At 68.1% G+C, this 55,376-nt stretch carries 52 protein-coding genes, 1 tRNA gene and 2 pseudogenes (2 of these 55 running past the window's edge); 26 read left to right on the forward strand and 29 right to left on the reverse strand.

Annotated elements, in window-relative coordinates:
• Nucleotides 1-457: the 3' portion of a hypothetical protein gene (locus M5C98_RS16475; protein WP_272548523.1), read on the forward strand. It extends 311 nt beyond the left edge of the window; the window shows 457 of its 768 coding nt (coding positions 312-768); the start codon falls outside the window, past its left edge; the stop codon is at nt 455-457.
• 82 nt (nt 458-539) lie between these two features.
• Here M5C98_RS16475 and M5C98_RS16480 read toward each other — a convergent pair.
• The 9 genes and pseudogenes from M5C98_RS16480 to ppc all read right to left on the reverse strand — a co-directional run bounded on the left by M5C98_RS16480 (nt 540) and on the right by ppc (nt 9,964).
• A pseudogene (locus M5C98_RS16480) lies at nt 540-937 on the reverse strand (hypothetical protein).
• A 64-nt stretch (nt 938-1,001) separates the two neighbouring features.
• The gene (locus M5C98_RS16485; RefSeq protein WP_272548524.1) at nt 1,002-1,409 is read right to left on the reverse strand and encodes a hypothetical protein; all 408 of its coding nucleotides are present in this window, start codon (nt 1,407-1,409) and stop codon (nt 1,002-1,004) included.
• A complete protein-coding gene (locus M5C98_RS16490; protein ID WP_272548525.1) occupies nt 1,409-1,825 on the reverse strand; it encodes a hypothetical protein in 417 nt (138 codons plus the stop codon). The genes M5C98_RS16485 and M5C98_RS16490 overlap by 1 nt, the downstream gene beginning before the upstream one ends.
• Complete coding sequence (locus M5C98_RS16495) at nt 1,822-2,712, reverse strand: DUF6402 family protein (protein WP_272548526.1); 891 nt, start codon at nt 2,710-2,712, stop codon at nt 1,822-1,824. The genes M5C98_RS16490 and M5C98_RS16495 overlap by 4 nt, the downstream gene beginning before the upstream one ends.
• Before the next feature lie 199 nt (nt 2,713-2,911).
• The gene (yccS, locus tag M5C98_RS16500) at nt 2,912-5,125 is read right to left on the reverse strand and encodes a YccS family putative transporter (RefSeq protein WP_272548527.1); all 2,214 of its coding nucleotides are present in this window, start codon (nt 5,123-5,125) and stop codon (nt 2,912-2,914) included.
• Between the two features lie 99 nt (nt 5,126-5,224).
• A complete protein-coding gene (locus tag M5C98_RS16505) occupies nt 5,225-5,569 on the reverse strand; it encodes a hypothetical protein (protein ID WP_442867189.1) in 345 nt (114 codons plus the stop codon).
• Between the two features lie 68 nt (nt 5,570-5,637).
• Nucleotides 5,638-6,036 carry a hypothetical protein gene (locus M5C98_RS16510; RefSeq protein WP_272548529.1) on the reverse strand — a complete coding sequence of 133 codons (399 nt, stop codon included), beginning with the start codon at nt 6,034-6,036 and terminating at the stop codon, nt 5,638-5,640.
• Entirely contained in the window at nt 6,036-6,851 is an 816-nt protein-coding gene (locus M5C98_RS16515) for a DUF6402 family protein (protein WP_336298480.1), read from the reverse strand. Before M5C98_RS16515 ends, M5C98_RS16510 begins: the two co-directional genes overlap by 1 nt.
• A gap of 254 nt (nt 6,852-7,105) precedes the next feature.
• Nucleotides 7,106-9,964 carry a phosphoenolpyruvate carboxylase gene (gene ppc, locus M5C98_RS16520; RefSeq protein WP_272548530.1) on the reverse strand — a complete coding sequence of 953 codons (2,859 nt, stop codon included), beginning with the start codon at nt 9,962-9,964 and terminating at the stop codon, nt 7,106-7,108.
• 154 nt (nt 9,965-10,118) lie between these two features.
• Here ppc and hemC point away from each other — a divergent pair, with 154 nt between their 5' ends.
• From hemC to M5C98_RS16540, 4 genes are read left to right on the forward strand one after another with little or no spacing between them, the layout of a single operon-like run.
• On the forward strand, nt 10,119-11,057 hold the full coding sequence (gene hemC / locus M5C98_RS16525; RefSeq protein WP_272548531.1) for a hydroxymethylbilane synthase: 939 nt from the start codon (nt 10,119-10,121) through the stop codon (nt 11,055-11,057).
• A gap of 45 nt (nt 11,058-11,102) precedes the next feature.
• Entirely contained in the window at nt 11,103-11,948 is an 846-nt protein-coding gene (locus M5C98_RS16530; protein ID WP_272548532.1) for a uroporphyrinogen-III synthase, read from the forward strand.
• Nucleotides 11,945-13,051, forward strand: a complete 1,107-nt coding sequence (locus M5C98_RS16535) for a uroporphyrinogen-III C-methyltransferase (RefSeq protein ID WP_272548534.1) — start codon at nt 11,945-11,947, stop codon at nt 13,049-13,051. Before M5C98_RS16530 ends, M5C98_RS16535 begins: the two co-directional genes overlap by 4 nt.
• Nucleotides 13,052-13,074: 23 nt before the next feature.
• Nucleotides 13,075-14,352: a heme biosynthesis protein HemY gene (locus M5C98_RS16540; RefSeq protein WP_272548536.1), complete on the forward strand. Its 1,278-nt coding sequence runs from the start codon at nt 13,075-13,077 to the stop codon at nt 14,350-14,352.
• Between the two features lie 93 nt (nt 14,353-14,445).
• Here the strand turns inward: M5C98_RS16540 and M5C98_RS16545 are convergent, their stop codons facing one another.
• Entirely contained in the window at nt 14,446-16,206 is a 1,761-nt protein-coding gene (locus tag M5C98_RS16545) for an ATP-binding cassette domain-containing protein (RefSeq protein ID WP_272548537.1), read from the reverse strand.
• A gap of 221 nt (nt 16,207-16,427) precedes the next feature.
• Here M5C98_RS16545 and M5C98_RS16550 point away from each other — a divergent pair, with 221 nt between their 5' ends.
• Nucleotides 16,428-17,054 (forward strand): VOC family protein, encoded by a 627-nt coding sequence (locus tag M5C98_RS16550; protein ID WP_272548538.1) that lies wholly within the window; start codon nt 16,428-16,430, stop codon nt 17,052-17,054.
• A 57-nt stretch (nt 17,055-17,111) separates the two neighbouring features.
• On the opposite strand, the gene M5C98_RS16555 is transcribed toward M5C98_RS16550, so the two are convergent.
• Entirely contained in the window at nt 17,112-18,962 is a 1,851-nt protein-coding gene (locus tag M5C98_RS16555; protein ID WP_272548540.1) for a M48 family metallopeptidase, read from the reverse strand.
• A 294-nt stretch (nt 18,963-19,256) separates the two neighbouring features.
• Between M5C98_RS16555 and M5C98_RS16560 the strand changes: the two genes are divergently transcribed.
• Nucleotides 19,257-22,151, forward strand: coding sequence for a valine--tRNA ligase (locus tag M5C98_RS16560; RefSeq protein WP_272548542.1), 2,895 nt, complete (start codon nt 19,257-19,259; stop codon nt 22,149-22,151).
• A gap of 68 nt (nt 22,152-22,219) precedes the next feature.
• Nucleotides 22,220-23,110 carry a UTP--glucose-1-phosphate uridylyltransferase GalU gene (gene galU, locus M5C98_RS16565; protein ID WP_272548543.1) on the forward strand — a complete coding sequence of 297 codons (891 nt, stop codon included), beginning with the start codon at nt 22,220-22,222 and terminating at the stop codon, nt 23,108-23,110.
• Nucleotides 23,111-23,236: 126 nt separating this feature from the next.
• On the opposite strand, the gene M5C98_RS16570 is transcribed toward galU, so the two are convergent.
• The 3 genes from M5C98_RS16570 to cysM form a co-directional block, all read right to left on the reverse strand.
• Nucleotides 23,237-23,464: a sulfurtransferase TusA family protein gene (locus M5C98_RS16570; protein WP_272548545.1), complete on the reverse strand. Its 228-nt coding sequence runs from the start codon at nt 23,462-23,464 to the stop codon at nt 23,237-23,239.
• A 30-nt stretch (nt 23,465-23,494) separates the two neighbouring features.
• The gene (locus M5C98_RS16575; protein WP_272548546.1) at nt 23,495-24,040 is read right to left on the reverse strand and encodes an NUDIX hydrolase; all 546 of its coding nucleotides are present in this window, start codon (nt 24,038-24,040) and stop codon (nt 23,495-23,497) included.
• A gap of 108 nt (nt 24,041-24,148) precedes the next feature.
• Nucleotides 24,149-25,054: a cysteine synthase CysM gene (gene cysM / locus M5C98_RS16580; protein WP_272548547.1), complete on the reverse strand. Its 906-nt coding sequence runs from the start codon at nt 25,052-25,054 to the stop codon at nt 24,149-24,151.
• Between the two features lie 43 nt (nt 25,055-25,097).
• Between cysM and M5C98_RS16585 the strand changes: the two genes are divergently transcribed.
• Nucleotides 25,098-25,182 (forward strand) — tRNA-Leu (locus tag M5C98_RS16585).
• 237 nt (nt 25,183-25,419) lie between these two features.
• On the opposite strand, the gene M5C98_RS16590 is transcribed toward M5C98_RS16585, so the two are convergent.
• The 5 genes from M5C98_RS16590 to M5C98_RS16610 form a co-directional block, all read right to left on the reverse strand.
• Nucleotides 25,420-25,599: a CsbD family protein gene (locus tag M5C98_RS16590; protein ID WP_272548548.1), complete on the reverse strand. Its 180-nt coding sequence runs from the start codon at nt 25,597-25,599 to the stop codon at nt 25,420-25,422.
• Nucleotides 25,600-25,850: 251 nt separating this feature from the next.
• A complete protein-coding gene (locus M5C98_RS16595; RefSeq protein ID WP_272548550.1) occupies nt 25,851-26,063 on the reverse strand; it encodes a hypothetical protein in 213 nt (70 codons plus the stop codon).
• A gap of 405 nt (nt 26,064-26,468) precedes the next feature.
• Nucleotides 26,469-26,654, reverse strand: a complete 186-nt coding sequence (locus M5C98_RS16600) for a hypothetical protein (RefSeq protein ID WP_272548551.1) — start codon at nt 26,652-26,654, stop codon at nt 26,469-26,471.
• 245 nt (nt 26,655-26,899) lie between these two features.
• On the reverse strand, nt 26,900-27,118 hold the full coding sequence (locus M5C98_RS16605) for a hypothetical protein (RefSeq protein WP_272548552.1): 219 nt from the start codon (nt 27,116-27,118) through the stop codon (nt 26,900-26,902).
• Between the two features lie 139 nt (nt 27,119-27,257).
• The gene (locus M5C98_RS16610; RefSeq protein ID WP_272548553.1) at nt 27,258-28,154 is read right to left on the reverse strand and encodes a LysR substrate-binding domain-containing protein; all 897 of its coding nucleotides are present in this window, start codon (nt 28,152-28,154) and stop codon (nt 27,258-27,260) included.
• Nucleotides 28,155-28,337: 183 nt separating this feature from the next.
• Here M5C98_RS16610 and M5C98_RS16615 point away from each other — a divergent pair, with 183 nt between their 5' ends.
• The 4 genes from M5C98_RS16615 to M5C98_RS16630 all read left to right on the forward strand — a co-directional run bounded on the left by M5C98_RS16615 (nt 28,338) and on the right by M5C98_RS16630 (nt 33,869).
• Entirely contained in the window at nt 28,338-29,534 is a 1,197-nt protein-coding gene (locus tag M5C98_RS16615; RefSeq protein WP_272548554.1) for an acyl-CoA dehydrogenase, read from the forward strand.
• Between the two features lie 137 nt (nt 29,535-29,671).
• The gene (locus M5C98_RS16620; RefSeq protein WP_272548555.1) at nt 29,672-30,934 is read left to right on the forward strand and encodes a CaiB/BaiF CoA transferase family protein; all 1,263 of its coding nucleotides are present in this window, start codon (nt 29,672-29,674) and stop codon (nt 30,932-30,934) included.
• Between the two features lie 198 nt (nt 30,935-31,132).
• A complete protein-coding gene (locus M5C98_RS16625; protein WP_272548556.1) occupies nt 31,133-32,710 on the forward strand; it encodes a methyl-accepting chemotaxis protein in 1,578 nt (525 codons plus the stop codon).
• Nucleotides 32,711-32,909: 199 nt separating this feature from the next.
• Nucleotides 32,910-33,869 (forward strand): chemotaxis protein, encoded by a 960-nt coding sequence (locus tag M5C98_RS16630; RefSeq protein WP_272548557.1) that lies wholly within the window; start codon nt 32,910-32,912, stop codon nt 33,867-33,869.
• A gap of 61 nt (nt 33,870-33,930) precedes the next feature.
• Here the strand turns inward: M5C98_RS16630 and M5C98_RS16635 are convergent, their stop codons facing one another.
• Entirely contained in the window at nt 33,931-34,413 is a 483-nt protein-coding gene (locus M5C98_RS16635) for a hypothetical protein (RefSeq protein WP_272548558.1), read from the reverse strand.
• Between the two features lie 141 nt (nt 34,414-34,554).
• Between M5C98_RS16635 and M5C98_RS16640 the strand changes: the two genes are divergently transcribed.
• The 3 genes from M5C98_RS16640 to M5C98_RS16650 all read left to right on the forward strand — a co-directional run bounded on the left by M5C98_RS16640 (nt 34,555) and on the right by M5C98_RS16650 (nt 36,380).
• Nucleotides 34,555-34,887 (forward strand): antibiotic biosynthesis monooxygenase family protein, encoded by a 333-nt coding sequence (locus M5C98_RS16640; protein WP_272548559.1) that lies wholly within the window; start codon nt 34,555-34,557, stop codon nt 34,885-34,887.
• Nucleotides 34,888-35,044: 157 nt separating this feature from the next.
• Entirely contained in the window at nt 35,045-35,641 is a 597-nt protein-coding gene (locus M5C98_RS16645; protein ID WP_272548560.1) for a hypothetical protein, read from the forward strand.
• A gap of 55 nt (nt 35,642-35,696) precedes the next feature.
• A complete protein-coding gene (locus tag M5C98_RS16650; protein ID WP_272548562.1) occupies nt 35,697-36,380 on the forward strand; it encodes a DUF4124 domain-containing protein in 684 nt (227 codons plus the stop codon).
• 27 nt (nt 36,381-36,407) lie between these two features.
• Here M5C98_RS16650 and M5C98_RS16655 read toward each other — a convergent pair whose 3' ends face one another.
• Nucleotides 36,408-37,355: an NAD-dependent epimerase/dehydratase family protein gene (locus tag M5C98_RS16655; protein ID WP_272548564.1), complete on the reverse strand. Its 948-nt coding sequence runs from the start codon at nt 37,353-37,355 to the stop codon at nt 36,408-36,410.
• A gap of 45 nt (nt 37,356-37,400) precedes the next feature.
• Between M5C98_RS16655 and M5C98_RS16660 the strand changes: the two genes are divergently transcribed.
• Complete coding sequence (locus tag M5C98_RS16660; RefSeq protein WP_272548565.1) at nt 37,401-38,504, forward strand: CDP-6-deoxy-delta-3,4-glucoseen reductase; 1,104 nt, start codon at nt 37,401-37,403, stop codon at nt 38,502-38,504.
• On the opposite strand, the gene M5C98_RS16665 is transcribed toward M5C98_RS16660, so the two are convergent.
• Both M5C98_RS16665 and M5C98_RS16670 read right to left on the reverse strand, forming a co-directional pair.
• Nucleotides 38,501-38,755 carry a hypothetical protein gene (locus tag M5C98_RS16665; protein WP_272548566.1) on the reverse strand — a complete coding sequence of 85 codons (255 nt, stop codon included), beginning with the start codon at nt 38,753-38,755 and terminating at the stop codon, nt 38,501-38,503. The two genes, M5C98_RS16660 and M5C98_RS16665, sit on opposite strands and share 4 nt — an antisense overlap.
• Before the next feature lie 122 nt (nt 38,756-38,877).
• On the reverse strand, nt 38,878-39,231 hold the full coding sequence (locus tag M5C98_RS16670) for a four-helix bundle copper-binding protein (protein ID WP_272548567.1): 354 nt from the start codon (nt 39,229-39,231) through the stop codon (nt 38,878-38,880).
• Nucleotides 39,232-39,384: 153 nt separating this feature from the next.
• Here M5C98_RS16670 and M5C98_RS16675 point away from each other — a divergent pair, with 153 nt between their 5' ends.
• Entirely contained in the window at nt 39,385-40,356 is a 972-nt protein-coding gene (locus M5C98_RS16675; RefSeq protein WP_272548568.1) for a Bug family tripartite tricarboxylate transporter substrate binding protein, read from the forward strand.
• 147 nt (nt 40,357-40,503) lie between these two features.
• Here M5C98_RS16675 and M5C98_RS16680 read toward each other — a convergent pair whose 3' ends face one another.
• Nucleotides 40,504-41,481 carry a GlxA family transcriptional regulator gene (locus tag M5C98_RS16680; RefSeq protein WP_272548569.1) on the reverse strand — a complete coding sequence of 326 codons (978 nt, stop codon included), beginning with the start codon at nt 41,479-41,481 and terminating at the stop codon, nt 40,504-40,506.
• A 123-nt stretch (nt 41,482-41,604) separates the two neighbouring features.
• Here M5C98_RS16680 and M5C98_RS16685 point away from each other — a divergent pair, with 123 nt between their 5' ends.
• Nucleotides 41,605-42,243: a cysteine hydrolase family protein gene (locus M5C98_RS16685; protein ID WP_272548570.1), complete on the forward strand. Its 639-nt coding sequence runs from the start codon at nt 41,605-41,607 to the stop codon at nt 42,241-42,243.
• 187 nt (nt 42,244-42,430) lie between these two features.
• Nucleotides 42,431-44,284, forward strand: a complete 1,854-nt coding sequence (locus tag M5C98_RS16690) for an NHL domain-containing protein (protein WP_272548571.1) — start codon at nt 42,431-42,433, stop codon at nt 44,282-44,284.
• A gap of 268 nt (nt 44,285-44,552) precedes the next feature.
• On the opposite strand, the gene folK is transcribed toward M5C98_RS16690, so the two are convergent.
• The 4 genes from folK to hda are packed head-to-tail and all read right to left on the reverse strand — an operon-like array spanning nt 44,553 to nt 48,194.
• Complete coding sequence (folK, locus tag M5C98_RS16695; RefSeq protein ID WP_272548572.1) at nt 44,553-45,062, reverse strand: 2-amino-4-hydroxy-6-hydroxymethyldihydropteridine diphosphokinase; 510 nt, start codon at nt 45,060-45,062, stop codon at nt 44,553-44,555.
• 17 nt (nt 45,063-45,079) lie between these two features.
• Complete coding sequence (pcnB, locus tag M5C98_RS16700; RefSeq protein WP_272548573.1) at nt 45,080-46,747, reverse strand: polynucleotide adenylyltransferase PcnB; 1,668 nt, start codon at nt 46,745-46,747, stop codon at nt 45,080-45,082.
• Nucleotides 46,744-47,445 (reverse strand): HAD family hydrolase, encoded by a 702-nt coding sequence (locus M5C98_RS16705; RefSeq protein ID WP_272548575.1) that lies wholly within the window; start codon nt 47,443-47,445, stop codon nt 46,744-46,746. Before M5C98_RS16705 ends, pcnB begins: the two co-directional genes overlap by 4 nt.
• 50 nt (nt 47,446-47,495) lie before the next feature.
• A complete protein-coding gene (gene hda / locus M5C98_RS16710) occupies nt 47,496-48,194 on the reverse strand; it encodes a DnaA regulatory inactivator Hda (protein WP_272548576.1) in 699 nt (232 codons plus the stop codon).
• Nucleotides 48,195-48,516: 322 nt separating this feature from the next.
• On the opposite strand from hda, the gene purM reads away from it, so the two are divergent.
• The 4 genes and pseudogenes from purM (at nt 48,517) to M5C98_RS16730 (ending at nt 53,086) form a co-directional block, all read left to right on the forward strand.
• Nucleotides 48,517-49,590 (forward strand): phosphoribosylformylglycinamidine cyclo-ligase, encoded by a 1,074-nt coding sequence (gene purM, locus M5C98_RS16715; protein ID WP_272548577.1) that lies wholly within the window; start codon nt 48,517-48,519, stop codon nt 49,588-49,590.
• 211 nt (nt 49,591-49,801) lie between these two features.
• A complete protein-coding gene (locus M5C98_RS16720) occupies nt 49,802-50,788 on the forward strand; it encodes an AI-2E family transporter (protein WP_442867290.1) in 987 nt (328 codons plus the stop codon).
• A gap of 53 nt (nt 50,789-50,841) precedes the next feature.
• A pseudogene (locus M5C98_RS16725) lies at nt 50,842-51,192 on the forward strand (transposase); the annotation flags it as partial.
• 268 nt (nt 51,193-51,460) lie between these two features.
• Nucleotides 51,461-53,086: a methyl-accepting chemotaxis protein gene (locus M5C98_RS16730; protein WP_272548579.1), complete on the forward strand. Its 1,626-nt coding sequence runs from the start codon at nt 51,461-51,463 to the stop codon at nt 53,084-53,086.
• A 126-nt stretch (nt 53,087-53,212) separates the two neighbouring features.
• On the opposite strand, the gene M5C98_RS16735 is transcribed toward M5C98_RS16730, so the two are convergent.
• Nucleotides 53,213-54,292: an extracellular catalytic domain type 1 short-chain-length polyhydroxyalkanoate depolymerase gene (locus M5C98_RS16735; protein WP_272548580.1), complete on the reverse strand. Its 1,080-nt coding sequence runs from the start codon at nt 54,290-54,292 to the stop codon at nt 53,213-53,215.
• Between the two features lie 231 nt (nt 54,293-54,523).
• Between M5C98_RS16735 and M5C98_RS16740 the strand changes: the two genes are divergently transcribed.
• Nucleotides 54,524-55,090: a cysteine hydrolase family protein gene (locus M5C98_RS16740; protein WP_272548581.1), complete on the forward strand. Its 567-nt coding sequence runs from the start codon at nt 54,524-54,526 to the stop codon at nt 55,088-55,090.
• Nucleotides 55,091-55,128: 38 nt separating this feature from the next.
• On the forward strand, nt 55,129-55,376 hold the 5' portion of the coding sequence (locus M5C98_RS16745; protein ID WP_272548582.1) for a DUF1272 domain-containing protein. The gene runs 61 nt beyond the window's last position; 248 of the gene's 309 nt are visible here — the first part of the coding sequence; its start codon is at nt 55,129-55,131; the stop codon falls past the right edge of the window.

Raw genomic sequence — 55,376 nt, forward strand, 5'->3', positions numbered from 1 at the left:
CGTCCATTTGCGCGAGGACTCTCATCTGGCGAATGCCGCCACTGAAACACGCTCGGAGTTCGTTGGTGCCGAAACTCAAGCGTGGCTCGCTCAGGTTGTCGCGCACATGGCGCAGCAAGTGGCCCGAGACCCTGTACTCTACGAAATCACTGAGCGCGCCGATGCGCTTGCACAGGAGAATTTCGACAAAAGAGGAGCACCTGGCGCAGAAAGCAGCGTGCCACTGAACCTCCATTTAGACCTGCTGCAAGATGCCTCCACACGTTCAGCAACCCAGGCGGGCATACATGCCGACATCGAAGCAAGCGGAACGGCCATCAGCATGGGCCTGTCCATCAAGGAAGCCACTCAGCCCGAGGTGGTCGACGCGATGAAAGGCGCCCGGGATTCACTGTTAGCGCAGGAATGGCCCACATCGCAAGACTGGAAACCAACACCTTTGTCGCCACCAACATAAGCCGAATCACCGGTGATCTGGCTCGCAGGGCGATAGACGCGGCCGGCCTACCCTGCTGCAATCCAGCCGAACCGCCGTGACATCACGGTTTGGCAGAGCAATGAGGTGGTAGCGATGGGTCAGAACACTCCGAAGGAATATTGTCGAAAAGCACGACACGCCCCACGTAAACCTTGTGGGTAGTGATCGGAGGAGTGTCCAGGTGCCAACTGATCTCGCCATTCATCCAAAGGTCCACCACCTCGCTTTCACGCAGCAGGGTTCTCGAGTTCACGTGATACAGGCGCACCAGGGACGGTATTTTTTATCGTAGTGAATGACCCGCTGCAGCAGGGACGCGTCATGAATCTCCAGGCGATACACATATCTGGGGCTGTTGTAGCTGTTGAATAGTCTGGGCGTGGCTGCAACCCAGGCAAGGAACAGCACGGCGTTCAACGCCAGGCACCAAGCGATGCATGGGACTTTTTTTGACGTCATGCACCGGGAGTTACCACCCGCATTCCAAGAACAGGAAAACAGGACAAGACGCCTCGGCAGTTACTCACGAGCGACCTTCGCAACTGAGCAGCGGCGAAGGAGGCGTGCATTCCGAGGGGAGCTTTTCGAAAACCACATCGCGGCCGACGTGCACCTTGTTCACGGGGCCGGGCGTGTCCACGTCCCAGACGATGGCGTCGTTGTGCCACAGATCGACCACGGGGCTCTCGCCGAGCAATACCCTGGACTCGAATCGGTGCAGTCGCACCACGGCCGGCTTTTTCATCTCGGGGTGGGTGACCCGCTGCCACCAGGAGGCGTGGTAGATATCCAGGCGGTACACATACCGGGGGCTGTTGTAGCGGTTGTAGAGCGTCGGCGTGGATACATACCAGGCCAGGAACAGTGCGGCGTGCAATGCCAGCCACCAGGCGATGCACGGGATTTTCTTGAACAAGGAAAGCATCTTCATCACTTGCCGAAATTCTTCTGGCATTCGGGCAAATGCAAATCCTGCTCAGCGCATTCCAGCGGAATGTTCTCGAACACCACATCGCGGCCCACGCGCACTTTTTTCAGATCCTTGGGGGCATCCACGAACCACATGATCTCGCTATTGCCGCCGTCCATATCGACCACCTCGCTCTCGCGCAGCAGGGCCGGGGGTTCTACCTGGTAGAGGTGCACCATAGCGGGCATTCTGAAATCGTAATGAACGATGCGCTGAAGAATGGATGGGTCATAAAACTCCAGGCGATACGCCATGCGGGGGCTGTTGTAGCTGGAACGGAAAGTGGGGGTGGACACATACCAGCCCGCCAGGAGCAACAGGTCCAGCGCCACGCACCAGACGATGCACGGAACCTTCTTTAAATCGGGCAGCTTCATGACCACTCCAGCGATATAGGAAAAGGCAGGCGAACCCGATGCACGTCGGACAAGACAATGAAGTCGCCGCCCCGCCCGTGCAGGCCACGCCATCGGCGAAAGTCCTGGTTCTGAACCAAATAGGCATGGCTCAATGCCTTGCCCTCTGTCTCATTCGCCCACTGTTCAGAAATCGACACGCGTCCTCCCAGGTCGATGCGGCTGACGCCCCCGTATCCCCAGAAGCCCAAGGGCTGCGAGAGGAAGGCATGGTCGCCATCATTGAAATCGTAGGAGTCGCGCAGGTAAAAGCCCAGTTCATCGATCAGGATGGCCGTCTTTCCAGCGCCTTTGGAAGTGACGATGCCGGACACCGCCACTTTGAGCATCGCCTCCCCCATCGCGCCGTAGAAATCGTCCAGCGGATCGCTCAAACGCCCCACCTTCAAGACATTCACCTGGCAACTTTTATCCACGGCCTTGGCCGGATGGCCCAGCGAGCCAAACCGCCAAGACGGTTGAGGACGCCCCCCGCCCTGCTTTTCCACCCGATCTTTCAACAGTGACAAGCCGGCAGGACTGGCCCACTGCGCCTGCAACGTCGCCATGGCCGTACGCACCCGTGCGAAACCCAGAGCCCAGGCCATGGAGACGGTGCTTTCATCCAGTTGCACCGAATTCAACGTGGCGGTTTGATGGGGAGGATCACCCCGCTTCATCTCATAGGGCATCTCGAAAGCCGCCCCGCGAAACCACCGCTCCATCAACGCCGCCGCCACCGGCCACCCCATGCGCGAACGCATCACGCCAGGAATATCGTCCAGCTGAAACAGCCGCACCTTGGGCGGCAGTTTTTTCTGCAGTTGCGCTAGCAACTGCTCCTGGTCCACCTTGACCACCTCTTTCATGCACCCTCCCCTTTTTCCGGCGCCGCCTGTTTTTTGGAACTGCGAATTCTCGGAGCAAAGACAGCGCAAAGCGCGGTGCCGATCCGTTTTATGGTTACGCCACGTAACTATCGAGCAAATCCATGGTGAGAGCGTTCAGAGGCTGCAAGCCAAGCCCTCGAAGGCAAGGCAGTGGTCGCAGCCTGCGGCGCTGCTCCCGCTACGCCTGCGGCCCCGCCCCGCGCGCAGCCAGTTGCGCAGCCAGGGCCTGCAGCAACGCCAATTGCCGGCACACCAGCGCCAGCTGCGTCTGCACCAGCCGCAAGGTGTCGGGCGCGGCATCGGCGGCCTGTTCCAGCGCGGTGGCGAGCGTTTCGCCGTGGGCCGCATCGCCCTCCAGGGCCTCGCGGGTGCGCAGGGTGCGGGCGACGGCTTCGAGGCGCTCGACGGCATAGCGGGCGCCCTCCTGCACGAGGGGGTCGTCCACGCCTTCGGCGAGCTGGCCGCGGTGCGCGCCCAGTGCCGAGAGGTAGTTGAGCAGCGTGTGCGACAGCACCAGCATGCGCATGCCAGCCTGCGAATGCGAGCGCACGTGGCGGGGCTCGCGCAGCATGTGCGACAGGGCGGTGGAGAAGGCGGCGTCGGCGTTGTGCGCGGTACGGCGGGCCAGGCGATAGTCCAGGTCGTCTTCCTTGCCGGTGGCGTACTGCGACATGATCTCGCGCAGGTACTGCCCGTTGGCCTGCAGGGCCTGCGCGGCCACGGCGGCCAGGCGCCGGCCCTGCCAGTCGGGCAGCACGACCATCATGGCGACGGTGGCGATGGCGCTGCCGATCAGGGTGTCGAACAGGCGCGGCAGGATGAGTGCATAGGCCTCGCCGGTGGCCTGGTTGAAGCACATGAGCACCAGCAGCGTGATGGCGGCGGTGGCCGTGAGGTAGCGCGTGGTGCGGGTGACGAAGAACAGCACGCCCGCCGCCACGGCGATGAGCGCCTGCAGCGGCAGGCTGGGAAAGAGCTTGAGCAGCGCCCAGCCGACCACCAGGCCGACGGCGGTGCCGGCGATGCGCTGCGACACGCGCGTGACGGTGGCGCCGTAGGTGGGCTGGCACACGAACAGCGTGGCCAGCGGAATCCAGTAGCCGTGCACGGGGTCGATGAGCTGCATGGCGACGTAGCCGGCCGCGAGCGCCAGCGACAGGCGCGTGGCATGGCGAAACAGCGGCGTGCCCGGGTGCAGCTGCGCGCGCACGCGGCCCCAGGCATCGGCCAGCGACCGGGGCGAGCGGTCCAGCAGGCTGCTGTCGCCCAGGCGTTCGCCGCCATCCGGGTGGGTGGCCGCATCGAGCTGGCCGGAGAGCGTGGCGAGATTGCGGGCCAGCGCGCGCAGGCTGCGCAGGGGCCGCTGCCAGGCGCTCTGGCGCTGGTTCTCCAGGTGGGCGATGGAGTCGTGCAGGTCGGCCATGGCGCGCTCGCCGGCGGGGTCGCGCACGAAGGGCTCGTGCGTCTGCAGGGCCTCGGCCAGGCGGGTGCAGTCCACGCCCTGCAGCTGCAGCACGCGCTGGCAGCGGTAGAGCACGTCGCTGTGGAACAGCACGTCGGCCCAGTCGTTGTAGTGGTGGTGCGACGAGCTGGCGCGCTCGTGGATGTCCTGCGCGATGAAGTACAGGTTCAGGTGGCGCAGCAGCCGGCCGGTGGGGGGCGGCGCGTCGCGGCGCGCGCCCAGGCGGCTGAAGATGCTTTCCTTGGTGGTGTTGAGGGCGGCCACCACGCGGCCGTTGGTCTGGGCGAGCGCCAGGCGCCGGCGCTCCACGTCCACGCCGCGCACGGGCTCGAACAGGCTGGCCTTGAGCCGCAGGTAGGCGCCCAGCACGCCGTAGAGCTTGGCGAGGTTCTGGCGCACGGGCTGGTGCGGAAACAGCGCGCACCACAGCAGCGACAGCAGGCCGTACCAGGTGGCGCCGGCGAGCAGCCAGGTGGGCACGCTCCAGGCCAGCCCCTCGCCCCGGGGCACACCCTGGTGCGCGCCTGGATGCGCCCCAGGCGCCACGCTGATGGCGGTGTAGAGCGCCAGGATGACGGTGGCCAGGGCGATGGCGCGGTAGCGCTCGCCCACGGCGCCGAGCATGGTGAAGCCGAAGGTGGACACGGCCATCCCCGCCACGAACCACACCGGCCACGGCAGCAGCGCCTCGACCGAGAACGCGGCGGTGGCAAAGCAGGCCAGCGTGACGAGCAGCGCCCGCAGCCGGCCGCGCCAGTTGTCGTCGGTCTCGGCGATGGCGCTGGCGATGATGCCCAGGAAGATCGGCGTGACCAGCGGCACGCGGTCCAGCCACCAGCACACGGCCATGGCGCCGCTCAGCGCGATGAACACGCGCACGCCGTACACCAGCGCATCCTGCGCCCACAGGCGCCTTGCCCAACCTGCCATTGCCGTTTTCAAGATCGCATCAACCCTGCAGAGAGATGGGAATATTCAGCGGGGCATGCCCAGTATCTGAATACGCGGCAAGACGCCTCGACTGCCACTTCACGAGCGCCCCTCGCAACTGAGCAGCGGCGAAGGCGGCGTGCATTCCGAGGGGAGCTTTTCAAACACCACGTCACGGCCCACGTGCACCCTGTTCACGGAGCCGGGCGTGTCCACGTCCCAGACGATGCCATCGTTGTGCCACAGATCGACCACGGGGCTCTCGCCGAGCAGCGCCCTGGACTCGAATCGGTGCAGGCGCACCACGGCCGGTTTTTTCATCTCGGGGTGGGTGATCCGTTGCCACCAGGAGGCTTGGTAGATGTCCAGGCTGTACACATAGCGGGGGCTGTTGTAGCGGTTGAATAGTTGAGGCGTTGCCGCAAGCCACGCAAGGATCAGCACGGCATTCAACGCCAAGCACCAGGCGATGTAGGGGACTCTTTTTGCGCTTGAAACGGGTAGAGCATCCATCAATGTTTTGCGTCGCAGGCCGGAGGGGGCGATGGATCGGCACATTCGGGAGGAATGTTCTCGAAAGCCACGTCATTGCCGACCTGTACCGCATTGTTGGGCGGACTCAACCACCAATGGATTTCTCCATTCATCCAAAGATCGACGACCTGACTTTCACCCAGCAGTGTTTTGGAATTCACGCGGTACAAACGTACCACGTAGGGCATCTTGTAGTCGTGATGGATGATGCGCTGAACGAGAGACGCTTTGTGAAACTCAAGGCGATAGACGCGCTGAGGGCTGTTTTCACTATCGAAAAATGTGGGCGTCGCAGCGTACCAAGCAAGAAAAATAAGTGCATTCAATGCCAAGCACCAGACGATGCAAGGGACTTTCCTGAAGTCATTTAGCTTCATTACCATTCCAATTTGATGGGAAACGGAAGGCGAACACGGTGCACGTCGGAGAGAACAACGAAGTCTGCACCTCGGCCATGTTGAGTGCGCCACTGGCGAAAATCTTGGTTCTGCACAAAGTAAACATCTCTGCGGATCTTGGACGCCTCTTGATTCACCCATTGATTTGAGATGGGGATGCCTCGGCCTACGTTCACACGACTCACCCCTTGAAATCCCCAGAAGCCCAGAGGCTGTGAAAGGAAAGGGGTTTCACCATCGTTGAAGTCATAGCTATCGCGAAGGTAAAAGCCCAATTGATCGATAGCGACAGTGGTTTTTCCTAAACCATTCTTTGCGACAAGTCCAGACACCGCGATCTTGAGCGTGGCTTCTCCCATGGCTCCATAGAAATCATCCAATGGATCACTGAGTTGGCCACAGTGCACATAGTTGGTTTGACACGTGCCATCAACCCCTTTGGCAGGCTGCGCCAGGTTGCCAAACCTCCATGACTGAGAGGTTCCTGTCGTTTGGTCATTGATGCGCTTCTTCAGCAAGAGCAACGCTGAAGGCGTCGCCCATTGCTTCTGGAGCTTCGCCATCGCGGCACGGACCCGTGCAAAGCCGAGTGCCCAATTCATAGTGACGGTACTCTCATCCAGGCGCGAGGAGCCCAATTGGGCCAACTCGAAGGGATCGCGTCCACGCTTCATCAGTTCTGGCATCTCGAAAGCCGCCCCGCGAAACCACCGCTCCATCAACGCCGCCGCCACCGGCCACCCCATGCGCGAGCGCATCACGCCGGGAATGTCGTCGAGCTGAAACAGCCGCACCTTGGGTGGCAGCTTTTCTCCAGTTGCGCTCGCAACTGCTCTGGGTCCACCTTGACCACGCCGTTCATGAACACTCCCTTATTTGTTGTCGCTTGTTTTCGAATCGCGGATTCTAGAAAACAAAGGGCATCCAAAACACGGAGTCGCTCATTTTCCGGGTTACGCAACGTAACTATTAAAACACCAAAGAAGGAAGGCATCCGCTGAAAACTCACCACGCCGCGCGGGCACCAGCCGACGCCCTGCCCCCGCCCTCAGCCGGTGTTGCGCAACCCGGCCGCGATGCCGTTGATCGAGATGTGGATGCCGGTCTGCACGCGCTCGTCGCCCTGCCCGCCGCGCCAGCGGCGCACCAGTTCGACCTGCAGGTGGTGCAGCGGGTCGATGTACGGAAAGCGGTGGCGGATCGACCGGGCCAGGGCGGTGTTGTGCGTCAGGCGGTGCTTCTCGCCGGTGATGCGGGTGAGCGCATCGGCCGTGCGCTGCCACTCGGCCTCGATGGCGCCGAAGACCTTCTTGCGCAGGCGCGTGTCGGCCACCAGCTCGCTGTAGCGCGAGGCCAGGGCCAGGTCGCTCTTGGCCAGCACCATGTCCATGTTGGACAGCAGCGTGCCGAAGAACGGCCACTGGCGGTACATCTTCTGCAGCAGGGCCATCTGCGCCTTGGGGTCCTGGCCGGGCTGCTTGACGAAGGCCTCCACCGCGGCGCCGAAGCCGTACCAGCCCGGCAGCGTGAGCCGGCACTGGCCCCAGCTGAAGCCCCAGGGAATGGCGCGCAGGTCTTCGATGCGCTGGCTGGGCTTGCGCGAGGCCGGGCGCGAGCCGATGTTCAGCTCGGCGATCTCGCGGATGGGCGTGGAGTTGAAGAAGTAATCGGTGAAGCCCGGGGTGTCGTACACCAGCGCGCGGTAGGCGCCCATGCTGGCGACCGACAGTTGCGCCGCCGCCGCCAGGAAGTCCTTGGTGGCGGGCTTGGTGGGCTGCAGCAGCGTGGCCTCCAGCGTGGCGGCGACCAGGGTTTCCAGGTTGCGCCGGCCGATCTCGGGGTTGGCGTATTTGGAGGCGATGACCTCGCCCTGCTCGGTCAGGCGGATCTGCCCGCGCACGGTGCCGGGCGGCTGCGCCAGGATGGCCTGGTAGCTCGGGCCGCCTCCGCGGCCCACAGTGCCGCCGCGGCCATGGAACATGCGCAGCTGGATGCGGTGGCTGGCGGCCAGTTCGTCGAACAGTGCCACCAGCGCGATCTCGGCGCGGTACAGCTCCCAGCTGCTGGTGAAGATGCCGCCGTCCTTGTTGCTGTCGCTGTAGCCCAGCATGATGTCCTGCTCGGCGCCGCTGGCCTGCACCATGGCGGCGAAGCCGGGCACGGCGTACAGCTCGCGCATGATGGGCGCGGCGTTGCGCAGGTCTTCGATGGTCTCGAACAGCGGCACCACGATGAGGTCGGTGGTGGCAGCGCTGCCCGGCGCGGGCGGCACGGCATCGAGCGTGCCGTGCATCAGCCCCACTTCCTTTTGCAGCAGCAGCACTTCGAGCAGGTCGCTCACGGTTTCGGTGTGGCTGATGATGTAGTGGCGGATGGCCTGCGGGCCGAAGCGCTCGCGCATCTGCCGCGCCGTCTCGAAGATGGCGATCTCGCCCGTGGTGTGCTCGGAATACGTGGCGCCCACCACGCGCAACGGCCGGGCATCGGCCAGCAGGCGCAGCAGCAGCGCGCGGCGGTCGGCCTCGGGCAGGGCCGCGTAGTCGGGCTCCACGCGCGCCGTGGCCAGCAGCTCGGCGACCACCTTCTCGTGCTGGTCGGAGCTTTGGCGCAGGTCCACGGTGGCCAGGTGAAAGCCGAACACCTCCACCGCGCGCACCAGCGGGTGCAGGCGCTCGGCGGCCAGCGCCGCGCCGCGGTGCGAGCGCAGCGAGGCCTCGATCACGCGCAGGTCGGCCAGGAAGGCCTCGGCATCGGGATAGGGGTTCTGCGGCGCGACGGCATGGCGCGCGGCCTCGCCGCCGGTCAGGTTGCGCAGCGTGGCGGCCAACCGGGCGTAGATGCCGGTGAGCGCGCGGCGGTACGGCTCGTCCTGGCGGTGCTCGCTGTGGTCGGGCGAGCGCTCGGCCAGGGCCTGCATGTCGGGCGAGACCTGCACGAGCCGCGCCGACAGCGACAGCTCGCCGCCCAGGAAGTGCACCTCGGTCAGGTAGTGGCGCAGCGCCACCTCGGCCTGCCGGCCCAGCGCCAGCGACAGCGTGGCCGCGCTCACGTTGGGGTTGCCGTCGCGGTCGCCGCCGATCCACTGGCCCATGCGCAGGAAGCTCGCCACCGGATGGTTGCCCAGCTCGCGCTCCAGCTCGGCATAGATCTTGGGGATCTCGCGCAGAAAGGTCGATTCGTAGTACGACAGCGCGTTCTCGATCTCGTCGGCCACGGTGAGCTTGGTGTAGCGCAGCAGGCGCGTCTGCCACAGCTGGGCCACGCGGGCGCGCAGCCGCGCCTCGTTGGCCGCCAGCTCGCGCGGGGTGAGCGCGTCCTTGGCGCTGTTGTACAACTGGGCACGCACCTGAATGTCGCCGCGCTCGGCCAGCAACTGGGCGATGTCGCGCTCGGCATCCAGGATGCTCTTGCGCTGCACTTCGGTCGGGTGGGCGGTGAGCACCGGCGCCACGTAACTCCTGGCCAGCGTCTGCGAGATGGTGCGCGGCGCGATGCCGGCCCAGCGCAGCCGCGCCAGGGCCACCTCGATGCTGCCCTCCTGCGCGCTGCCGGCGCGCTCGTGCACGGTGCGGCGGCGGATGTGGTGGCGGTCCTCGGCCAGGTTGGCCAGGTGGCTGAAATAGGTGAAGGCGCGGATCACGCTGACCGTCTGGTCGCCCGACAGGCCCTTGAGCAGCTTCTTGAGCGCCTTGTCGGCCTCCTGGTCGGCATCGCGGCGAAAGGCCACCGACAGCTTGCGCACCTGCTCCACCAGGTCGTAGGCGGCGACCCCTTCCTGCTCGCGAATCACGTCGCCCAGGATGCGGCCCAGCAGCCGGATGTCCTGGATCAGCGGCAGGTCCTTGTCGGTCTTGCGGGGGGCGGCCGCTGCGGGCGCGGCGTCGGTCTTGCGGGGGGTCGCGTTCATGCGGAAAGGGTCTCCTGCGCGCTCGGGCGCATCATGGACAGAGGGCGGCGGCTGCTGCGGGCCCATGCTAGCATCCCCGCTGCCCGCGCCGCTCGGCGCACCCGCCCCGCGCACCCCCCGTATTCCCTCCGTGCGCGGCGGCCCCCCTACCGCGATGAATCCCTTCGAAACCCCCACCCATTTCCCCTTCGTGATCGCCACCCGCGAAAGCCGCCTGGCCCTGTGGCAGGCAGAGCATGTGCGGGCCCTGCTGCAGGCGCGCGGCTACACCGTGCAGCTGCTTGGCATGACCACCAAGGGCGACCAGATCCTGGACCGCACGCTCAGCAAGGTGGGCGGCAAGGGCCTGTTCGTGAAGGAGCTGGAAGTGGCGCTGGAAGAAGGCCGCGCGCACATCGCCGTGCACTCGCTGAAAGACGTGCCGATGGAGCTGCCCGAAGGCTTTCACCTGGCCGCGGTGATGGAGCGCGAAGACCCGCGCGATGCCTTCGTCTCGAACCGCTTCGCGCGCCTGGCCGACCTGCCCCAGGGCGCGGTGGTGGGCACCTCCAGCCTGCGCCGCCAGGTGCTGCTGCAGGCCCTGCGGCCCGACCTGAAGATCGAGCCGCTGCGCGGCAACCTGGACACCCGCCTGCGCAAGCTCGACGAAGGGCTGTACGACGCCATCGTGCTCGCCGCTGCGGGCCTGAAGCGCCTGGGCCTGCACGACCGCATCCGCGCCACGTTCGAGCCCGCCGAGATGCTGCCGGCCGCCGGCCAGGGCGCGCTCGGCCTGGAAGTGCGCAGCCACCGGCAGGACGTGATCGCCGCGCTGGCGCCGCTGGCCCACCTGCCCAGCTGGCTGGGCGTGACGGCCGAGCGCGCCGTGAGCCGCGCCATGGGCGGCAGTTGCTCCATGCCGCTGGCCGCGTACTCGCAATGGCAGGCTGACGGCACGCTGCAGCTCGATGCCGCCTGGGGCGACCCGCACGGTGTGCTGCCGCTGGTGCGCGCGACCGTCTCCGGCGCCGTGCAGACGTTGGCGCAGGCCGATGCCCTGGGCAGCGACGCCGCAGCGCAGTTGTGCGCACAAGGCGCGCAGCCTGCGGGCTGAGCCCCCCCGCCCCTTCCGACGACGCCCGCCACGACGGTCCCGCCCTTGAGCCTTGCCACCCGCACGCCCCCCACCCGCCGCGCCATCGTCACGCGGCCCGAGCGCGATGCCACGCAATGGATCGTGGCCCTGCACGCGCGCGGCATCGACGCGGTGGCCCTGCCGCTGATCGCCATCGCCGGCTGCAGCGATCCGGAGGCAGTCGCCGCGCTGCACCGGGCGCGCGAGGGCTTTGGCGACTACCGCGCGGTGATGTTCGTGAGCGCCAATGCCGTGCGCTACTTCTTCGAGTCGAATCGGCCTCCAGCGCATATTTCACTAGGGCGTTCTGCTACAAAAACAAGAGCATGGTCCCCGGGCCCCGGCACCGCCCAGGCGCTGCGCGACAGCGGCATGCCCGCCGCGCAGATCGACCAGCCCGCGGCCACGGCCGGGCAGTTCGATTCCGAATCGCTGTGGGAGCGGGTGCAGCCGCAGGTGCAGCCCGGCGACCGCATCCTGATCGTGCGCGGCGCGCAGGGCGAGGCCGATGGCCCGTCGGACGCCTCCCAGGGCGGCACCGGACGCGAATGGCTGGCGCAGCAGATCGCCGCGGCCGGCGGGCAGGTGGAGTTCGTCGCGGCCTATGAACGCGCCGCGCCGCGGCTCACCCCCGCGCAGCAGGCCCTGGCCACGCAGGCCGCCACGGACGGCTCGCTGTGGCTGTTCAGCAGCTCCGAGGCCATCGCCCATCTCGCCGCCGCGCTGCCCGGCCAGGACTGGCGCGAGGCCCGCGCGCTGGTCACCCATCCGCGCATCGCGCAGGCCGCCGACGCCCTGGGCTTCGGGGCCGTGCGCCAGTGCCGGCCCGCCCTGGACGACGTGGTCGCCTCGATAGAATCGCACCCATGAGTTTTGAGCCCGCTTCCACCCCCGCCGCCCCACCGCTGGCCACGCCGCCGCCCCTGGCCGCCGCGCCCGCAGCGTCCGTGAAAAGCGCCAGCGGCAACCGCTACGCGCTCTGGGCCTTGGGGGCCGTGGCCGCCGCCGGCCTGCTGGGCAGCGCGCTGCTGTGGCAGCGCCTGAACACCATCCAGGAGCAACTGGCCCGGCAGACCGCCGACTCCGGCACCCAGGCCATCGAAGCCCGCACCCTCGCCCACCAGGCGCTGGACGTGTCGCGCGAAACCGCCGCGCGCCTCACGGTGAACGAAACCCGCGTGAGCGAAGTGGCCCTGCAGCGCGCCCAGCTCGAAGACCTGATGCAGAGCCTGTCGCGCTCGCGCGACGAGAACCTGGTGGTGGACATCGAATCCGGCATCCGCCTGGCCCAGCAGCAGGCCCAGCTGACCGGCAGCCTGGAGCCGCTGGTGGCCGCCCTGAAAAGCGCCAACCAGCGCATCGAACGCGCCGCCCAGCCCCGCCTGGCGCCCCTGTCGCGCGCCATCGGCCGCGACCTGGAGCGCATCGGCGCCGCCCAGGTGACCGACACCGCCGGCCTGCTCGCGCGGCTCGACGATCTGGTGCGGCAGGTGGACGAGCTGCCCCTGCAGAACGCCGTCGCCCAGGCCGCCGCCACGCGCCGCATGAACGCCCAGGTGCCCGCGGGCGACGCCGCCGCGCCGCCCGCCGCGCCCAGCCCCTGGTGGCAGTCTGCGCTGCAGCGCGCGTGGGAGGTCGTGCGCGACGAAGCCCGCGGCCTGCTGCGCGTGAGCCGCATCGACCGGCCCGAGGCCATCCTGGTATCGCCCGACCAGGCGTTCTTCCTGCGCGAGAACCTCAAGCTCAAGCTCATGAACGCCCGCCTGGGCGTGCTGGCCCGCCAGCTCGACTCGGCCCGCGCCGACCTGGCCGCCGCCAGCGCCGCGCTCAACCGCTACTTCGACCCCGCGTCGCGCCGCACGCAGATGGCCGCCACGGTGCTGCAGCAGGCGCAGTCGCACATCCGCACGGCCGAGCTGCCGCCGCTGGACGAAACCCTGTCCGCCCTGGCCACGGCCGCGGCCGGCCGCTGAAGCCACCGGAGGACCGCCCACCCATGCGCGCCGCACTCTGGTTTCTGGCACTTTTTGGCGTGGCCGTCGCGGCCGCGCTGTTCGCGGGCAACAACCAGGGCACGGTGACCCTGTTCTGGCCGCCCTACCGCGTCGATCTGTCGCTCAATCTCGTCCTGCTGCTGCTGGTCGGCGGCTTCGCCACGCTGTATGTGGCGCTGCGCGCCCTGGCCGCGCTGCTGGAGCTGCCCCGCCAGGCGCGGCGCTGGCGCGCCCAGCAAAAGGAGCGCTCCATGCACGCCGCGCTGCTCGATGCGCTGTCGCAGCTGCTGGCCGGGCGCTTCATCCGATCGCGCAAGGCCGCCACCGCCGCCCTCGCGCAAGAAAGCGCGCTGGAGGCATCGGGCGAGGCCGTGCCGCACGGCCGCCAATTGCGCACGCTGGCCCACCTGGTGGCCGCCGAAAGCTCGCACGCCCTGCAGGACCGCGCCACGCGCGAGGCGCATTTGCAGAACGCGCTCAACAACATTCCCGACCGCGCGCCGGTCACCGAACTGGAGCTGCGCGAAGGCGCACACCTGCGCGCGGCCCGCTGGTCGCTGGACGAGCGCGATGCCAACGCCGCGCTCGAACGCCTGGCCGCCCTGCCCCAGGGCGCGGCCCGGCGCACGCTGGCGCTGCGCGCGCGCCTGAAGGCCACGCGCCTGGCCCACCAGACCCAGGAAGCCCTGGAGACCGCGCGGCTGCTGGGCAAGCACCGGGCGTTTTCGCCCGCCGCAGCGCAGAGCATCGTGCGCGGCCTGGCCATGGAACTGCTGAACGGCGCGCACGACCCGGCCCAGCTGCAGCAGGTGTGGATGTCGCTGGAGCCCGCCGAGCGCGCCATGCCCGAGCTGGCCATCCACGCGGCGCAGCGCCTGAGCACCCTGGGCGGCGATGCCGGCCAGGTGCGCCAGTGGCTGCTGCCCGTGTGGGAACGCATGGTGGAACTGCCGCACGCCCTTCCTGACCACCAGGCGCTCAAGCTGGTGCGCGCCCTGGAAAACAACCTGGATGCGCTCGACGCCGCGTGGCTCGCCCGCATCGAAGCGGCGCAGCAGGCCAACCCCCGCGATGCGCGCCTGCAGTACCTGGCCGCCATGGCCTGCCTGCGGCGCCAGCTGTGGGGCAAGGCGCAGCAGCTGTTCACCCAGTCCACCGGGCAATTGGGCGATGCCAGCCTGCGCTGCAGCGCGTGGCGCCACCTGGCCGAACTGGCCGAGCAGCGCGGCGACGCCACGGCGGCGGCCACAGCCTGGAAGAACGCCGTACTGGCGTCCTGACGCAAGGCGGGGCCCAGGCGCCGTGCCTGGGCTTGCGCCCACCCCTCTCTGCGGCCGCCCGAGGCCGGGCTCCGCCCTTGACCGTGGGCCGCGTTACGTCAACGCGACGGCCGGTGCCGCATCCAGATTCCAACCGCCCTCCTCCCACGTCCAGACCCGCTGCGGCGCCAGCGCCCGCAAGAAATGCCGGTCGTGCGACACCACCAGCAGCGCGCCGGTGAACGACGCCAGCGCGGACTGCAGCGCCGCCACGGCCCGCGCATCGAGGTGGTTGGTGGGCTCGTCCAGCAGCAGCATCTGCGCCGGATCGCCGCTCCACAGCGCACAGGCCAGCGCGGCCCTGATGCGCTCGCCGCCGCTCAAGGTGCCTGCCGGCCGCTGCAAGCAGGCGGCGTCCAGCCCCAGCTGCGCCAGCCGGGTGCGCAGCGCAGCGGGCGGCAGGGGGGAGCCGGTCTGCGCCAGCCGCTCCAGCACGCTCAGCGCGGGCGGCAGCAACGCCGCGCTGTGCTGGTCGAGCCAGGCCGTGCGCACCATGCAATGCACCCGGCCCGAGGCGGGTGCCAGCTGCCCCGCCACCATGCGCAGCAGCGTGGTCTTGCCGCAGCCGTTCGGGCCGGTGATGGCGATGCGCACCGGCCCGCTCCACACTCCGTCGAGCGCCTGGGGCGGGCCGCTGCGCAGTGGCGACCACGGCAGGGGCGGCACGGCCCGCTCCAGCCGCAGCACCGGCTTGGACTGCGCAATGGCGCTGTCCGGCAACGGCAGCGCCAGGGCCGTGGCGGGCGCCACCCGGCCGGCGGCCTCGCGCACGGCGGCATCCAGCCGCTCGCCCGCCTGCTGGCGGCGCACATGCTCCCGGCCTGCGAAGGCCTCGGCATTGCTTTTTTGAAGGCCCAGCAGCAGGGGCGACTGGTTCGTGTCCTGGCCTGCCGCGCGGCCACGGGCGGCCCGCCGCATCTGCGCGTCGTGCTGGCGCCGCAAATCGCGCTGCGCGGCATCGCGTTCGGCGCGCGCATGGTGCAGCGCGGCCTGGGCTGCCTGGGCCTCGGCATCGCGCTGCGCCGCATAGACATCCCACGCACCGCCGTAGTGGCGCAGGCCCTGGGGGCTGAGTTCGGCGATGCGGTCCACCGCCTCCAGCAGCGCGCGGTCGTGCGTGGCCACCAGCACCGCGCCCCGCCAGTCCGCCAGGGCTGACAGCAGCCAGCGCCGGGCGGGCGCATCGAGGTGGTTGGTGGGCTCGTCCAGCAGCAGCACGTCGGCACCCGAGAGAAAAGCGCCCGCCAGGGCCACGCGGGCGCGCTCGCCGCCGCTCAGGCAGGCCGCTTCGCGATCCGGGGACAGGTGGCCCAGCCCCACGCCGTCGAGCGCGCGCTGCCAGCGGGCCGCGCAGTCCCACTGCCCGTCCGCGAGCAGCAGGTCGGCTTCATCGCCCTGCCCGGCCTCCAGCCGGGCCAGCGCCCCCAGCACGGTATCGATCCCCGCCAGCGCCGCCACGGTGGCGCCCGCGCGGTGCTGGTCCACCGCATGCAGGCGGCCCGGCCGCTCCACCGTGCCCGAGGCCGGCGCCAGCGTGCCGGCCGCCAGGGCAAGCAGCACGCTCTTGCCCACGCCGTTGTCGCCCACCAGGCCGGTGATGCCGGGGGCGAGGTGGAGCGTGGGCGGCTCGGCCCAGAGCGCCTCGCCGTCGGGCCGCAGCCATTGCACGTGGCCCAGGCGCAGCAACGCACCCTCCCGCGCAGGCGGCGGGGCGGAAACCACCAGGGGAGAAGACGTGGAAGAAGAGGAAAGGGAAACGGATGCGGTGCGCGCTGCACCGCGGGGCGGACGGGCGTCCGCGTTGAATGTCGCCATGGTCGAGCTCCAAGCCATCGAATCGGCCGCCTCCCCGGATCGGTGGGGGAAGCGGAACGGACGAAGGGGGCTTACAGGCGCATGGGTGAAGAACCTCGGTGGCGGCGATCGGAGCGATCGAAGGCCCGGACTATACGGCGGCAGGAATGGCAACGCAAATTCACTTAGGTGAAATTGATTACGGATAGTACAATTTTTAGATCCACAAGACGGAGACCGCCATGAACGCCGTGCCAAGCCCCAAACCCGACCTGTCCACCCTGCCCCCGCCCGCCGCCGTGCAGCAGTTGCACCACTACGCCTACAAGGCGCGCGACGCCGAGGAGACGCGGCAGTTCTACGAAGACATCCTGGGGCTGCCGCTGTACCACATCATCCAGAGCGACTACGTGCCCAGCACGGGCGAATACTGCCCCTACACGCACTTCTTCTTCCGCCTGAAGGACGGCTCGTTCATCGCCTTCTTCGACCTGGGCGACGATGTGAAGGCCGAGCCCTCGCCCAACACCCCGCTGTGGGTCAACCACATCGCGTTCCGCGTGGACACGGTGCAGGAACTGGAGAACACCAAGGCCCGGCTGGAGGCGCATGGCGTCGAGGTGCTCGGCGTGACCGATCACCACATCTTCAAGAGCATCTACTTCTTCGATCCGAACGGCATCCGGCTGGAGCTGTCGGCGCAGCTGGCCGATGCGCAGCAGATGGAAAAGGACAGCACGGTGGCCCACCAGCGCCTGAAAGAGTGGACCGCGCGCAAGGAGCAGTGGCGCAAGGAGCGCGCCGAGGGCAAGAGCGCCGCGCCGCTCAAGCCGGCGCAGAACGACCGGCCGGAATACGCCAAGGGCTGACCGCCCCGCATCGCTGCACCTCGGCCTGGGCATCAGCCTGGGGCCGGGGCCGGCCGCTCAATCGTCCAGCGTTTCGCGCCCGCGCATGACCTGGTGGCGCTCCCAGTAGTGCTCCAGCGTCGCCTTGAAGCGCTGCTTGTCCTTCTTGAGGCCCGGCAGCTTGAGCTTCGTGGTCTTGGCGCGCAGCAGGCTTTTTTCCGGGTGCGTGATGGTGAGCGAATCGCCCAGGATGCTGTCCTTGAAGGCCATGGCCTTCACCGCGTCCCAGGGCACCGTGGCGCCATCGGCCGAGGTGGCGATGCCTTCGTGGCTCACCTGCACCGTGTGGCCGCCCTTCAGCGCGAACTGGCGCGCCGGGAAGTACTTGAGCACCACCGCCAGTTCCTCGGCATTGGCCGGCTCGTAGCGGTAGGCCAGGCTGCGTTCGTGGCCCTGCGCGAAGGCCTGCTCGTAGTCGCTCCACAGGCGCTGCTCGATGGCGTCGGCCGTCAGGATGTCCTGCGCCCAGGTGCGCTCGGGCGGCCGCACCACGATGGCGCCATAGTCCGATTCGGGCAGCACCCAGCCCACGTTGCGGATGCGCTCGGGCATCAGCGGATGGGTGTCGAACGGATGGGGCACGTTGGCGGTCTGCATCGCGGTGCGGAACTCCGCCGACTGCGCATAGGGCGGCAGCCCGCGCGAGATGAAGTGCGCGATGCCCAGATCGCCCGCCAGTTGCTCTTCCTTGTCGAACAGGTCGCTCTCGATCTTGTGGCGGTACTTGGCATAGGCCGCGATCTTGACCAGCGACTGCCCGATGGCCTGGGGCGACACCAGTTGCGCGGCGATGCGGTCGGCCTGGAACTCGCGCGCCCGGCTGTCGCGGGCCAGCGCCCATTCGAAGATCAGGCGGTACAGGCCCAGCAGCGGGGACACCACCGCCGTCAGGCCAGAGTTGCGCATGGCATGGTGGTACTGGTCGTACTGCACCAGTTTCGGCCCCAGGCGCGCGCTGCTTTCGGTGTCGCCGCCGCCCAGGTGGGCCAGCTCGTGGGCGAACACCGCGTCGGCCTCGGACTGGTCGAGCAGGCGCAGCAGCGGAATGCTGACGAACAGCGTGCGCCCGGTCAGCTCCTGCCCCGCCACGTGGATGGGCGATTCGGTCACGAAGAAATTGGCGTCGATGCCGGCCACGATGTGCTGCGGCGGCGCGGTCTGGAGCCGCGCGGCCATGTGGCGGATGCGCTGCCACAGCAGCGGCGCGTCGGCCTCCTGCACCCGCTCGCCCTCGACCTCGCTGTGGCGGTTCACCCGCTTGAAGATGCCCACGACGGCCAGCACCACGGCCACCGCCACGCCGATCGCCACCGCGATGATGAGCTTGGGCGAATAGCGGTGCCAGAAATACGCCGTCACCCAGAACGACAGCCAGGCCACCATCGCGCCCTGCACCACCACCTCCAGCGCGCTCGCGGCGGTCATCAGGCGCCAGCCGGCGACGAAGCTCGCGTGCTGCAGCCGGCGGTTGACGAAGGCCAACGCGCCGAGCGCCAGCGCGGCCACCAGCACCAGCGCGCCGGCCACCAGCGTCCACAGCGCCACGGTGCGCGCCATGAAGAACTGCCAGTTGTTGGAATACGGCGGACACATGGCCTGGCGGTATTCCTGTGCATCCGGCGTGCGGTCGGTGCAGATCGTGGACGGCGGATGGGCGCGGTAATAGTCCTTTTGCTCCTGCTTGTCCACCGGGGACAGGTCCTTGGCGGCTTCGATGCGCGGCACGATGGCGGCGAGAAACTTCGCGTCCAGGTCGCGCTGCACGTGGCCGGCGAAGAACAGGGTGATCAGCGGCACCGCGAACAGCGACAGCACCGATAACAGAAAGGCTTTGCCGAGACCGGCGCGCAGCGAGGGGTGAAGGGCCATGGGTACGGGATGTTGGAATGGGAATGGGACCTTGGCGGCACGGCACGGAGCCGGCGGCACCCTGGCGGATGCACCGGATGGCTCCGAGGCCGACGATTATCGGCAGGCATCTTGCTCACATCCCCTTGCAGCGTTCGGCAAAAGGTAACAAAGCGATAGCAGATCAGGCCCGCCCGCCATGCGCCGCACGCGCGGGGCGGCAATGCCACTGCCTTAAAATGCCCGGTCTCCTCCTTGACCCGAAGCCCAGGCAGCCGCCTGCCCGTTGGCCTCTTCTTGCACCCACCAGACCCCATGAGCTCGCCCCTGAACCAACCCGGCCTTGAAAGCCTGTCCAAATCCTTCGAGCCCGCTGCCATCGAGGCCCATTGGGGTCCCGAGTGGGAACGCCGGGGCTATGGCGAGGCAGGCCACCGCGGCTCGCGCCAGGCCCAGGCAGGCGAGCCCGCCTTCGCCATCCAGTTGCCGCCGCCCAACGTGACGGGCACGCTGCACATGGGCCATGCGTTCAACCAGACCATCATGGACAGCCTCACGCGCTACCACCGCATGAAGGGCTTCAACACGGCGTGGATTCCGGGCACCGACCACGCGGGCATCGCCACGCAGATCGTGGTGGAGCGCCAGTTGCAGGAACAAGGCATCAGCCGCCACGACATGGGCCCGACACCGCCCGAGGCGCGCAAGAACTTCGTCGCCAAGGTCTGGGAGTGGAAGGAACACAGCGGCAACACCATCACCACGCAGATGCGCCGCATGGGCGACAGCGTGGACTGGAGCCGCGAATACTTCACCATGGACGACAAGCTCTCCAAGGTGGTCACCGACACCTTCGTGCGCCTGTACCAGCAGGGCCTGATCTACCGCGGCAAGCGCCTGGTGAACTGGGACCCGAAACTGCAGTCCGCCGTGTCCGACCTCGAAGTGGAAAGCGAAGAGAAGGACGGCTCGCTCTGGCACATCGCCTATCCGCTGACCGATGGCAGCGGCAGCCTCACGGTGGCCACCACCCGCCCCGAGACCATGCTGGGCGACGTGGCGCTGATGGTGCACCCCGAGGACGAGCGCTACACCGCGCTCATCGGCAAGACGGTCACGCTGCCGCTGGTGGGCCGCGAGATCCCCATCATTGCCGACGCGTACGTGGACAAGGAATTCGGCACCGGCGTGGTCAAGGTCACGCCCGCGCACGACCCCAACGACTACCAGGTCGGCCAGCGCCACAACCTGCCGATGATCATCGTGCTGACCTTGCAGGCCACCATCAACGAGAACGCGCCGGCCAAGTACCAGGGCCTGGACCGCTTCGTAGCCCGCAAGGCCATCGTGGCCGACCTGGAAGCCGCGGGCGCCCTGGTCGAGACCAAGAAGCACAAGCTGATGGTGCCCATCTGCACCCGCACGGGCCAGGTGGTCGAGCCCATGCTCACCGACCAGTGGTTCGTGGCCATGAGCAAGGTCAGCGACCAGGACCCGACTGGCAAGAGCATTGCCAAAAAAGCCATCGACGCCGTGGCCTCCGGCGAAGTGCAGTTCGTGCCCGAGAACTGGGTCAACACCTACAACCAGTGGATGAACAACATCCAGGACTGGTGCATCAGCCGCCAGCTGTGGTGGGGCCACCAGATCCCGGCGTGGTACGACGAAGCGGGCAACGTGTACGTGGCGCGCGACGAGGCCGAGGCCCAGGCGCAGGCTGGCGCGGGCGCCCGGCTCACGCGCGACGAGGACGTGCTGGACACCTGGTATTCCGCCGCGCTCGTGCCCTTCTCCTCGCTCGGCTGGCCCGAGGCGCTGGACGATCCCTCCGCCACCAAGGACTACGACCTGTACCTGCCCTCTTCCGTGCTGGTGACGGGCTACGACATCATCTTCTTCTGGGTCGCCCGGATGATCATGATGACCACGCACTTCACCGGCCGCGTGCCGTTCAAGCACGTGTACATCCATGGCCTGGTGCGCGATGCGCAGGGCAAGAAGATGAGCAAGTCCGAGGGCAACGTGCTCGACCCGGTGGACCTGATCGACGGCATCGCGCTCGACCCCCTGCTGGAAAAGCGCTCCACCGGCCTGCGCCGCCCCGAGACGGCGCCCCAGGTGCGCAAGAACACGCAAAAGGAGTTTCCCGAGGGCATTCCCGCCTACGGCGCCGATGCGCTGCGCTTCACCTTCGCGGCACTGGCCAGCCTGGGCCGCAGCATCAACTTCGACAGCAAGCGCTGCGAGGGCTACCGCAACTTCTGCAACAAGCTCTGGAACGCCAGCCGCTTCGTGCTGATGAACTGCGAAGGCCAGGACTGCGGGCTGCAGGAGCACACCCAGGCCGATTGCGAAGGCGGCGGCTATCTGGCCTTCAGCCAGCCCGACCGCTGGATCGTCTCGCTGCTGCAGCAGGTCGAGGCCGAGGTGGCCAAGGGCTTTGCCGAGTTCCGCCTGGACAACGTGGCCAACACGATCTACGACTTCGTCTGGAACGAGTTCTGCGACTGGTATCTGGAGATCGCCAAGGTGCAGATCCAGACCGGCACGCCGGCCGAGCAGCGCGCCACGCGCCGCACGCTCATCCGCACCCTGGAAACCATCCTGCGCCTGGCGCACCCGCTGATCCCGTTCATCACCGAAGCCCTGTGGCAGAAGGTCGCGCCCGTGGCCGGCCGCGCAGGCGAATCGGTCAGCATCGCCGCCTATCCGCAGGCGCAGCCGGAGAAGATCGACGAAGCCGCCATCGCCCACGTGGCGCGCCTGAAGGCCTTCGTGGACGCCTGCCGCACGCTGCGCGGCGAGATGAACGTCTCGCCCGCCACGCGCCTGCCGCTGTACGCCGTGGGCGATGCGGCCTTCATGCGCTCGGCGGCACCCGCGTTGCAGGCCCTGGCCAAGCTCAGCGAGGTGCAGGTGTTCGAAGACGATGCCGCCTGGGCCGCCGCCGCGCAGGCCGCGCCCGTGGCCGTGGTGGGCGATGTCCGCCTGTGCCTGCACATGGAAATCGACGTGGCGGCCGAAAAGGCCCGCCTGTCCAAGGAGATCGCCCGCATCGACGGCGAGATCACCAAGGCCCAGGCCAAGCTGTCCAACGAGGCCTTCGTGGCCAAGGCACCGCCCGCCGTGATCGACCAGGAGAAAAAACGCGTGGCCGATTTCGGCGCCACGCTGGCGCGTCTGCGCGACCAGCTCGCACGGCTGGCTTGATAGCGCAGGCTTCGCCCCCACGTTCACCCTTTACGACACCGACTGACCGACCCCAAGAAGGACCATCGATGACCGACAACACTTCCGCGATCCGCAAAGCCGTGTTCCCCGTGGCAGGCCTGGGCACCCGCTTCCTGCCCGCCACCAAGGCATCCCCCAAGGAAATGCTCCCCGTGGTGGACAAGCCCCTGATCCAGTACGCGGTCGAGGAAGCCTATTCCGCCGGCATCCGCCACATGATCTTCGTGACCGGCCGCAGCAAGCGCGCCATCGAAGACCATTACGACACCGCCTACGAGCTGGAAAACGAACTCGAAGCCGCCGGCAAGAACGACCTGCTGCAGCTGGTGCGCTCGGTCGCCCCCAGCGACATGGACTGCGCCTTCGTGCGCCAGCCCCGCTCGCTGGGCCTGGGCCACGCCGTGCTGTGCGCCGAGCCGCTGGTCGGCCGCGAGCCCTTCGCCGTGCTGCTGGCCGATGACCTGATGGTCGGCGCGCCCGGCGGCCAGCCCGTGCTGGCGCAGATGGCCACCGCCTTCCGCAAGCAGGGCCGCTCGCTGCTGGCCGTGCAGGAAGTACCCGCCGACCAGGTGCGCCGCTACGGCATCGTGGCCGGCGAGCCCGCCGGCGGCCCGCTGATCCGCATCGACCGCATCGTGGAAAAGCCCGCACCGGAAGACGCCCCTTCGCGCATGGGCGTGGCCGGCCGCTACATCCTCACGCCTGGCGTGTTCGACGAGATCCGCAACCAGCCCCAGGGCGTGGGCGGCGAGATCCAGCTGACCGATGCCATTGCCCGCCTCATGGCGCGCGAGGCCGTGTACGCGTTCCGCTACGAAGGAAAGCGCTACGACTGCGGCAGCAAGGAAGGCTTTCTGGAAGCAACGGTGGAACTGGCGCTGCAGCACCCGCAGGTGGGCGCCGCCTTCCGCGAGTACCTCAAGACCGTGGAGATCTGAAGAAGGCGCAGGGCCCGGCGCGGCCCTGCACAGTGGCCCAGACGGAAATGGGCCCGGTCATCGCGGTGTCGAACCGGTGCGGGGCTGATTGAAGCGGCTGAAACGGAAAGGCCGCCCTGCTGGCGCTCAGCGCCGGCGCAGCAGGTGGATGAATTCGTCGCCCACCGTCTGCTGCTCGACCAGCTCGTTGCCCGTCTGCTTGGCGAATGCCTGGAAGTCGCGCAGCGAGCCATTGTCGGTAGAGACCACCTTGAGCAACTGGCCGCTCACCATGTCGGCCAGCGCCTTCTTGGCCTTGAGAATGGGCAGCGGGCAGTTGAGACCGCGGGTGTCGATTTCCTTGTGGATGTCCATCACATGCTTCCTGGGCGAATGAGCCCCATTCTAAGCAGCCGAAGGGGCTGCACCGCTCTGGAATAAATCCACGAATTCGGGTTCGATGCCTTGCGTTCGCAGCCAGTCCGCCAAGGCATAGCCGGTGCCCGCGGGCCAGCATTTCACAGCCTCGGGCGCCAGCAGGCGGTAGTCCACCAGTTCGGGCGACAGCCGCACCTCGCCATGCGCCACCGCGTGGTAGGCGATGATGATTTGGTTCATGCGCTGGAAGTCGTAAACGCCGATGAGCGCCAGCGCGCTCACATCGAGGTTGGTCTCTTCCTTGATCTCGCGCGTGATGCCCTCCTGGGGCGTCTCGCCCGCCTCCATGAAGCCCGTGATCAGCGCGTACTGCTTGCCTGCCCAGGCGGCATTGCGCGCCAGCAGCACCTGCCCGTCGCGCACCACTACCGCCGCCAGCACGGGCGTCGGGTTGTTCCAGTGCGTCCAGCCGCAGGCCGGGCAGCGCAGGCGCTCGACATCGCCGCCATCCTCGGCCACCGTGATGCGCGCCAGGGGCGTGGCGCAGTGGGTGCAAAAGCGGGTTTGGTACATAGGCGCTACATTTTCAATAGCAAACAAGGCAATGAATACACCGGCATGCGGCCTTTTTCAGCCTGAACGCCGGTGCGGCGCTCCATCTAAGGCATCCCAGCGGCCGGCTCACGCCGGGAACACGCCCGTGGACAGGTAACGGTCGCCCCGGTCGCAGACCACGAAGACGATGGTTGCATTAGATTCGCGCCGCGCGATCTCCTGCGCGGCCCAGCAGGCGCCCGCCGCCGAGATGCCGGCAAAGATGCCCTCTTCGCGCGCCATGCGCCGGCACATGTCCTCGGCGTCGTCCTGGCCCACGTTGATCGTCTCGTCCACCGCGCTCGGGTCGTATATCTTGGGCAGGTATTCCTGCGGCCACTTGCGGATGCCGGGGATGCGCGAACCGTCCTTGGGCTGCGCGCCGATGATCTGGATGGCGGGGTTCTTTTCCTTCAGGAAACGCGACACGCCCGTGATGGTGCCCGTGGTGCCCATGGCGCTCACGAAGTGAGTGATGCGCCCTTCGGTCTGCTCCCACAGTTCGGGGCCCGTGGTCTCGTAATGGATGCGCGGGTTGTCAGGGTTGGCGAACTGGTCCAGCACCACGCCCTTGCCCTGCTTGACCATGGTTTCGGCCAGATCGCGCGCGTATTCCATGCCGCCGCTCTTGGGGGTGAGGATCAGCTCCGCGCCGAAAGCCTTCATGGTCTGCGCGCGCTCCACCGACAGGTCCTCCGGCATCACCAGCACCATGCGGTAGCCCTTGATGGCCGCGGCCATGGCGAGCGCGATGCCGGTGTTGCCCGAGGTGGCCTCGATCAGTGTGTCGCCGGGTTTGATGTCTCCCCGCTCCTGCGCCCGGCGGATCATCGACAGCGCGGGCCGGTCCTTGACCGATCCGGCCGGATTGTTGCCCTCCAGCTTGCCCAGCACCACGGTGCCCCGCTCTGCGTTCTCTTGCGCGCCGATGCGCTGCAGCGCAACCAAAGGGGTGTGTCCAATCGCGTCTTCGATGGTGGGATAGGTCTTCATAGCGCGCTACTGTGCCATAATTCGCGGCTTCGATCTTCGCGTCGCCCGGGTGGTGGAATTGGTAGACGCAGGGGACTCAAAATCCCCCGCCGCAAGGCGTGCCGGTTCGATTCCGGCCCCGGGCACCATGGCTTTCTTGCCATGAATGCACAGCAGCTTCTCCCTCGCTGCATTCCGCGCACTCTGAATGAATGGCCCGCTTTCGCGGGCTTTTTACTTTCTACGGCCCTGTCCTCCCCACGGTGCCAATAGGCATGGCGCTCCAAGTTAAGAACGGTCACCCGGGCTACCGGCCAACAAAAAGCCCCGGTGCGTCACCGCACTGGGGCTTTTCAACCGCAGAGGCACAAGCGCCTCCGCCGGCATTACTTCACGGCGTCCTTGATGTTCTCTTTGGCGTCGCCGTAGTTCTTCTGGGTGGTGCCCTCGACCTGCTTGGCAATGCCCTTGGCTTGCTGCTCGGGGCTGTTGATCAGCTCGCCGGTCTTTTGTTGAACCTTGCCTGCCACGTCCTTCAATGCGCCCTTGACTTGATCGGTGTTCATGGTGATTCCTTTCGGTGAGGTATGTGCAAAACAAAATGGCTTTGCATGACCTGAAGGCTAAGACCCGATCCGCAGGGCCCGCGCGGGCGGAAGCCATCCGTTGGCGTCAGCAGGTACCTACACAAGAAAAAACCCGCAACGTGGCAACGTGCGGGTTGGTGTATTCGAGGTCGGGTGGATTGATCAAGGCGCGGTCGTGGCGTTCATCAAGTCCAGGTCCACGGCGTTCCAACCGCTGCCACGCGCATTCTTTATTTCGTCCACTTGCGCTGAACCTTGGGCTTGACCCGAATGTCCACGGCCTTTTGAACTTCAGGGCGGCCGGTCTGGGTATTGGTGTCCACTACATCTTCGAGGGCGATTTTTTCCACCTCGGAGTTTGTTTCTTCTTCCAGCTTTTCCAGCATGGCACCCACGCGCTTCTCCGCCTCGGACACCTCCCGCTCGGTCGCGTCACGCGTCATGGGCGGCTCCCGGCGGCCCTGCTGGCCGCGCATTGCACGTGCGGGGGTTCATCCGCTTGTTCGGGCGGCGGGGCGGGCACATCGGGCTCGACCGGCAGGTCGGCCTTGCCAGGGGCGGGTGGATGGGAGGCCATACAAGGTTGAGCGGGTTGAAATGGAAGGTGCTGAATGCGGGCGTCCGGAGGCGAAACCGAGATGCTCTGCTTCCTGCAACTCAGAGACCGCTCATGACCGAAGCGGCCAGGTAGGCGATTCCAAGGCTGGAAAACAGCATGAATCCGGCGAGGACAGTCAGAGTTTCTTTCATATGTTCAATCCTTCAATAGGAACAGACCATCGGAAGCAAGCTATGACTGGCATCCACGACGCTGGGGGCACAAAAATGTTGAGAAAAATCTCCCGAGGTCAGCGGGTGGGTTGACTGCGTCCGCCACCGAACTGCTTTCCACCGCTGTCATCCTTGTTCACCGTGCCACAGGCACGACACTCGGAATCTGGCTTACTGAAACCACGGTGTTCATTGCTATCTTCGATATGTTCGTTTTGGCGCTTTTGCTTTTTTGTGTGCGCCGACTTGTCACCTCTTGGCATGGCTGCTCCTCGGATGGGTTGTCGTGCCGCTTGGGGTTCAACACGCCGTGAAGCAGCACAGGCGATACCTTAAAACTGCCCCCGGCGGGTCGTCTGTAGGACGAGAACGGCTGCGTGGCTGAGTTCAGGCCCTGGCAGGCCATGAAAAAACCCGGCCGCCCTTCCATGGCTGGGAGGGCTGCGCCGGGTACGGATACCGGCATTCGGCCGGATCAGACGGGGAACGGGGGGTGAATGCCTGGGGCTCAGCTTTCCTGGCGGCGGATCAGCTGGCGGCCCGCGTCGGTGATGGCCAGGTCGCCGGCCGGATTCTTGGCCACGTAGCCGCGTTCGTAGAGCCGTCCCGACAGGTGGTGCGTGAGCGCCTCGGGCACGCTGATGGCCCGGCCCAATTCCAGTTGCTTGAGCGCTTCGAGCTCATCCACCGTGGGGTCGAAATGCGGTGCGTGATAAACGGTTCCCATGAAGCTTTCTCCTTGTTGATTGCACAGACGCTGCAGTTCGCTGGACCGAGGCCTTGCGCTTGAGCTGCAGCTGACCCAAAGGGTAGCCGCGCCGCCACCCGCGCGCAATCGGCCGGCGGCACGGAAGGCGCCCGGCGGCTCAACTCGCGGCCATGTCCTGCAACCAGCGGGCGAAGGCGGCCAGCACGGGGGGCTGCGGCTGCGCCGGGGTGATGAGGTAGTAGGCGCGCTCGCCGCGCAGGGGCCGCTCGCACGCCAGCACCAGTTCGCCCCGGGCCCGCTCGGCCTCGATCAGCAGCGGCGGCATGAGCGCCACGCCCAGCCCGTGCGCAGCGGCCACGGCCAACATGGAGAACAGCTCGTACCGCGGCCCGTCGAGCGCGCGGGGCGCCTGCACGTCCATGGCTTCGAACCATTGCCGCCATCCGTAGGGGCGCGTGGTCTGCTGCAGCAGCGGCAGGCTGGCCAGCGCCTGGGGTTCGAGAGGCTGCCCGCCGGGCAACAGGCGGGGGCTGCACACGGGCACCACGTCTTCCTGCAGCAACCGCAGCGCCTGCGTGCCCGGCCAGTTGCTGACCTGCTCGGGCGTGCCGGCATACAGCGCGGCGTCGAAGCCGGTTTCGGCGAACAGGAAGGGCCGCGTGCGCGTCTCGATGTGCACGACGATCTCCGGGTGCGCCTGGGCGAGCAGGGGCAGGCGCGGGATCAGCCAGCGCGTGGCGAAGGTGGGCACGGCGGCGAGCGCGATCGCCCCGCCCTGCCCCTGGTGCGCCATGACATCGAGCGTGTCGCGCTCCAGCCCTTGCAGCCAGCGGCCCACCTGCCGCGCATAGTGATTGCCCGCCGGGGTGAGCGCCACGCCGTGCCGCGTGCGGCGAAACAGCGCCACGCCCAGAAAATCCTCCAGCGCCATGATCTGCCGCGAGACGGCGCTCTGTGTGAGCGCCAGCTCCTGGGCCGCGCGGGTGTAGCTTTCATGGCGGGCAGCCGCCTCGAAGCAGGCCAGTGACTGGGTGGAGGGAAGGGTTCGGCGCATGGTGCGATTTTGGGGCAGATTTTGCCTCACTCCATCGCCAAATATGAGGCAACCGCATGTCTGGATGCACCATCCTCGCTTGCACCGCAATATCCATGCGCCTACCATTGCGCCAACCCTGAAGCCCATGCGCTTTGTGCACACCGGCTACCTTTTTGAACCGACTTTCCCGGAGACACCGACATGGCCCACGCCACCTTCCAATGGAGCGACCCGTTCCTGCTCGACCAGCAACTGACCGACGACGAGCGCATGATTCGCGACGCGGCCGCCGCCTTCTGCCAGGACAAGCTCGCCCCGCGCGTGCTGGAGCAGTTCCGCCATGAAAAGACCGACATCGCCATCTTCCGCGAGATGGGCGAAGTGGGCCTGCTGGGCCCCACCATTCCCGAGCAGTACGGCGGCCCCGGCCTGAACTACGTAGCCTACGGGCTCATCGCCCGCGAGGTCGAGCGCGTGGACTCGGGCTACCGCTCGATGGCCAGCGTGCAAAGCTCCCTCGTGATGGTGCCGATCCACGAGTTCGGCACCGAGGCGCAAAAGCAGAAGTATTTGCCCAAGCTGGCCAGCGGAGAGTGGATCGGCTGCTTCGGCCTGACCGAGCCCGACCACGGCTCCGACCCCGGCAGCATGGCATCGCGCGCCAAGAAGGTGCCGGGCGGCTATTCGCTGTCGGGCGCCAAGATGTGGATCACCAACAGCCCCATCGCCGATGTGTTCGTGGTCTGGGCCAAGGAAGTGTCCGAAGGCGGCGCGGTGGGCCCGATCCGCGGGTTCGTGCTCGAAAAAGGCATGAAGGGCCTGAGCGCGCCGGCCATTCACGGCAAGGTGGGCCTGCGCGCCAGCATCACCGGCGAGATCGTGATGGACGAGGTGTTCGTGCCCGAGGAAAACGCCTTCCCCGAAGTGCAGGGCCTCAAAGGCCCCTTCACCTGCCTGAACAGCGCCCGCTACGGCATCGCCTGGGGCGCGCTGGGGGCGGCGGAGTTCTGCTGGCACACCGCGCGCCAGTACACGCTGGACCGCAAGCAGTTCGGCCGGCCCCTGGCGGCCAACCAGCTCATCCAGAAGAAGCTGGCCGACATGCAGACCGAGATCGCCATCGGCCTGCAGGCCTGCCTGCGCCTGGGCCGCATGAAGGACGACGGCACCGCCTCGGTCGAGGCCACGTCCATCATCAAGCGCAACAGCTGCGGCAAGGCGCTGGACATCGCCCGCATGGCGCGCGACATGATGGGCGGCAACGGCATCAGCGACGAGTTCGGCGTGGCGCGCCATCTGGTGAACCTGGAGGTGGTCAATACCTACGAGGGCACGCACGATGTGCACGCGCTGATCCTGGGCCGGGCCCAGACCGGCATCGCCGCCTTCGCCAACTGAACAGGCGAACGCAAGCACGCGCCCCCGGCCTGGACCGCCAGGGCGGGCCCTGCCGGGCGGTTCATGGCCTTTCAGGCCTCCAGCGCAATCAATACTAGGGCGTATTGCTACTATTTTTATAGCAAAGCGATTTTTGCATGACCACGACCTCCCCCACCCCGGCGGGCGCCCTCGCCGGCATCCGCGTGCTCGACCTGTCCCGCGTGCTCGCCGGCCCCTGGTGCACCCAGGTGCTGGCCGACCTGGGGGCGGACGTGATCAAGGTGGAGCGCCCCGGCGTGGGCGACGACACGCGCCACTGGGGCCCGCCGTTCCTGAAGGACGACGCGGGCAACGACACGGCGCAGGCCGCCTACTTCACGGCCTGCAACCGCAACAAGCGTTCGGTCACCATCGACATGGCCACGCCCGAGGGGCAGGCGCTGATCCGCCAGATGGCGCAGCAGGCCGACGTGGTGGTGGAGAACTTCAAGGTCGGCGGCCTGCGGCAGTACGGACTGGACCACGCCAGCCTGCGCGCGGCCAACCCGCGGCTCATCTACTGCTCGGTGACCGGCTTCGGCCAGGACGGGCCCTATGCCGAGCGCGCCGGCTACGACCTCATGATCCAGGCGATGACGGGCCTGATGAGCATCACCGGCCGGGCCGACGGCGAGCCCGGCGCCGGCCCGCTGCGCGTGGGCGTGGCCGTGATCGACCTGTTCACCGGGCTCTACGCCAGCAACGCCATCCTGGCCGCGCTGCACGTGCGCGAGCGCACCGGCGAAGGCCAGCACATCGACATGGCGCTGCTGGACGTGGGCATGGCCGTGCTGGCCAACCAGGCCTCGGGCTTCCTGGCCACCGGACAGGCGCCGACCCGCCAGGGCAATACGCACCCCAGCCTGGTGCCCTACCAGGACTTTCCCACCGCCGACGGCGCCATGCTGCTGGCCATCGGCAACGACGGGCAGTTCGCACGCTTTTGCGCCACAGCCGGCCGTCCGGAATGGGCACAGGACGCCCGGTTCGCGACCAACCCGCTGCGGGTCAGGAACCGCGCCGAACTGGTCCCTGCCCTGCAGGAGGTGACCCGCACCCGCACCACGGCCGACTGGATCGCCCTGCTGCAGGACAAGGCCGTGCCCTGCGGCCCGGTCAACACGCTGGCCGAGGCGTTCGACGATCCGCAGGTGCAGGCGCGCGGCCTGCGGGTGGAGCAGGCCCGGTGGCCGGCGGGCGAGCCGGGCGACGGCATCGGGCACATCGCCGGGGTGGCGAGTCCCATGCGCCTGTCGGCCACGCCGCCCGTGCTGCACCGGGCACCGCCAGCCCTGGGACAGCACACCGACGAAGTGCTGGCCGGGCTCGGGCTGGACCCGGCGCGGATTGCGCAGCTTCGAGCGGCGAACGTCGTTTAGCCGCATCTGCCTTCCCGATCCCCAAAAAAGCCTTGCCTTCGAGCAAGGCTTTTTTCATGGCGCGCCGCTCCGCTGTACGGAAAGTCAAATATGATTTATTTGATAAAAATGATAATTCAAATAAACTACGTGCATCCGACAGCCCCAAGCTGCTCCTCACGAAGGGGCATCCTTCCACGCCACTTCAGGAATCCTCCCATGAAGCTCAGCCGAAAACTCCCCCTGGTATTCACATTGGCCCTGTTGCTGCTGTTCGCTGCGGCGCTGTTCGGCCTGGGCCGGCTCAATAGCGCACTGACCACGTACCAGACCACGGTCGCCGTCCACACCCAGCAAGAGCGGGTGGCTGCCGACACGCTGGGCGACTTCCGTGTGCAGGTACAGGAATGGAAGAACGTGCTGCTGCGGGGCAAGGACGATGCGCAGCTGTCGCGTTACTGGGCGGCCTTCGAGAAAAGCGAAGGCGCGGTACAGGCCCAGGCCCGCAAGCTGCTGGGCGATTTGCCCACCAGCGACGCGCGCGAGCGGGTCGGCCAGTTCCTGCAGGCACACGAGCGCATGGGGGTGGCCTACCGCAAGGGGTTCGAGACGTTCAAGACCTCCGGGCGGGATGCCGCCGCAGGCGACCAGGCCGTGCAGGGCATGGACCGGGAGCCGGCGCAATTGCTGGAGCAGACGGGCGATCTGATCAGCAAGGCCAGCGCGGCCGTATCCCTGGAAGCCGCATCGGCGGCCCGCCAAGCCAACTGGGTCAGCCTGACCGTGATGCTGGTGGTGTGCGGGGCCAGCATCTTCGGCGCGGTGCTGTTCAGCCGCACCGTGACGGAACCGCTTGGCAACGCGGTGCGCATTTCAGAGGCGGTGGCCTCCGGCGACCTGACCCAAGCCGCCCAGGCGCGCGGCCGCGACGAGATCGCCCAGTTGCTGAACGCGCTCCATGCCATGCAGGGCAGCCTCTCGCAGGTGGTCAGCAACGTGCGCGAAAACGCCGACAGCGTGGCGAACGCCAGCAGCGAGATCGCGCAAGGCAACAACGACCTGTCGGCCCGCACCGAGCAGCAGGCCGGTGCGCTGGAAGAAACCTCGGCCTCGATGGAAGAACTCAGCTCCACCGTGCAGGCCAATGCGGAAAATGCGCGGCAGGCCAACCAGTTGGCCCTGAACGCATCGACCGTGGCCTCCAAGGGCGGCGATGTGGTGTCGGAGGTGGTCAGCACCATGCGCGGCATCAACGACAGCAGCCGCAAGATCGCCGACATCGTGGGCGTGATCGACGGCATTGCCTTTCAGACGAACATCCTGGCACTGAACGCCGCCGTGGAAGCGGCGCGGGCCGGCGAACAAGGGCGCGGCTTCGCGGTGGTGGCCAGCGAGGTGCGCCAGTTGGCCCAGCGCAGCGCCGAAGCGGCCAAGGAGATCAAGACCCTGATCCACGCCAGCGTCACACGCATGCAGCAGGGCTCGGTGCTGGCTGACCAGGCGGGCACCACCATGACCGAGGTGGTCGCCTCGATCCGCCGCGTCACCGACATCGTGGCCGAGATCAGCGCCGCCAGCAGCGAGCAAAGCGCGGGGGTCTCCCAAGTGGGAGAGGCCGTGATGCAGATGGACCAGGCCACCCAGCAGAACGCCGCCCTGGTGGAGCAAAGCGCCGCCGCGGCGGACAGCCTCAAGATGCAGGCGCAGCGACTGGTGCAGGCCGTGGCCGTGTTCCGACTGCACCCGCAGGGCGGCACCCCCGGCCCCCGGCTGCAGGGGGCCGTGAAGGCCGCCTGAGCGTTTGCCCCCCGTAATGACCCTGAAGAATCAGTGACCGAAAGCGCCCGAGACCCATGGCACCACCGGCTGGCAAGAAGATTGCAGCGTGCTCTGCCATTCGGAGCGCGGGCGCAACACGGGAAAATATTAGGACCGGGCTTTCACCATCCCGCTCTAAAATTTGTAAACACGCGTATCCAATGCGTAGGAGGCAGCGATGAAGGCAGTGCAGCAAGAAATTGACGAGCGGACCAATCTCACCGGAACCAATAAGTTCGAGTTGCTGCTCTTTCGGTTGGGCATCGACAACAACCTGGGCAAGTCCGAACTGTTCGGCATCAACGTCTTCAAGATCCGCGAGATCGTGGCGATGCCCAGCATCACCCCCATTGCCGGCGCCACGCCGCATTCGCTGGGCGTGGTCAATCTGCGCGGCCAGATCATTCCGGTGCTCGACCTGCCCTCGATCGTGGGCTGCAAGCCGCAGACGGGCCTGAACATCATGCTGGTGACCGAATATGCGCGCACCACGCAGGCCTTCGCGGTGGAATCGGTGGAAGACATCGTTCGCCTGGACTGGAAGCAGGTGCTCTCCGCCGAAGCCAGCGGCACGGGCGGCCAGCTGGTGACCAGCATCGCCCGCCTGGACGGCAACACCGACGGCTCGCGCCTGGCGCAGGTGCTTGACGTCGAAGCGATCCTGCAGATGGTCTCCCCTTCCGACGAGCACAAGGTCGATCCCCAGAAGGTCGGGCCGCGCCTGAAGCTCAAGCCCGGCACGATGATCCTGGCCGCCGACGACTCGTTCGTGGCCCGGTCGCTCATCGAGAAAGAATTGCAGGTCCTGCAGGCCCCCTACGAGATGACCAAATCTGGCAAGGAGGCATGGGACCGGCTGAACGTCATCGCGCGCGCAGCCGAAGCCGAGGGCAAGACCGCAGCCGATCGCGTCGCGCTGGTGCTGACCGATCTGGAAATGCCCGAGATGGACGGCTTCACGCTCACCCGCAACATCAAGCAGGATGCGCGTCTGAACAAGATTCCGGTGGTCATCCACTCCTCGCTGTCGGGCTCGGCCAACGAAGACCATGTGCGCAGCGTGGGGGCCGACGGCTACGTAGCGAAGTTCGTCGCGGAAGACCTGGCGGAAACCATGCGGCGGGTGCTGCCCAAGTAATCCGGCGGCGCGAAGGTGCGGCGGTGACGTCGCGCTCACTTGCGTGGCCGTGGCTGTGGGTTCAGCGCGGCCGCGCGTAGCCGCCCTCCACCCAGGCCGCCGCGCTGGCACTGGTAAGAACGAAGCCGGGCGACACGCCGACCGAGGCCAGCAATTCGTCGTCCAGCGCCGAATGAGCGCTCAGCGTCGCGGTGGGGTGTTCATCGTCCGGTTCGATGGCCAGCGACACGCGCACACGCTGGTCCTGCACGGTGACCGTGACGGTCTTGTTCAGCTGAGCGTGCAGTTGCTGCTCATGGCGGCGCAGCACTTCCGAGGCCGTCTTGACCAGCGTATGGAAGGCCGAGACATCGAGCGGCTTGGGGTTCTTCTTGTCGCGGCCCATGGTCCAGGGGCCGACCAGCGCGGGCTCGGACTCGCCCCGCAGCGTCATCTCGACGGCCCAGCCATCATCGTCTTCGTTCTTGACGACGCGCGCAGTCCAGCGCTCGTCGCTCCACAAACGGGGTTCCTGCACGGGGGTGGTTTCAGAGTCTTCGGTCATGTCGGCAAGGTCGTGCCATCGGTCGCACGGCGGCGATCCGAAGGCAAAGCCGCAGAGTGTAGAACGGCCGCGCATGGCATGCGGCCGACGGTGCGGTGCATCTCCCTCTTGCCGGCCAGCGCCGTGGCATAGACTGCCCGGATGATCCTGGAAACCGCCCCGCTCACCATCCGCCCCGGGCAGAATGCCGCGTTCGAGCAGGCCTTCGCCGAAGCGCAGCGCCTCATCGCCCGCATGCCGGGATACCTCTCGCACGAGTTGCTCCACTGCGTGGAGCGTCCGCAGGAATACCTGCTGCTGGTGCGCTGGACCACGGTTGAGGCGCATGAGCAGGGTTTTCGACAGTCCGCGGAGTACCAAACGTGGAAATCGCTGCTGCATGGTTTCTACGATCCGTTCCCGACCGTGCTGCATTACGCACCCGTCGCCGGCTTGCCAGATGGCACCGGCACGCACCCCACCGCTACCGTGTGAAGACGGGGCAAAGCCTGACAATGGCGCCCGCGCACGGTCAACCAAAATGGTCATCAGCGCGTCACACACGGGCGCGGCGTGTCGCCTGACCGCCGCCGTCACCCATCGGCCGCCAGACGCTTCATGCGGCGCGGCCACCAGCCAGCGAGGCCTTCCCATGTTCCACCCCGCCCTCCGAATTCTTGCTGCCGGCACCCTGGCCGTGCTGGCCACGGGCTGCGCGGTGCCCGGCGATCCGTACTACGAGTCGGCCTACCCGTCCGCCAACTACCCCTCGGCCAACTATCCGGCCACACCCACGTATCCGTACCCGGCCACCGGCTCGACGTCGATCACGGTGTACGAGCAACCCGCCTACGGCTACAGCCGTCCGGCCTATCCGGTCTATGTGCCGACACCAGCGCCAGCGTATGGCTGGGACCGGCGTGACGACCGCCGAGACGACTGGCGCGAACGTCAGATGCGGGAAGACCGCGAACGCGCCTGGCGTGACCGCCGGGACCGTGAAGCCCGCGAAGCGCGTGATTCGCGCGATGCGGACCGCCGCCGCGACCGCGATGGCCAGCAACGCGCCGACGCCGACCGGCGCCGGGCCGAAATGGACCGCCAGCGCGCCGATCTCGACCGCCAGCGCCGCGAACAGGCCGACCGCGACAACCGGCAGCGCGGCGAAGACCGTCGCCCGCCGGGAGCGCAAGACCAGCGGCCGGCACCGGGCTGGCGTCTGGAGCAAAATCCCCAGAATCGGCCTTGACCGTCCGACCTCACCCACTACTTGAACCTGAACCGATCGCCCTCGGGAACCGGCCATGCACCAGCCCCCTGCCCTCGCTGTCTCTCGCTCTGCCGCCGGGCGCCTTTGCGCCGTGCTGGCCGTGGCGGCATGCGCAGCGGCCCCCTGGACCGCCCAGGCGCAGGTGATGCGCTGCACCGACCCCGGCTCCGGCAAGGTCACCTACACCGACGGCGCTTGCGATAAAGGCACCGCCGTGCGCGAGGTCGAGGCCCGCAAGACCCGCGAGGAAATCGAGGAAGAGCGGGCGCAGGCCCTGCAGGCACTGCAAATCAAACAGCAGCGCCAGCAGATCGAGCGCCAGGAAGCCCAGCAGGAGGCCCGCCAGGACCGCGAGCGTTCCGCCGCCCGGGCGCCGGCCGACCCCTCCCGGTCGCCCGAATGTGCCCGATCGCGCCGCAACCTCGACCGGGTGGCCGGCGAATCGGGACTGGGCAACTACGATGGCCAGGCCCGCATGACGGCCGCCCAGCGCCAGATGGACCTGGATTGCCTCGGCCCGCAGGGCTATGCGGAGGTCGAGCGCTCACGCAGCTACGGCGGTGGCAACGGGGATTATTACGCCCCGCCTGCCGTCGTCGTGGTGCCGCCCCGGCATCCCGTGGTCGTGCAGCCGGCGCTTCCGGTGCCCTCCGCTCCCATTTCCCACTGCAATGTCTTTCGCTGCTACGACCAGCAAGGGAACGTCCGCCCGCGCTGATGGGATGCTGCGGATGGAGGACAAGCGCTAGGTCGCGCGCAGGCCCTGGGCCACCGTCGGGTAGCGCAGCACCACGCGCAGTTCCCGGTGCAGCCGTGTGGCATCCAGCCGGCGGGACTCGCTCATGAAGCTCAGCAAAGGTGCGGGCAGTTGCTCCTTCGCCGCGCTGCGCGCCACCCGGGGCGGACGGGGCAGTCCGTACAGGTCGGCGGCCAGATCGAAATAATCGCCCATCTTCATGTCGCTGGCATCGCTCACGTGATAGACCCGTTGCGGCCGGCCGCGCCACAGGGCTGCCACGCAGGCGCGGGCCAGGTCGTCGGCATGGATGTGGTTGGTATAGACATCGTCCTCTGGCAACAGCACCGGCGTGCCGCGGCGCAAACGCGCTTCGGGCGTGCCGCCTTCGCGGTCGGGGGCGTAGATGCCGGGAATGCGCAGGATGCTGGCGCGCACCGGGCTGCGGCCCAAATGGCGAACCGCGCGCTCGGCATTCACCCGGCGCTGCGCGCGGGACGTGGCCGGCGCTACCGGCCGTGCCTCGGTCACCAGCGCGCCGCCGCAGTCCCCGTACACGCCGCTGGTCGAGCCATACACCAGCGCGGCCGGCAAAGTGCGCTGGCGCAGCGCACGCGCCAGAGCGACCGTGCGGCCATCGTAGCCCTTGGCAGCCCCGGCCACGGCATCGCCTGGAGGCGGTGCCAGATGCAGAACGCGGGTGGCCAGTCCGGACAGGCGGCGCAGGCTGGCGGCATCGTCCAGGTTGCCGACCAGGGGCGTGATGCCGGCAGCGCGCAGTTCCGCCACGCGCTGCGGACTGGAGGTGAGCGCCAGCACCCGCGGCCGCGGCCCGCTGGCCGGTACGCCCAGCACCCGGGCTGCCCGCAACCCCACGTCGCCACAGCCGATGATGAGCACACGCTGGCGTCGAAAGCGCGCTGGCAGGGCCCCTAGGGGACTTTGGTTTGAGGGCAAAATCGAGTCCGTTTGGCGAGAAGAAACTCCAAGGATACCCACTCCATGACCCCCGCAGAGACGGCCTCCGCCGCCCACCAGATCACCGTACAGCCCAGCGGCCGGGCGTTTGCCGCACACCCGGGCGAATCCATCCTGGCCGCGGCCATCCGCAGCGGTGTGGGCTTGCCTTACGGCTGCAAGGATGGCGCCTGCGGCTCGTGCAAGTGCAAGAAGCTCAGCGGCTCCGTGGCCCACGGCGAACACCAGTCGAAGGCACTGAGCGCGGCCGAGGCCGATGCCGGCTTCGTTCTCACCTGCTGCGCCCAGCCGCTGACCGACGTGGTGCTCGAATCGCGCCAGGTAACCGATGAAAGCGCCTACCCCATCAAGAAGCTGCCGGTGCGCGTGTCCACGCTCACGCGGGTGTCGCACGACGTGATGCAGGTGCGCCTGCAACTGCCCGCGGCTGACACGTTCCGCTATCACGCCGGCCAGTACATCGAATTCATCCTTCGCGACGGAGCGCGCCGCGCGTATTCCATGGCCAACGCGCCCCACACCCAGGCCGATGCGCCGGGGCTGGAACTGCACATCCGCCACATGGCGGGCGGGCGCTTCACCGACCACGTGTTCGGTGCCATGAAGGAAAAGGAAATCCTGCGCGTGGAAGGCCCCTTCGGCAGCTTCTTCCTGCGCGAGGACAGCGCCAAGCCCATCATCCTGCTGGCCTCGGGCACGGGGTTCGCGCCGATCAAGGCGCTGATCGAACACATCCAGGCCAAGCGCATCGAGCGCCCGGTCACGCTTTACTGGGGCGGCCGCCGCCCTGGCGATCTGTACATGGATGGCTGGGTGCGCGAGCGCACGGCCGAGATGCCCCGGCTGACCTATGTTCCCGTGGTGTCCCATGCCTTGCCGGAAGACGCCTGGACGGGCCGCACGGGCTTCGTCCACCAGGCCGTGATGGACGACCACGCCGACCTGTCGGGCCACCAGGTCTATGCCTGCGGCGCCCCCATCGTGGTCGATACGGCGCGCGGGGTGTACAGCGCGGAGCGCCAGTTGCCGCCTGACGAGTTCTATGCGGATGCCTTCACATCCGAAGCCGACAAGCACGGGAAAAGCGAGCCTTCCGCCCAACCCGCCGGAGACATGCGCACCCGTTAACGGCGCCAGCCCGGCCGGCCGTAATAGCCGCGACCATAGCCACCCCGGCCGTAGACGCCGAAGAACCCGATGGTCGGCGCCACGACGACGGGCGGGGGCGCCACGTACACGGACTCGGTCTGGTAGTAGCCCGGCCCGCCGTAGTAGCCGGCCCCTCCGTAATAGCCAGGGCCGACGGGCGCAACGACGCAGCCCGTCAGCAGGCTGGTGGCCACGGCAGCGGTGGCGAGGGTGATGAGGCGGATGGACATGATGGATGGCTCCTGAGTGCGGGTCCGATAGGCCATTCAACGCCCCGGACCTTAAGCGGTCACTTACGCACGGTATCGCAAAAGTAACAACAGGTAAAAGCGAAGGCCCTCCTGGCAGAGCATCACTGCGACAGCGCGCGGCATGCTTCGGCGCACCGGCGGCACGCGGCGGCACAGGCGCGGCAATGGGGCGTGTCGTGCCGGGCGCATTCGTTGGCGCAGCTGTCGCACAAGCGGGCACACAGGGCACAGATCTCTGGCGCATGGGCACTCTCGCGGGCCATGGCCGCTGCGGCGACGCGGCAGAGCGCGGCGCAGTCCATGTCCAGGGCGATGCACTGCACCATGCAGCGGGGCTCGGGCTCCCTCAGGCAGGCGGCCGCGCAGTAGTCGCACGCATCGGCACACTCGCTGCACGCCCGAATGCACTCGGCGTAGCGCGACGCAGTGACGGTGTCATGGAAGGCCTGCAGCATGGAATGTCCTTTTTCCGCCGATGCGGCGGCGTGTGATGAGCGCAAACTGAAAACGGCTTCGACGTTTATAAAAATGCCCTCTGGCAGACGCTGTAGGACGGTGCAGCGAACGCGCACCGCCGAATCCCTTTCATTTTTTTGCACAATGGCAACATGAATCGCAGAAACATCCTTCTCTCGGCCGCCACCATCGCCACGGCGTTTGCATCCCCGCTGGGCTACGCGCAGGATGCCCCCATACGCCTGATCGTGCCCTATGCCCCCGGGGGACCGCTGGACGTCACGTCTCGCGCGCTGGCCGAGCGGGTGCGCGACACGCTGGGCACGGTGATCATCGACAACAAGGCGGGCGCGGGCGGCAACATCGGTGCCGATGCCGTCGCCAAGGCCGCACCCGATGGCCTCACCATCGGCCTGGCCGCCACGGCGACGCATGCCGTGAACCCCTGGCTCTACAGCCGCATGCCCTACGACGCGGCCAAGGACTTCTCCGGCATCACGCAGATGGTGAGCGTGCCCAACGTGCTGGTCATCAATTCGGCCAAGGCGGCGGAGCTAAAGATCAACAACGTGGCCGACCTGATCGCCTACGCCAAGGCCAATCCCGCCAAGCTGAACTACGGCAGCGGCGGCAACGGCAGCGCCGGCCACCTGGCGGGCGAAATGTTCAAGCAGCGCGCCGGCATCTACGCGCTGCACATTCCCTACCGCGGCGCCAGCCCCGCGCAGCTCGCGCTGCTGGCGGGCGAAGTGGACTTCAACATCGACAACCTGGCCGCCGCCGCACCCAACATCCGCTCGGGCAAGCTCAAGGCATTGGCCGTGACCTCGCCGCAGGCCAGCGCCATGCTGCCGGGCGTGCCGCCGCTGTCGGCCACGTTCAAGGGCTTCGCGATCGAGACGTGGTGGGGCTTGGTGGCGCCGGCGGGCACGCCCAAGCCCATCATCGCCAAGCTGAACAAGGCCTTCGTGGCTGCGCTCAACGCACCGGAGACCAAGACGCGCTTCGCAGCCCTGATGGCTGAGCCCGTGGGCACCACGCCAGAACAGTTCGACGCCTTCATGGCGTCGGAGCGCGCCAAGTACCAGCAGGTGGTGAAAGCCTCGGGCGCCAAGGTCGATTGATCGGATCACCCAGTGGTGGCACGGCCGCCGGGATGACCGGCCGGCAACGCCACCGCCCTGCCGCCGCAGGGGATGGCCTCCAGTAAAAAAGGCCACCAGCGCTTATTCATCAAGCACTGAAAGCTATATTTTTAATAGCAATCAGACTCACGCGGCAGCGCGAAACTGCCGGCGGTACGCGGAGGGAGCAATGCCCACCGCCGCCGAAAAATGCTGCCGCAGCGAGACGGCCGAACCAAAGCCAGACGCTACGGCCACGGCCTCGATCGACTGGTCGCCCCCTTCCAGCAGGCGCTGCGCCAACGCAATGCGCTGGTTCTGCAGCCATTGCCCCACCGTGGTGCCGGTGGACTGGCGAAAGCGGCGCGTGAAGGTGCGCGGGCTCATCACGGCACGCCCGGCCAGCGCCTCCAGCGTGTGCGCCTCGTGCAGGTGTTCGCCCAGCCATTGCAGCAGCGGCGCGAGCCGATCCCCCCGCACCGAGGGCGCCACCGGCTGCTGGATGTATTGCGACTGGCCGCCCTGCCGGTGCGGCGCCACCACCATGCGGCGCGCGGCGCGGTTGGCGGCCTCGGCACCGTGCTGCTGGCGCAGCAGGTGCAGGCAGCAGTCGATGCCCGCAGCGGTGCCGGCCGAGGTCAGCACCGTGCCATCTTCCACATACAGCACCTCGGGCCGCAGCGCCACCCGCGGGTAGCGCTGCGCGAACGCCTGCGCCAGCGCCCAGTGGGTGGTGGCCGCCCGGCCGTCGAGCAACCCCGCCTCGGCCAGAACGAAGGCGCCCAGGCACAGGCCCACGATGCGGGCGCCTCGGCGGTGCGCGGACCGCAGCGCGGCCAGCAGCTCGGTGGGCGCGGGCGCCAGGTTCTCATGCCAGGACGGCACCACGACGATCTGCGCGCGCCGCAGCACCGCCAGGCTGTGATCCACATCGATGCCGAAGCCGGCTGAGGTGCGCATCGGGCCGGACTCCACCCCGCACACCCGCAGCCGGTAGCGCGGCGTGCCATCGGGCGTGCGGTCCTCGCCGAAAACCAGGCAGGGCACGGAGAGATGAAAGGGGCTGATGCCATCGAAGGCCACGACGGCCACGGTGCCCGGGGTGGTATGGGAAGGACTGCGCATGATGGCCCGATTCTATCGAATCGATGTCATTCGAGCCACTTTCAACCGGAGTGCGAAAGACGAACCATCGCCCTCAACCCCTCCGAATAACCCCTCGCGCAACCCTTCCAAAGGACTTTGAAAATGACCTCACCCCACACCCCTCCCCGCCGCGCGCTCGTCGTCATCGATGTGCAGAACGAATATTTCGCGGGCGGCAACCTGCCGATCGAATACCCGCCGGTGGCCGACACGCTGCCCAATATCGCCCGCGCGATGGACGCCGCGAACGCCGCTGGCTTGCCGGTGGTGGTGGTGCAGCACACCGCGCCAAGCGGGGCGCCCGTGTTCGACAAGGCCACGGACCGCTGGCAGTTGCATCCGGAAGTGGCGCGCCGCCATGCCGATCACCGCATCGAAAAGCAACTCGCGAGCGTTTTCGCCAACACCGACCTGGCCGACTGGCTGGCCGCCCGCGGCATCGACACGCTCACCGTGGTGGGCTACATGACGCACAACTGCGACGCCAGCACGGTGTTCGAGGCCGCGCACCGGGGCTTGGCGGTGGAGTTCCTGAGCGATGCCAGCGGCGCCCTGCCCTATGCCAATGCGGCCGGCCGCGTGAGTGCGGAAGAAATCCACCGCGTGTTCAGCGTGGTGTTCCACAGCAACTTCGCCGCGGTGACCACCACCCGGGACTGGCTGGCGGCCGTGCAGGCCGGCCAGGCCCTGCCGAAGGGCGATGTGTATTCGTCGAACCAGCGCGGGCGACAGGCCGTCTGAAACTCCGGTCAACAGCGCTGCCGGCCCGTGCTGAGCGTTGCAGGATTGCCACCTAGGCGGTTTTGCATGGCAAGCCATCTAAGATGGAAACGTGCTGCCCAACGCAGGGCAGCAGAGGATGAAAATGCACAGGCTACGGCTTCACTCTCGGAGGAACGCCAGCGGATGGAGGCGTCTGCTTTGTCTGTTGGCGGCAACCGCTTTCGCCGCCGCGACGGCGCAGGCGCAGACCATCGAAACCGTGGCTGGCACGGGGACGCAAGGCTTCAGCGGCGACGGCGGCCAAGCCATCTCGGCACAGTTGAATTACGCCTATGGGCTGGCGGACGATGGCTCGGGCAACCTCTACATCGCCGACAGCGCCAGCCATCGCATCCGCCGGGTCGATGCCAGCGGGGTCATCACCACGGTGGCAGGCACCGGCGCGGCAGGCTACGGCGGCGATGGCGGCTCGGCCGTGACAGCCCAGTTGAACGAGCCCCGCGGTATCGCCGTGGACACGGCCGGCAACCTTTTTATCGCCGATCTGAACAACCACCGCATCCGCAAGGTGGATGCCGGCGGCACCATCACCACCGTGGCAGGCACCGGCGCGGCCGGCTACAGCGGCGATGGCGGCGCAGCCACCGCAGCGCAGTTGAACAGCCCGTTCAGCGTGGCCGTCGATGGTGCAGGCCGGCTACACATTGCAGACAGCGCGAACTACCGCGTCCGACGCGTGGAGCCGAACGGCACCATCACCACGGAAGCGGGCGTGGGAACGTCGGGCTACGGGGGAGACAACGGCCCCGCCCTGGCAGCCCGGTTTCAGTTCATCTTCGGCATCGTGCGCGACAGTGCGGGCAACCTCTATCTGGCCGATGGCAACAACCACCGCATTCGGCGCGTGGATGCCAATGGAACCATGACCACCGTGGCGGGCACGGGCACCAGCGGCTTCGGTGGCGATGGCAGCCCTGCCGCAACCGCGCAACTCAATTTCCCGTCGGGCGTAGCGGTGGATAGCGCCGGCGTGCTCTACATCGCGGATGCCGGCAACAACCGGGTCCGCCAGGTGAATGCGGGCGGCACGATCACCACCGTGGCCGGCTCGGGCACATCGGGATACGGCGGGGACGGCGGCCCGGCCGTGGCGGCGCGGCTTCAGTTTCCCTTTGCGCTGGCCCTCGCCAGCAGTAGCCGCCTTCATGTGGCCGACACGGCCAATTTCCGCACCCGCCTGATTTCGCTGCCCGTAGTGCCGGGCGCTCCAACCGACCTGACGGCCACGGCAGGCAGCGGGCAAGCCAGCCTTGCGTGGGTCGCGCCGGCCGACGGGGGCTCCAGCCCCATCGTGGGCTACACCGTTACCGGCACCGCCCTCGGGGGCGGCGCAAACCTGGCGTGCACGGCCATGGCCCCGGCCACCCAGTGCACCGTGACGGGCCTGAACGATGGCGCCATCTATCGCTTCACCGTGCGGGCCACCAACGGCGCCGGCGATAGCGTGGACTCGGCACCCGTTCAAGCGGCCTCCTTCGGGGCCGTCCCGGGCATGCAGGGCTCGGGCGGCGCAGTGATCTCGGGGGGCGGCAGCAGCTGTTCGTCGGTGACTGCGTCCACGGGATTCGGTACCGGGGCGCCCATTGGCCTTCCAGCGGGGAGCACCCTGCCCTTCGGCGTTTTCCGCTTCCGTGCGGTGGGGTGCACCGGCGCTGCCCTGACAGTGGCCGTGACCTATCCCCAGGCACTGCCTGCCGGCGTGAGCCTCTACCAGTACGGCCCACCCCAGGCGGGCCAGGCGCCTGCATGGTCTGCATTGGCCGGCGCCAGCCTGAGCCCGGACCGCCGGACGGTTACCTATACCGTGTCAGAAGACGGGGCCGGCGACTCGGACACCGTCACCGCAGGCGCCATCGAGAGCCTGATGGCGCCCCTCGCCCTGGGGGGAGCACCGGGCAATGCGCAGCCCATTCCCGCTTGGGATCCCTGGGCCCTGTGGCTGACGGCCCTGGTGACGATGGCCATCGGCTTGGCCAAGCTGCGGAGAACGGCTCCTTAAGAACGTGTTCAATGTCTTTTTGGAGATCGCGTTGGAGCGCAATCGGGATGAGTGGGTGGGCCGTCGGCGCCGCATGGGCCCGTGCCCATGCAAGCCGGCGGGGCGTTCAATCGCCCGATTTCGCTCCAACCCGAAGGGCCAGTGCCTTTTCGGGCCGTCTGCGGCGTTGCGGCGCTGGCCAATGGCCCCAGCTATTGGCGGCGCACCGCGCCTTGCATCCCCTCCCGAAAAGACTCTGGCGCGACGCTAAAAAGACATTGAACACGTTCTAAGGCCAGAAGGGCCCGATCCGCTCGATGCGCTGCGACTGCACGGCGGCCAGGCGGGCGGGCTCGACGCGCCCGGGCGCGATCTCGGCCAGGGGCTGCAGCACGAAGGCGCGCTCACCCATGCGCGGATGGGGCACGGTGAGTTCGGGGGTGTCGATGCGCTCGTCGCCGTACAGCAGCACGTCCAGGTCCAGCGTGCGGGGCGCATTGCGATAGGGACGCTCACGGCCGGCGGCCTGCTCGATGGCCTGCAGCGCATGCAGCAGGTCGATCGGGGCCAGTGGCGTGACCAGCTCGGCCACGGCGTTCCAATAGTCGGGACCACCGGCATCCACCGGGGCGCTGCGGTACAGCGACGACACCCGCCGCACGCGGCTGCCGGGCCATTGGGCCATGGCATCGAGCGCACCGAGCAGCGCCGCCCGCGAATCGCCCAGGTTGGCGCCCAGCCCGATCCAAGCGGACACTGCGGAGCTTTGACCGCTCGGGGGAAAGGACACCGCCGGCATGGTGCGCCCCGCCTCGATCAATCGCCCGAAGGGCCGGACGAGGCCGCGGGGGCAGCGCCCTCGCCACCGCCGCCCGAAGGCTTGCGCCGGCGCCGGCGGCGCTTCTTGGGAGCGGCCTGGCCGTCGCCGGCCCCGTCTTCACCGCCATCGTGTTCGTGTTCATGTTCTTCGCCATCCTGGCCGCCCTGGGCCCGCGGGGAAGGGGCTGCTGCCGGGCGTGCTTCGCCCGCCGACACCGCGCCGCCGTCCGCATCGGTGGCCGGCCGGGGCACGCGGCGCACGACGGGCTGGGCCTTGCGCTGACGGGATTTTTGCTCTTCGCGCGCCTGGTCGATCATGTCGTCGCGGCGCAGGTCGTCGGCGTGCTGGAACTCCTGCCACCATTCGGCCAGCGCCTCCTCGACCTCGCCCACGTCGGCGCGCAGGCGCATGAAGTCGAAGCCGGCGCGAAAGCGCGCCTGGGCCACCATGCTGTAGGGCGTGGAGCCCACGCGCTTGTCGAAGCGCGGCTGCATGACCCAGATCTCGCGCATGTCGGCGGCCAGCTTGCCGCGACCCGACACGTCGCCGATGCGCCGCTCGAACACTTCGTCGATGGCGTCCTGCAGCGCGGGAAAGGGCTGCTCGCGCTGCGCGATGCGGCGGTCCCAGCCGGTCTTCACGTCCTGCCACAGCACGCAGGCCAGCAGGAAGCTCGGCGCCACGGGCTTGCCTTCGCCCACGCGGCGGTCGGTGTCGGCCAGGGCGGCGCTCACGAAGGAGGTGTCTGCGCGCTCGACCACCACGTCCAGCAGCGGGTAGATGCCGGTGGCCATGTTCAGCTTCTTGAGCTGCGCGATGGTGGCCAGCGCGTGGCCCGTCTGCAGCAGCTTGAGCATTTCGTCGAACATGCGGCTTTGCGGCACATCGGCCAGCAGCGTCTGCGACTCGATCAGCGGGCCGGCCGTCTTGGGCTCGATGGTGAAGCCCAGGCCCGCCAGCTTGGCCGCGAACCGCACGGCGCGAATGATGCGCACCGGGTCTTCGCGGTAGCGCGTGGCCGGGTCGCCGATCATGCGCAGCAGCTTTTTCTTCGCGTCCTGGATGCCCTTGTGGTAATCCACCACGACCTGCGTCTCGGGGTCGTAGTACATCGCGTTGACGGTGAAGTCGCGCCGCGTGGCGTCTTCGTCCTGCGGGCCCCAGACGTTGTCGCGCAGCACGCGGCCGCTGGCGTCCACGGCATGCTGCATGCCCACCAACTGCTGTTTGCTGGTCTTTTCGTTGCCGCTCACCTGCTGCTCGATGGCGGTGTTGTCCAGGTAGGCGCGGAAGGTGGAGACCTCGATCACCTCATGCTCGCGGCCCCGGCCGTGCACCACGTGCACGATGCGAAAGCGCTTGCCGATGATGAAGGCGCGCCGGAACAGGCCCTTGACCTGCTCGGGCGTGGCGTTGGTGGCCACGTCGAAGTCCTTGGGGCGCAGGCCCAGCAGCAGGTCGCGCACGGCGCCGCCCACGATGTAGGCCTCGAAACCCGCCGCCTTGAGCGTGCGCACCACGTCGGCCGCGCGGCGGTCCACCAGTTCGGGGTTGATGCCGTGCACCGAGGCAGGCACTTCCTCGCGCTTGCCGAAGCGGTTCTTTCCGCGGCCGGCGCCAGCGGCGCCCTTGCCCAGCAGTTTGTCGATGAACGTCTTGATCATGGTTGGGTGGGAAAGAGATCCAATATGCGCCAGCCACGCTGCTGCGCGAGCGCCCGCAGGCGGGGGTCGGGGTTGGTGGCCACCGGGTGGTCAACGGTTTCGAGCAGGGGCACGTCGTTCATGGAGTCGCTGTAGAACGTGCTCTCCACGCCGCTCCAGGCCAGGCCGCGCGCGGCCAGCCATTCTTCCATGCGCCGCACCTTGCCTTCGCGCATGGTCGGCGTGCCCTCGATGGCGCCGGTGTACCAGCCCTGCGCGTCGCGCGCAAGGCCCATGGAGAGCAGCTCGTCCACGCCCAGCGCCCGGGCGATGGGACGGGTCACGAACTCGTTGGTGGCGGTGATGATGACGACCTGGTCGCCCGCTGCCTGGTGCTGGCGCACCAGGTCCAGCGCCTGCGGCTGGATGGCCGGCTCGATCACCTCGCGCATGAACTGTGCGTGCGCCGCGGCAGCGGCCTCGGGCCCGCGCTGGCGCACGGCGTCGATGGCAAAGCGCACGTAGTCGTGCACGTTCAGCGTGCCGGCCTGGTAGTGGGCGTAGAACTCGCCGTTGCGGCGGCCGAACTCGACCGGGTCGTTCCAGCCGATGCGGATGGTGAACTCGCCCCACTCGTAGTCGGAATCGAGCGGCAGCAAAGTGTGGTCGAGGTCGAACAGGGCCAGCCGAGGGCGTTGCGCCGGGGGTTCAGGGTTCATGCGTGGTGTGTCTGGGAAAGGGGCGGATGGTGGACCGGCAGCGTGCGCTGCTATTCGGACTCCAGCATGGCCCGAAGCAAGGGAATGGTGATGGCGCGCTGGGTGCGCAGGGCGAAGCTGTCCAGCTGGTCCAGCAACTGCATGAGGCTGCCCAGGTCGCGCGAGAAGCGCTTGAGCATGTAGTCCATCACATCGTCGCCCAGAAAGATGCCGCGCGCGTCGGCCTCCTGGCGCAGCACGGCGCGGCGTTCGGCCTCGCCCAGCAGATGCAATTGAAAGATGTGGCCCCAGCCCAGGCGGCTGCGCAGGTCGTCGCGCAGCGGCAGGTCGGCCGGCGGCGTCTGGCCGGCGGCCAGCACCCAGCGGGGCTCGCCCACGGCGGGGCTGATGGCATTGACGAACCAGTTGAAGGCGGCGGCCTGCTGGGCCGTGTTGTACAGGTGCACCTCGTCCAGCAGCACGGCGGACCAGCGGTCGTCGAACGCCGTCGGCTCGGCCACCGAGGCATCGAGCCAGCCGACCGAGGCGCCCTGCTCGCGCAGGGCCTCGCGCACGGCCTCCAGCAGGTGGGTCTTGCCGCTGCCCGACTCGCCCCAGAGGTAGGTGGGCACCGGCGAGCGCAGCACCTCGACGGCGCCGTCGCCCACGGCCAGCCGCAGGTGCTGCAGGGCCGCCTCGTTGGTGCCGGCGAAGAACCGGGACAGCGTGGGCCCGGTGGCCAGGCCGATGTCGAGCGCGAGCTGCTTCATGCGCCGCGCCCCGGCACGGCGGCCCGCACGCGCCGCGCACCCGGGCCGCAGCGGCAGGCGCGGTGCGGGACGAAGGGCGGCAGAGGGGGGCGAGGCGGCATGGAAGTGGGAATGGCAAAGGGCCGGATGGCAGGGCGCGCGGGACACGCCGGCGCGAATTTTAGTCTGCCGCGGCGACCCGTCCGGCCACGGCGCCACGGGCCACCCGCGGCCACGCCATCCGCCGGCCCCGCGGGGGCATTGGCGGGCCAGGCGGGCGGGGCCTTTAAAATCCGCCGCTCCAGCCCGCCGCGCGGGCCCACCAGCACTCACGAACCCTTCCATGAGCTCCTCCGACTCCTCCACCCCCATCTCCTACAAAGACGCTGGCGTCGATATCGATGCCGGCGACGCGCTGGTCGAGCGCATCAAGCCGCTCGCCAAGAAGACCATGCGCGAGGGCGTGCTGGCCGGCATCGGCGGTTTCGGCGCCCTGTTCGAGGTGCCCAAGCGCTACCAGGAGCCGGTGCTGGTGAGCGGCACGGATGGCGTGGGCACCAAGCTCAAGCTGGCCTTCGAATGGAACATGCACGACACCGTGGGCATCGACCTGGTCGCCATGAGCGTGAACGACGTGCTGGTGCAGGGTGCCGAACCGCTGTTCTTCCTCGACTACTTCGCCTGCGGCAAGCTGGACGTGGACACGGCCGCGGCCGTGGTGGGCGGCATCGCCCGGGGCTGCGAGCTGTCGGGCTGCGCCCTGATCGGCGGCGAGACGGCAGAAATGCCCGGCATGTACCCCGCCGGCGAGTACGACCTGGCCGGCTTTGCGGTCGGCGCGGTCGAAAAATCCAAGATCCTCACCGGCAGGGCCGTGGCGGCCGGCGACGTGGTGCTGGGCCTGGCCTCGGCCGGCGTGCACTCCAACGGATTCAGCCTGGTGCGCAAGTGCATCGAGCGGGCCGGCGATTCAGCCCCCGCCACGCTGGACGGCAAGCCGTTCAAGCAAGCGGTCATGGAACCCACGCGCCTGTATGTGAAGAACGTGCTGGCCGCGCTGGCCAAGCACCCTGCGCCGCAGGATGCGGCATCGGCCGGCGGCATCAAGGCCCTGGCCCACATCACGGGCGGCGGCCTGCTGGAGAACATTCCGCGCGTGCTGCCTGAGGGCCTGGCCGCGCACCTGAAAGCCGGCAGCTGGCCGCAGACCGAGCTGTTCGCCTGGCTGCAGAAGACGGCCGGCATCGACGACATCGAGATGAACCGCACCTTCAACAACGGCATCGGCATGGTGGTGGTGGTCTCGGCGTCCGAAGCCGAAGCCACGGCCGCCACGCTGCGCTCGCTGGGCGAGACGGTCTACACGATCGGCACCATCGCCGAACGCGGCGACGGCGCGCCCGTGGTGGTGGGCTGACCCCCTCAGCCGCACCCCGCCACCCATGATGGAGCCGCTCGCACCGCACGACGTTCCGCCCTCTGCCGCCGGCCCCGTGCGGGCGGCCCCCACTGCGCCCGGCGCGGCCGGTGCCGGCGTGCCTGCGGGCACCGCAGCGGCGGCCCCTTCCCAGGCCTTGGCCACGCCCCCCGCCCGGCCCCGCGGCGTGGTCACGGCCAGCTACGTGCTCATGGCTGCGGCCCTGCTGCTGGTGATGTGGCAGGGTCTGCTGCCCGGCCTGCTGTGCGCCTGCCTGGGGTTTCTGCTCACGCGCTGGCTGGCGCCGCGCCTGGCCTGGCCGCCGGGGCGCAGCGTGCGCCGGCCGTCCGGCAGTGGCGCCACGGCAGGCCAGGTGATCGCGGCGGCCGTGGTCATGCTGGCGCCGCTGTCGCTCATCGTGCTGGCGGCCTCGCATTCGCGCAGCTACATCGTCGAGGCGCCGCAGCAGTACCGCGAACTGCTCGACTTTCTGGCCCGCACAGTGCTGGAGCTGCGCCTCAAGCTGCCGCCCGACATCGCCTCGCACCTGCCCGAGGGCGCGGTGGAGATCCAGCGCACCATCGCCGGCTACCTGGGCGCCAAGGCGGGCGCACTGGCCATGGCCGGCCGCGCGTGGCTCAGCGGCCTGCTGCATGCCTACGTGGGCCTGCTGATCGGGGCCCTGGCCGCCGTGCGCACGCTGGACGGGGCCCGCGGACCGCTGGCCGAGGCGCTCTCGGCGCGCATCACCTGGTTCGGCGAGGCCTTCCGCCAGATCGTGGCGGCGCAGTTCTGGATCGCGGCGTTCAACACGCTGCTGACGGCGATCTTCCTGCTGGGCGTGCTGCCGCTGTGGGACCTGCAGCTGCCCTACACGCCCGCGCTGATCACGCTCACCTTCCTGGCGGGGCTGGTGCCGATCGTTGGCAACCTGCTGTGCAACGCGGTCATCACCATCGTGGGGTTGTCGGTGTCGCCGGCCGCGGCCATCGCCTGCCTGGCGTTCCTGATCCTGATCCACAAGGCCGAATACGTCATCAACGCCAAGGTGGTCGGCCAGCGCACCCACATGGGCGTGTGGGAGCTGCTGGCGGTGATGTTCGTGGCCGAGGCGGTGTTCGGCCCCGCCGGGCTGGTGGCAGCGCCGCTGTTCTACGCGTACCTCAAGAAGGAACTGCAGGCAGCGCAGCTCGTCTAGTGCGTGTCATGCACTTTTCTCAGTGAGAGCAGAGCCGTGATGAGCGTTTGCGGATGCCCCGCGAGCCGTACCCAACGGACGCCAGCGATGAAGAATGGAGCTTCGCGGCGCCCTATCTGCCCCTGATGGACCGGCACGCTTCCCAGCGAGAGCACGATCTGCGGAAAGTCTTCAATGCCCTGCGCTGGCTGTGACGCGCGGGACCGCCCTGGCGGATGCAGCCCCATGGTCCCGCCGCCCTGGGAAGTGATCTATCAGCGCCGGCGCTGGTTGGACGCGGGTTGCTTCGAGGCGATGGTCTCGACCTGCGCTCCATCATTCGCATAGCGCAGGGTCGCCAAAGCCAGCCCAGCGCCGTGGTGATGGATGGGCGCACGTGCAGTCGAGCGCGGCAGCAAGGCCCACATGGCCTCGGACACGCGCCAGGCCGCGCGTTCAGGCAGATCTTCCAGGCAGCGCGGACCTGCGTCTGGCAGCGGAGCCCCGCCCTGCCACCCGCGCCTTCATCGCGGCCCGCCCCCCCGCGCAAAGCCCATGTCACAGAACCGCCCCACGGGTTTGTACCGAGCCAGCGCCTTCCACTCCAGCATTACGCTTGTCTGGCGCGCCACGCAGCCCGTGGGACGGCGTGCAGCGTCCCACGGCCCCAATCGCTTGCCTCCAAGGGTTCCCATGACCATCGCAAGAAAACTGGCCCTCCTCCTGCTGAGCGCCATTCTCGGCATCGCGGTGATGACGGCGTGGTTCCTGATCTCCGAGCGACAGCTCATCCTGCAAGAGCGCCAGACCGGCGTGCGCCAGGTGGTCGAGGCGGCGCACGGCATCGCTACGCACTTCCATGACCTGAGCACCCAGGGCGGACTCTCCGACGACGAGGCCCGCAAGCGCGCGGCCGCTGCCATCCAGGCACTGCGCTACAGCGGCAACGAATACGTCTGGATCAATGACATGCACCCGCGCATGGTGATGCACCCGGTGCGCCCCGAGTTGAACGGCAAGGACCTGACCGACAACAAGGACCCCAACGGCAAGCCGCTGTTCATGGAATTCGTGCGCACCGTACAGGCCAGTGGCGCAGGCTTCGTGCCTTACCTGTGGCCCAAGCCCGGCAGCGAAGCGCCGGTCGAGAAGACGTCGTACGTCAAGGGTTTCGCGCCCTGGGGCTGGGTGATCGGATCGGGCGTGTACATCGACACGGTGAACGCCGCCATCTGGCAGCGCGCCCTGGGGTTCGGCTTGGTGGCGGCGCTGCTGGGGGCTGCCCTGCTGGTGATAGGCACCTTGATATCGCGCAACCTGCTGCGCCAATTGGGCGGCGAGCCCCGGTACGCACGCACCATCGCCCGCAGCATTTCAGAGGGCGATCTGTCGGTGGCGGTGGACACGCGCCAGGGCGACCACTCCAGCCTGCTTCTGGACATGCAGACCATGCGCGATAGCCTGCACCGCATCGTGCAGCGCGTGCGCGACGGCACCGAGCACATCGCAGGCGCGTCGCAGCAGATCGCCGCCGGCAACTACGACCTGTCGGCCCGCACCGAATCGCAGGCCAGCGCGCTGGAGCAGACCGCCGCCTCCATGGAGGAGATGACCTCCAACGTGAAGCAGAACGCGGACAACGCCCGGCAGGCCAGCGTGCTGGCGCAATCGGCGTCCGACGTGGCGCGCCAGGGCGGCACGGTGGTGGACAAGGTGGTGCAGACCATGGGCTCCATCGATGCGTCGTCGCGCAAGGTGTCCGAAATCACCGGGGTCATCGAAGGCATCGCGTTCCAGACCAACATCCTCGCCCTGAACGCAGCGGTCGAGGCGGCGCGAGCCGGCGAACAAGGGCGTGGCTTCGCGGTGGTGGCCACCGAAGTGCGCAGCCTGGCGCAGCGCTCGTCCGAGGCGGCCAAGGAGATCAAGGCGCTGATCAGCCACTCCGCCGAGCAGGTGAAGGCCGGCACCCAGCTGGCGCAGGAGGCCGGCACGACCATGCAGAACCTTGTGGACAGCGTGCTGCGCGTGTCCGCCGTGATCGAAGACATCAGCCAGGCCAGCCGCGAGCAGACCGACGGCATCGAGCAGATCAACGAAGCCATCTCGCAAATGGACCAGGGCACGCAGCAAAACGCCGCCCTCGTCGAGCAGGCCACCGCCGCTGCCGCCTCGCTGCAGCAGCAGGCCAACGAACTCAAGCAGGTGGTGGCGGCCTTTCACCTGCACCGGGCCGCGGAAGGCTCGGAAGGTTCAGGGCAAGGCATGGGGGAGGCTGCGCTGCGTCGGCCGGGGCCGGCCCGTCGGCAGTTGAACTGACGCCAGCGCTCGATACGGTGGCACCGGCCCACACCAGGGTGTCCAAGAAACGTTATTTGCTATTTTTTTTAATAGCGCTCAGCACATATAGATCTAGGGAATCAGCCTCTTTTTACCATCAATCCCTCATGGCGCAGGTGGGAACTGCCGCACCACGAACGCCCAGATCAGCGCGGAGGCGTCCGGGCCGTCCGGATCGCTGTAGGGCACGCTGGCCAGGCCGCCGCTCCAGGCATGCCCCAGGCCCAGGATTTCGCGCAGCGCCACCACGGTGCGGCCCTGCCGCTTGAACTCGGTCAGGCGCGTGGCGTGCCGCTTGCCGCGCTGCTGCATGCGCGCGGCGCCGGCCTTGGCGCCCAGCGCCTGCGCCCACAGCTCGGCGGTCGCGCAGGCATTGCGGGGCGATACCACGCCGTCGGCCTCGCCGTGCAGCACCAGCAGCGGAGGCAAGGGCAGCGGGCCTTCGGGCGGGGGCGGGCCCATGCCCAGCACCGGGGGCGCGGGCTCGGGCAGCAGGGCCTCGCGGCGCCCGCTCATGGCGGCCAGCGCCTGGGCGGACGACTCCGCCGTGCCCGGCGCCACGCCCGAATGCATGGCCACCGCGCAGAACCGTTCCGGATAGCGCGCCGCCAGCAGCACCGCCATGCATGCGCCGGCTGACAGGCCGGCCACCGCCACGCGCGTGAGATCGACCGGATGGCGCCGCGCCACCTGGTCCACCGCCGCCATGAGCGTGGCCGCTTCCGCGTGGGCCTTGCCGTTGCGGTGCGAGAACCAGTTCCAGCATCCCTGCGCGTTGGCGATGCGCTCCTGCTCGGGGTACAGCACCAGAAAGCGCTCGCGGGCAGCGAGCCGGTTCATGCGCGAACTGGCGGCCAGATCGGCCCCCGTCTGCCCGCAGCCGTGCAGCATCACCATCATGGGGAGCTTTTCGCCCGCGCCCAGGGCCAGGCCCGGGGGAATGTGCAGGTGAAAACGCCGCGCACCGGCCGGGCCGGGGGCGATGCCGCCGATCCATTCGCCCGCCCCGGGCGGCACCTTGCGCGGCGCCCGGGCCTTGGGGGTGGCGGCATTCACCAGCGACAGCAGGGGCTTGGCGGCGGCCTTCACCCGCGCCGGGCGCGTGGCCCGGGCCAGCGCCTTCAGGTTGCGCTGGTAGGCCCGGGTGAAAACGGACAAGGAAAACAGTCGGGAGCTGCGGGGCATGGGCGGTCGTCCAATCGGCGGGGTAGCGGGTTCACCATACCAGTTTTGTTGCAGTGCAGCATTTTTTGGGCCTACCCACTATGGAATTGGCGCAATGGACTACAAACCCGCTGGCCGCAAGCCGCCGAAAAATGTCCTGAAATGATCGACCTTTGGCCGCCCGGGGACGGACGGCGCCCGCCACCGCTTTCACAATCAGCGCCATACTCCACCCACCATGAAACCACTGCCATGAAAACCTGTCTCATAGTGATCGACGCGCAGGAATCGTTCCGCCAACGCCCTTACTTCACCGAGGAAAGCCTGCCGCCCTATCTGGCCGCGCAGAACGCGCTGATCGATGGCTGCGTGGTCCGGGGCGTGCCCGTGGTGCGCATCTTTCACAGCGATGGCCCCGCCGAGGCCGGCAACCCGTTCGCCATCGAATCCGGCCATGTGCGCCCGCTGGACGGGCTGGCGCCGTTCGAGGCCGCCGCCACCTTCACCAAATCGCGGCACAGCGCGCTGGTGGACACGGGCCTGGCCGTCTGGCTGACCCAGCACGGCATCCGGCGCCTGATCGTGAGCGGCATCCGCACCGAGCAGTGCTGCGAGACCGCCACCCGCCATGCCTGCGACCTGGGCTGGCAGGTGGACTACGCCCTCGACGCCACGCTCACCTGGGACATGGTGCAGCCCGACGGCCGCACGCTCACCGCCGCCGACATCCACGCCCGAACCGCCACCGTGCTGCAGGACCGCTTCGCCACCGTGTGCACCGCCGCCCAGGCGCTGGAGCGCCTGGGCACGGCAGCCTGACCTCTTCAACTCAACCCGCCTGCCAAGAAAGACCTGCCATGCTGGAACTGCGCCCCACCTGCGAACACTGCAATACCGCGCTGCCGCCCGACTCGACCGACGCGCGCATCTGCAGCTTCGAATGCACCTTTTGCGCCAACTGCGTGGACCACGTCCTGCGCAACGTGTGCCCCAACTGCGGCGGCGGCTTTGCCCCGCGCCCGATCCGGCCGGCGCACAACCACAAGGGCAACAATTACTTGGGGAACGACCCCGCCAGCACCACGGTGCGCCACCGCCCGGTGGA

Origin of the sequence: Acidovorax sp. NCPPB 3576 (genome assembly GCF_028473605.1) — a bacterium.
GTDB lineage: Bacteria > Pseudomonadota > Gammaproteobacteria > Burkholderiales > Burkholderiaceae_C > Paracidovorax.

Bases quoted from the DNA above. Each gene is read 5' to 3' on its own strand.
- M5C98_RS16485 (WP_272548524.1), bottom strand. From the start codon at position 1,409: ATGAAGATGCTTTCCTTGTTCAAGAAAATCCCGTGCATCGCCTGGTGG.
- M5C98_RS16490 (WP_272548525.1), bottom strand. From the start codon at position 1,825: ATGAAGCTGCCCGATTTAAAGAAGGTTCCGTGCATCGTCTGGTGCGTG.
- M5C98_RS16495 (WP_272548526.1), bottom strand. From the start codon at position 2,712: ATGAAAGAGGTGGTCAAGGTGGACCAGGAGCAGTTGCTAGCGCAACTG.
- yccS (WP_272548527.1), bottom strand. From the start codon at position 5,125: ATGGCAGGTTGGGCAAGGCGCCTGTGGGCGCAGGATGCGCTGGTGTAC.
- M5C98_RS16510 (WP_272548529.1), bottom strand. From the start codon at position 6,036: ATGAAGCTAAATGACTTCAGGAAAGTCCCTTGCATCGTCTGGTGCTTG.
- ppc (WP_272548530.1), bottom strand. From the start codon at position 9,964: ATGAACGCGACCCCCCGCAAGACCGACGCCGCGCCCGCAGCGGCCGCC.
- hemC (WP_272548531.1), top strand. From the start codon at position 10,119: ATGAATCCCTTCGAAACCCCCACCCATTTCCCCTTCGTGATCGCCACC.
- M5C98_RS16535 (WP_272548534.1), top strand. From the start codon at position 11,945: ATGAGTTTTGAGCCCGCTTCCACCCCCGCCGCCCCACCGCTGGCCACG.
- M5C98_RS16540 (WP_272548536.1), top strand. From the start codon at position 13,075: ATGCGCGCCGCACTCTGGTTTCTGGCACTTTTTGGCGTGGCCGTCGCG.
- M5C98_RS16545 (WP_272548537.1), bottom strand. From the start codon at position 16,206: ATGGCGACATTCAACGCGGACGCCCGTCCGCCCCGCGGTGCAGCGCGC.
- M5C98_RS16550 (WP_272548538.1), top strand. From the start codon at position 16,428: ATGAACGCCGTGCCAAGCCCCAAACCCGACCTGTCCACCCTGCCCCCG.
- M5C98_RS16555 (WP_272548540.1), bottom strand. From the start codon at position 18,962: ATGGCCCTTCACCCCTCGCTGCGCGCCGGTCTCGGCAAAGCCTTTCTG.
- M5C98_RS16560 (WP_272548542.1), top strand. From the start codon at position 19,257: ATGAGCTCGCCCCTGAACCAACCCGGCCTTGAAAGCCTGTCCAAATCC.
- galU (WP_272548543.1), top strand. From the start codon at position 22,220: ATGACCGACAACACTTCCGCGATCCGCAAAGCCGTGTTCCCCGTGGCA.
- M5C98_RS16570 (WP_272548545.1), bottom strand. From the start codon at position 23,464: ATGGACATCCACAAGGAAATCGACACCCGCGGTCTCAACTGCCCGCTG.
- M5C98_RS16575 (WP_272548546.1), bottom strand. From the start codon at position 24,040: ATGTACCAAACCCGCTTTTGCACCCACTGCGCCACGCCCCTGGCGCGC.
- cysM (WP_272548547.1), bottom strand. From the start codon at position 25,054: ATGAAGACCTATCCCACCATCGAAGACGCGATTGGACACACCCCTTTG.
- M5C98_RS16590 (WP_272548548.1), bottom strand. From the start codon at position 25,599: ATGAACACCGATCAAGTCAAGGGCGCATTGAAGGACGTGGCAGGCAAG.
- M5C98_RS16595 (WP_272548550.1), bottom strand. From the start codon at position 26,063: ATGACGCGTGACGCGACCGAGCGGGAGGTGTCCGAGGCGGAGAAGCGC.
- M5C98_RS16600 (WP_272548551.1), bottom strand. From the start codon at position 26,654: ATGCCAAGAGGTGACAAGTCGGCGCACACAAAAAAGCAAAAGCGCCAA.
- M5C98_RS16605 (WP_272548552.1), bottom strand. From the start codon at position 27,118: ATGGGAACCGTTTATCACGCACCGCATTTCGACCCCACGGTGGATGAG.
- M5C98_RS16610 (WP_272548553.1), bottom strand. From the start codon at position 28,154: ATGCGCCGAACCCTTCCCTCCACCCAGTCACTGGCCTGCTTCGAGGCG.
- M5C98_RS16615 (WP_272548554.1), top strand. From the start codon at position 28,338: ATGGCCCACGCCACCTTCCAATGGAGCGACCCGTTCCTGCTCGACCAG.
- M5C98_RS16620 (WP_272548555.1), top strand. From the start codon at position 29,672: ATGACCACGACCTCCCCCACCCCGGCGGGCGCCCTCGCCGGCATCCGC.
- M5C98_RS16625 (WP_272548556.1), top strand. From the start codon at position 31,133: ATGAAGCTCAGCCGAAAACTCCCCCTGGTATTCACATTGGCCCTGTTG.
- M5C98_RS16630 (WP_272548557.1), top strand. From the start codon at position 32,910: ATGAAGGCAGTGCAGCAAGAAATTGACGAGCGGACCAATCTCACCGGA.
- M5C98_RS16635 (WP_272548558.1), bottom strand. From the start codon at position 34,413: ATGACCGAAGACTCTGAAACCACCCCCGTGCAGGAACCCCGTTTGTGG.
- M5C98_RS16640 (WP_272548559.1), top strand. From the start codon at position 34,555: ATGATCCTGGAAACCGCCCCGCTCACCATCCGCCCCGGGCAGAATGCC.
- M5C98_RS16645 (WP_272548560.1), top strand. From the start codon at position 35,045: ATGTTCCACCCCGCCCTCCGAATTCTTGCTGCCGGCACCCTGGCCGTG.
- M5C98_RS16650 (WP_272548562.1), top strand. From the start codon at position 35,697: ATGCACCAGCCCCCTGCCCTCGCTGTCTCTCGCTCTGCCGCCGGGCGC.
- M5C98_RS16660 (WP_272548565.1), top strand. From the start codon at position 37,401: ATGACCCCCGCAGAGACGGCCTCCGCCGCCCACCAGATCACCGTACAG.
- M5C98_RS16665 (WP_272548566.1), bottom strand. From the start codon at position 38,755: ATGTCCATCCGCCTCATCACCCTCGCCACCGCTGCCGTGGCCACCAGC.
- M5C98_RS16670 (WP_272548567.1), bottom strand. From the start codon at position 39,231: ATGCTGCAGGCCTTCCATGACACCGTCACTGCGTCGCGCTACGCCGAG.
- M5C98_RS16675 (WP_272548568.1), top strand. From the start codon at position 39,385: ATGAATCGCAGAAACATCCTTCTCTCGGCCGCCACCATCGCCACGGCG.
- M5C98_RS16680 (WP_272548569.1), bottom strand. From the start codon at position 41,481: ATGCGCAGTCCTTCCCATACCACCCCGGGCACCGTGGCCGTCGTGGCC.
- M5C98_RS16685 (WP_272548570.1), top strand. From the start codon at position 41,605: ATGACCTCACCCCACACCCCTCCCCGCCGCGCGCTCGTCGTCATCGAT.
- folK (WP_272548572.1), bottom strand. From the start codon at position 45,062: ATGCCGGCGGTGTCCTTTCCCCCGAGCGGTCAAAGCTCCGCAGTGTCC.
- pcnB (WP_272548573.1), bottom strand. From the start codon at position 46,747: ATGATCAAGACGTTCATCGACAAACTGCTGGGCAAGGGCGCCGCTGGC.
- M5C98_RS16705 (WP_272548575.1), bottom strand. From the start codon at position 47,445: ATGAACCCTGAACCCCCGGCGCAACGCCCTCGGCTGGCCCTGTTCGAC.
- hda (WP_272548576.1), bottom strand. From the start codon at position 48,194: ATGAAGCAGCTCGCGCTCGACATCGGCCTGGCCACCGGGCCCACGCTG.
- purM (WP_272548577.1), top strand. From the start codon at position 48,517: ATGAGCTCCTCCGACTCCTCCACCCCCATCTCCTACAAAGACGCTGGC.
- M5C98_RS16720 (WP_442867290.1), top strand. From the start codon at position 49,802: ATGGCTGCGGCCCTGCTGCTGGTGATGTGGCAGGGTCTGCTGCCCGGC.
- M5C98_RS16730 (WP_272548579.1), top strand. From the start codon at position 51,461: ATGACCATCGCAAGAAAACTGGCCCTCCTCCTGCTGAGCGCCATTCTC.
- M5C98_RS16735 (WP_272548580.1), bottom strand. From the start codon at position 54,292: ATGCCCCGCAGCTCCCGACTGTTTTCCTTGTCCGTTTTCACCCGGGCC.
- M5C98_RS16740 (WP_272548581.1), top strand. From the start codon at position 54,524: ATGAAAACCTGTCTCATAGTGATCGACGCGCAGGAATCGTTCCGCCAA.